This is a genomic window from Asticcacaulis excentricus CB 48, assembly GCF_000175215.2.
Taxonomy (GTDB): domain Bacteria; phylum Pseudomonadota; class Alphaproteobacteria; order Caulobacterales; family Caulobacteraceae; genus Asticcacaulis; species Asticcacaulis excentricus.
In genome coordinates this window covers 952,446-1,008,938 of sequence record NC_014817.1, presented here as the reverse complement: position 1 = coordinate 1,008,938, position 56,493 = coordinate 952,446, and the positions used below count along the sequence as shown (strand labels likewise).

Genomic DNA, 56,493 nt, shown 5'->3' with positions numbered 1-56,493 from the left:
ACGAAAACGGCCTGCTGCAAACGCGCTTCACCAACACCGCGCCGCCCAAGGAAGCCGATATTGGCTGGCTGAAGGCTTTTCTGGAATGGCTGGGCAAGGTCAGCAAGTTTTTTGGCGACCTGCTGGAGCCAGTCGCGCCTATCCTGCCCTGGCTTTTGTATCTCCTGCTGTTTGCGCTGGTCATCCTGCTGCTGTCGCCGCTGGTGCGCGCTTTTATTGCGGGCAAGGTCGAGCGTCTGTTTCAGCGTGACGGCCTGAAGGCCGATGCGCCATGGCGGCCGACTGCCGAAGCCGCCGCCGCCCTGATCGAGGAAATCGACGCCCTGGCCGACAAGGGCCAGTATGATGAGGCCGTCCACCTTTTGCTCAAGCGCTCGGTGGCCGATCTCAACGCCTATCGTCCCGATCTGGTGCGCAAACACTATTCGGCGCGCGATATCGGCAAACATCCGCTGCTGCCCGAAGACGCGCGCCCGGCCTATGCCGAAATCACCCGCTGGGCCGAAAAGAGCTTCTTTGCTGGCATCCCCGTCGGGCGCGAGGGCTTTGAAGCCTGCCGCAAGGCCTATGTCGATTTCGTTGCCTCCGAGCACCTGCCGAAGGGAGCGAAATGATGCGTCTGCCCTTTGTCAAAAAAGGCCTGCCACCGGCCAGTCGTCTTTTGCCCGTGGTTGTCGGGGCGCTGATCGCCGGTTTGTTCCTGATGGTCGGGCTGGTGCTGATTACGCCGCATCTGGAACCCGCCGGGCGCGGACAGGCGGCCAATATCACCGGCTATTCGGCGCAGGGTTTCAAGGGCTTGCGTGATGTTCTTGAGGCATCGAATTACAAGACGACCCTGTCACGGCAGGAGACAGGGCCGCAAAAGGTCAGCGATCTGGTTATCGTGACGCTGGACGGCGACAGCGCCCTGTTCAACGATGACCCGGAATATTACGAGCCTCAACCGGTGCCGGAGGAACACAGCGCGTCTTCGACCTCCAGCGCCTCCGCCTCATCCCAGACCAGCGCGCAAGTGCAGGAAAAGCTGAAGCAGGCGCAGGCCGAAGCCTCGGCGTCGCAGGCCGCGCAGGAAGCCTCTTCGACCTCGTATGAGGCGAAGGCGGAGGCGAAAAAGGCCGATGATTACTGGCCGACGCCCAGCGCCGAAAAGGCCGAGCGGCTGCTGTATAAGCCGATTGGCAAGGTGGTGCTGGTCGTCGCCCCTAAATGGTCCGCCAGTCCCATGCCGTCGCATCCGCGCTGGGACATCAACCCGCATTTTCAGGCCCCCAATCGCGTCTTTTCGCAACTGACCCTGCTGTCGCCCGTGCACAAGAAGACCGTGCAGGAAGACGGCGAAACCCGCTATAAGATCACCTATCAACGGTTGAACTATGCCCTTGGGCGTGCGCCGTTGGGCCGCTATAAGTCCTACGCCCTGACGCCCGCCGCCGGTCAGACCATCCTGACCAAGGCCTATACCAGCGGCCGCATCCGGGGTTTGCAGTCTCTTGCCGGGCCGAACCTGACGCCGATGCTGCTGGGCCCGGACGGTGAGGTCTTGCTGTCGCGCGTCAACCCCATGCCGGGCGAAAAGCCGTTCAAAAGCCCGGTCTATCTGCTCAGCGAACCGGACCTGATGGACAATCAGATGCTGGCTGACCCGGAGCGGGTGGCGGGGGCTCTGTCCATCATTGAGGCCATTGCGCCGGGCGCCCGCACCGTGGCGTTCGATGTAACCTTCAACAATCTGGCCTATGAACAGAACCTGATGCACCATGTGGCGCGCGCGCCCTTTATTGGTGTGCCGCTGTGCCTGCTGGTGCTGGCTCTGGCCATGCTGTGGTCGGCCTATTCGCGCTTTGGTCCCGCGCATGATCCGTCCACGGATACGCCGCATGGGCGCGGCGTCACCGTGCTGGCTGACAATGCGGCGCGCCTGATCGCTAAGGCCGGGCGTGAGCCGAAACTGGCTCCGGCCTATGCGCAGCTCGTGCGCGATCAGGCGCTGAAAGCGCTGGGCCTCGGCCGCCATAGTGCTGGGCCGGACGAGCTGGCCGAGCGCCTGAGCGAAAAACATAATACCCCGGAACGCTACAGTACCCTCAGGGCCGAGGCGGACCGCCTTTCCAACCCCATGCAACTGCTGAGCTGGGCGCGCCGTTTGCACGCCTGGAAGCACCAGATAACGGAGCGCTAGATGCAGATTTCCGACGTTCACAGCCTTGCGGCGCGCCTTAAGGGCGAAATCGGTAAGGTCATTATCGGTCAGGCCGATACGGTCGAGCTGATGCTGACCGCCCTGTTTTCCGGCGGCCATGTGCTGCTCGAAGGGCCTCCGGGTACGGCCAAGACCCTGCTGGCGCGCGCTTTCTGCCGTTCGCTGTCCCTGCGTTTCGGGCGTATCCAGTTCACGCCGGACATGCTGCCGGCCGATATTCTGGGCTCCAACCTGTTCAATTTCCAGACCTCGACCTTCTCCCTGACCAAGGGGCCGATCTTCTGCGATCTGTTGCTGGCCGACGAAATCAACCGCACGCCGCCTAAGACGCAGGCCGCCCTGCTGGAGGCCATGCAGGAGCGCAAGGTGACGCTCGATGGCACGCGCTACGATCTTGGTGACCGTTTCATGGTCATCGCCACCCAGAACCCAATCGAGCAGCAGGGCACCTATCCGTTGCCGGAGGCGCAACTGGACCGCTTCCTGTTCAAGCACGTGCTGGGCTATCCGTCGGCCAGCGAAGAACGCCGCATCATCGACGAAGCGGGCAATTCGGCGGTGACGCTTGATCCGGAACAGGCGGGCATTGAGGCGGTGCTGGATGCCGCGACCTTGGCCGAAGCGATCCGCGTGGTGACCACGGTGCGTCTGAACGACGCCAATCTGGACTATATCGTCAGCCTGATCCGCGCCACGCGCGAAAGCCCGTCACTGGCGGTCGGGGCTTCGCCGCGCTCTGGCGCGCTGCTGGCGCGGGCGGCACGGGCGCGCGCCACGCTGGACGGACGCGACTACGTGCTGCCGGACGACATCAAGGCCCTCTATCTGCCGTCCATGCGCCACCGCGTGCTGCTGTCGCCCTCGGCCGAGATCGAGGGGCAGTCGGTGGACGGCGTCCTGCAAGGGCTTCTGGAGCGTATCGAGATCCCCAGATGATCCATCCCACCCCGCGCCTGATCCGCATTCTGATCGCCTGCGTCCTTCTGGGGGCGGGGGTGGTCTTTGTGGCGCCTGCCGTCTGGTGGGTCATGCCGCTGATCATGCTGGGGATGATGGCACTGGCCGTGTTTGAAGGGGTTTTTGCGCCGCTGCCGTCGCATCTGACGCTGGATATCTACCTGCCGCGCCGCATCGGTGTCGGACGCGACTATGACTTTGACTACGCTGTGCGCTTCAAAGCACGCGCGCCCAAAAAGATCGAAATCCGCTGGGGCGTCTCGTCACGCCTGCAAACGCCGCAGGCCGGTCTGACCCTGAACCCGGAAGACGGCGTGTTCAAAGGCCAACTGGACCTGCGCGCCTCCGCGCGAGGCAAGGCGGCGGTGGAAACCGCGCATCTGCGCTGGAGCGGCGCTCTGGGGCTCGGCTATGTGCAGAAGGTCGTGCCGCTCAAAGCCGAAATGGTGGTCACACCGGACATCGAAGGCGTGCAGCAGGACGCCGCCGCCTTGTTTTCGCGCGACTCCGTCTATGGGGTGCGCGTGCAAAACCAATTGCACAACGGTTCCGAATACCACGCGCTGCGCGAATACGACTCGTCGCAGGATCATCGCCGCATCGACTGGCGCTCCTCGGCCCGTCACCTCAAACTGCTGTCGCGGGAGTTTCAGACCGAGCGCAACCACCATATCGTGCTAGCCTTCGACACTGGCCGCCTGATGGGTGAGCCGCTGCTGCGGGTCAAAAAGCTCGACCGCGCCCTCTATGCCGGCCTGCTGCTGGGCTACTGCGCGCTGAAGATTGGCGACAATGTGCGCTCCTTCGCCTTTGCGGCGCGGCCCTATCACAATGCGCCGCTGCTGGCCGGGACGCGTGCCTATGAGACGCTGAAGGCGCAATTGTCGGGGCTCGACGACCGCCCCGAAGAAACCAACCATACGCTGGCCCTTGCCGATCTGGGGTCGAAGATCGCGCGCCGTTCGCTGATCGTGCTGTTTACCGACTTTATCGACGAAATCAGCGCCGACCTGATGCTTGAAGCCTTGCAGCGCCTGTCGAAAAAGCACCTGATCGTCTTTGTCGCCTTCCGCGATGAGGTGCTGGAGGGGCTGGCGGCGTCCGAGCCGCAGGCGGCGGATGACGTGACCCGCGCCATCTTCGCCCGTCGCCTGTTGCAGCAGCGCGAAACCGTCCACGCGACGCTGCGCCGCTATGGTATCGAGGTGCTCGAACCGACGACCGAGGCCATGGCGGTGCAACTGGTGCTCAAATATCTGGAAATGAAACGGGAGGACCGGTTGTGAGCGAAGCCCCCAACGAAAAGCCCCCTCTGCAACTCAAGAGCCAGAAGTTCCGCGAAGCGCGCGAGAAGGACTGGAAGGCGCTGGCCAGGCAGATTGACCGCGCCGAAAACGGCGGTTTGCGCAAATTCACCACCGAGGAATTGCTGGACCTACCGGTACTTTACCGTTCGACGGTATCGTCTCTGTCGATGGCGCAGTCGATCTCGCTCGACCGCAACCTGATCACCTTCTTGCAGGCTCTGTGCGCGCGCGCCTATGTCTATATGTACGGTCCGCACGCCCGGCCCGGTGTGATCGTCCGCGACTTCTTCCTGCGCGACCTGCCGCGGTCAGTGCGCGCCCTGTGGGGGGAGCTGTCCCTGTCCACCCTGTGTCTGGTGCTGGGGATTGTGGGGGGCATATTGATGTGCATGGCTGACCCTAGCTGGTACGATCCGCTGGTCGGCGGCATGTCGCAAGGCCGCGATCTGAACGCCAGCGTTGACGATCTGCGCAAGACCATTGGTGGCACCGAAGCCGGGGAACCGCTCGCGGCCTTTTCCGTTTTCCTGATGAGTCACAACACACAGGTCACACTGTCGGCCTTTGCCTTGGGGGTGATCGGTGGCCTGCCGACGGCCTTTCTGATGATTGTCTTTGGCATGTCGGTCGGCGCTATGGTGTGGCTGTTTGCCTCACGCGGCCTGGGACCGGATTTCATAGCCTGGCTGTCGATCCACGGCACGACCGAGCTGACAGCGGCCGTGATCGGTGCGGCGGCAGGCTTTCATCTGGCGCGGCGCATCATGTTCCCCGGCCACCTGACGCGCAAGGCGGCGCTGGCCGAAGCCGGGCGACTGGCCGGGACGGCCATGCTGGGCGCCATGCTGATGCTGATCATCGCCGGCTTTATCGAAGGCGTGGCGCGTCAGACGGTGACCGAGATGTGGGCACGCTTTACGTTTGGCGGTGTGATGCTGGTCTTTTGGCTGGCCTATTTCATGGCGGTGGGTCGCCCGCGCAAACCGCGCCCATCGGAGGTCCGTCATGAGGGCCGTTATGAGGTTAGTCATGGCCAGACCTGACCTGATGAAGGGCGGGGCCGTCGCCCTGCCGTCCACAGAGGGACCCGTCACGCCCGTAACGACGCCCGAAGGCGTCGTGCTGTCGTTTCGCACGGCTTCCTTTGCCTCCCGTCTTGCGGCGCTGGTGATCGATTTTCTGATCATCATTCTGGCACCCGTCGTGCTGGTGATCCTGTACATCCTCTTGCCGTTCGAGCATCTGAAGTTCGATAATGTGAAGATGGATCATCCGTTCATTCAGGCGCTGATCATTCTGTTTGTGCTTGTCGGTTTTTTCCTGCGTTCGGGCTATTTCATGCTGTTTGAGCTGGGGCCGCGCGCAGCCACACCGGGCAAGCGGGTGATGAAGATTCGCGTCATTTCGCACGATGGCGGTCACCTGACCCCCTCTGCGGTGATTACGCGCAATGCCCTGCGTGAGGTGGAGCTGTACCTGCCTCTGACATTGGCGCTTCAGGCCAGCGTCAATGGCGGCTGGGTGTCTCTGGTGGCCCTGATCTGGACCCTTACTCTCGCTCTGTTGCCCCTGTTCAATACCTCGCGGGCACGTCTGGGCGATTTTCTGGGCGGCACGCGCGTCGTGCATGTACCGCGTGAGCGCCTGAGCTTCGATCTGGCTGAACAGGCCCCGGTCACGTCGCCCGGCCTCACCTTTACGCCGGAGCAGATCAGCGTTTATGGCGAAAAGGAGCTGGGCGTGCTGGAGGAGGTCTTGCGCGAAAAGCGCGCCCCCACCTTGCGGGCCGTCGCCGACCGCATCAAGACGCGCATCGGCTGGGTCGAACCTAACATCGCCAGCGATATCCCCTCGGACGAGGCGTTCCTGCGGGCCTATTACGCCGCCCTACGGGCGCAGCTTGAAGGTCGTATGCTTCTTGGCCGTCGCCGCAAGGACAAGTTCGACGAATAGAAACCGTCAGCCAAAGACATCCGCCGCACTGTTGGTCGGATGGCCCTCTTTGGCCTGACGCAGGCACGCATAGGCGGCGACGCTGAACACCAGCGAAAAGGCATCACTCAAGGTGTTGATCAGGGTGGACGCGCCAATAACTAATGGCTGGGGTAGGTCCTGACCGACAAACAGCATCGGGGCTTCAGCAATGGTCCCAATTACTGTTTCCAGCAAACCCACACAGATAAACACGCCCAGCAACGCCCAGCGATGGCCGCGCGTCAGGTCAAAACTACGCGACATAGCGTCTGTGATTCCGGTCTTACCCTCGGCAATATAGGCGGTGCAGGAGACCGATAAGGCCAACATCAGGATAATCCCTGGTACGACGAGCAGGATAAACCCCAGCCCGACCAGCAGTCCGCATAGGACAAAGAGAATCAGCAGAGGGACAATATTCATCAGGCTGCGCCCAAGTGCGTCGCTTAATCGGAACTCACTGCGCGCCAGTCCCGTCACGGCAATCTCGGTGATGACCGAGTAGTTGATTAGATAAAGCGCGACGCACAGTACGGCATAGGCGACGGTCGGCCAGCCATGGGTAAACAGCGACTCAAACAGCTTGTCGTTTGTATATCCCGTCAGATCGTAGAGGAAGACGGCCCCCAGAACCGAAGGCAGGCCCATGATAAAGAAGGCCGTGCCGAAAATCAGCACGAAATGCCGGCCCAACAGATCGAAGCCGCGATTGAAAATAGCTGAGAACATGCTGTTTTCTCCCCCAGGGAGGAGATTAGACCGTCAAAATGACCCTGACAAGAGGAGGGATCAGCCCCAGGTTTCCCTGACCCCTTTGCGGCGCGCCACGGCATGAGATACCGCATTACTGCGCGGCGGGATCTGGGCGGCGGGTTTACCGAATAGCCAGCCCTGACCGTGGGTGATGCCAAGGTCTTTGGCCAGACGCACCATGTCTTCGCTTTCGATCATTTCGCCGATACACTGACACTTCAGTTCCTGACACAGTATGCTGAGTGAGTGGATAAGGGCGCGTTGACGCGGTTGGGTGAGGGCGGTCTTGAGGAACGGGCCGTCAATCTTGATATAGTCTACGTCGAAGCGGCGCAGATAGTTATAGGCGGCGGCCCCTGAGCCAAAATCATCGAGACAGATTTTATATCCGCGGCGGCGCAGATCGGCCAGGTAGCGCGCGGCGTCCTCCACATCCTCGATCATGTGCGACTCGGTCAGTTCGAACATCAGCCGATTTTTGAGGGCGGGCTCGGCCTTGAGCCGGGCGCTGAGGCGGTCGCGGAACTGCGCGTTTTGCACTGAAAGTCCCGAAAGGTTCATGGCGATGGATTCGCCGGGATGCTGATGCAGGGCGCTAATCGCCTTGTCGCAGACGGCCAGATCGAACTCGACCGCCAGCCCCACCTGTTCGGAAAAACGCACCGTGTCGTAGGAATCCAGCCCGCCGTTGAAACGCAATAGTGCTTCGTAGTGATGAACGTCACGCGAGGCTATGTCCACAACCGGCTGATAATGGAGGGTGAATTGACCAGCGGCGAGGACGGCCTTGACGCGAGCGTATTGATCGACAGCGGCGTTGATGGCGGCGTTGAGGCTGTTTTGCAGATCACGCGCTTCAAGTGTGGCGGTCTTGGTGAACTTGTCCACAACGTAGGACAGGGCCTTGGCGACGCTGTCTTCACTAAGGTTTGTTGTGTCCATAGACAAGGTAACGATGCTGGAAGACACGCGGTCTTCCTTCACCCCAGCGTTATTCAGTACCTGCTGAATATCCCCCATCAATTGCGCTTCGCTGATGGCGCTGGAGCCCGGATCGGCCATCAGGCCGAACTCATCGTCGCCCAAACGCGCGGCCGCGCCGGTCGGCCCGGAGGAGGCGCGCAGGAGGGCGCCGATTTCACCCATTAACTGTTCGGAACGCGACTGCGGCATCTTGTCCATAGCGTCGCTCAGGCCATTCAGCCGGATCAGCTGCATTTCCTGCAACATCGCCGCGCCCGAACCGGCATCACCGGGTTTTATGGACCGCGAGGCCATATGCTGGAATTCGCATAAATCGAGCAGGCCCGAAATATCATCGCGTTCAGGCAAGGCCTTGACCAGCGGCTCAGACAGCACCGTAACGGTCACAAAGGTCCGCTGCCGATCGGGCAGATAACAGGCGCCGAGATTGACATGAATCGGTTTGCGGCCATCGGGTTTCAGGCGGACAGTGGCCGGGTCGATACGCCCGATGTCGCGGGCCCGCGACAGCAGGCGGGCGACCAGATAGCGGTCTGCGGACGGAAAAAGCGCTTCGATGGCCTGCCCTTTGACGCTTTGCGCGTCCTCGGCCAAAAGGGCGTTAGTGGCCCCGACGGTGCGGGCGATCTTTCCTCCTTCGTCGACTTCAACAAGCAGATCGGCCGCCGCGAGAGAAAAGGCAATGTAGCGGTCGCGTTGGTTTTTGTAGTCGTCGCGTTCGGGCATGCAGCCAAAAGTCCTTGTGCGGGTGCATACCCAGCATGATTTCTCCACCACCTAAACAGAAAATACTTAATAAAGCCTCTGCGCAGAGATGGGTAAACGTTGACAGGACAGACTTGTCTGTCAAAATTGACGCCATTCACAGTGAGGCTTGGATATGGCTGGTACAAAAACGGGCGTCAGGGATCGAATTGTGCGGACGGCCTTGCCATTGTTTGCCATGCAGGGGTTTCGCGCGACGGGTATTGATCGTATCATCGCGGACTCGGCGGTCGCCAAGGCCAGCTTCTATCGCCACTTTCCGTCAAAAGACAATCTCATCCTCGCCTGCCTTGAACGCTGGCATATTTCACATTTTGCTGCGCTCAAAATCGCCGTCGAAGCGGGGGAGGTCAAATCGCGACCCCTGTTCCTGTTCGATTCTCTGCCTGAGGTTTCGGAAGCGACGTTGCGAGGGGATCTGCTGATCACGGCGACGGTGGAATTTGGCACGACCAAACCGGCGATTGCCGATGTGGTGGCCGCCGCCCGGCATCAGTTGTGCGAATGGTTCGAAACCCTGCTGGTCGAAGCCGGTTACGCAGACATGGCTGATACCCTGTCGCACGAATGGCTGTTGCTCTATGAAGGTGCTATGCTCGGGGCTTTACGCGAAACGCCGCAACAGGCGGCGCGCTGCGCCCGCGCCAATGCTGAACGCAGCCTTCAGCAGATCCAGCTCAAGCGTCTCCTCAGCAAGACCTTACCGGGCACCTGAACACGTCAGGCGCGTCAGATTTATCGGTGTTAACACAATCGAAAAGCCTTCCATGGCAAGGCTTTTTAGAAGGTGTGCAAAAAGCACTGAGTGGGACGCTTGAAAATGCTGAGAGTTATCGCCTGTTTACGGGATCAGCACGACTGGGCGCTGGTCGTGCTGGCGGCGCTGGTCTGCGTTTCGGCCTCTTTTACAGCACTCAGACTGGCCCGCCGCGCCCGCGAGACTGACGGGGCTGAACGCTGGCGCTGGGTCGCTATGGCAGGGCTGGCCGCCGGATTTGGCATCTGGGCGACGCATTTTATTGCCATGCTGGCCTACAGCGCCGGCGTGGCCACCGGCTATGACCTGTTCAAGACTTTCCTTTCCTTGCTGATCGCCGTGACGCTAACCGGCTCCGGCATCGCGCTGGCTATCACAGAAACCAAGGCGTTTTGGCGCGGCGTTGGTGGGGCCTTGCTGGGTGTGGGTGTGGCAGGAATGCACTATACGGGCATGTCGGCCGTCATAGCCCCTGCGCACATTGGCTGGCATACAGAACTGGTCGCGGCCTCGGTTCTGCTGGGCATGGTTTTCGAAGCCGCTGCCCTGTGGCTGGCGACCAGTCGCTTTCGTTATGCCCTCGGCGGCGCGACGGCGCTGATGGTGCTGGGGATTGTGGCGCACCACTTCATCGGCATGGGGGCGGTGGATGTCACGCCCGATCCTCGTATTGCGACGGGAGGCCTGATGCTCAATCCGGGCAGCATGTCGATCACGGTTGCCGTGGTAGCCATCGCCGTGATGGGCCTGTGCATCATGAGCCTGAGGCAGCGCCAGAGGTTCGAAGCCGCCGTCGCCGCCAATGAGCGCCATATGCGCATCCTGATCGACTCGGTGCGCGACTATGCCATCTACATGCTCGATCCACAGGGGCGTGTCAGCAACTGGAATGCTGGGGCGCAGCGTTTTAAGGGCTATGACGCATCCGAGATTGTAGGCCAATCCTTCGCCACCTTCTTCCCCGAAGCCGACCGCGAGGCCGGCCGGCCACAGGCCATATTGCAGGCCGCGCTGGCACAGGGGCGTTATGAAGAGGAGGGCGAACGGGTCCGCAAAGATGGCTCGACCTTCCTGGCCCACGTCATCCTGACCCCCATGTATGAGAGCGATGGTACGCTGATCGGCTTTGCCAAGGTGACGCGCGATATTACGCAGCGCCGGGCGGATCGCGAAATACTGAAGCGGACCACGCACAATTTCGACACCGCTTTGCGCCACATGTCACAGGGGCTCAGCCTCTACGACGCAGATCATCGGCTCGTTTTTGCCAATCCGCGTGTGCTGAGCATGTTTGGCAATGATCCCGACATGGCGCGTCCGGGCACGCCTTTCCGCGAGGTGCTGGGCAATATTCTGCGCCGCGCCGGGGCGACTGAAGCGCAGATCGAGGCACGCTATCGCCTGCACATGGACCTGATTGCCCAGCCGGAAGGCGGGACGCTGATTTCAGAGTCGGCCAATGGCACTGTGCTGTCGGTGACGTACCGGCCCTTGCCCGAAGGCGGGTGGGTGACAACGATCGATGACATAACGGCACGCCGCCGCGACGAGGACCGTATTGCGCACATGGCGCGCCACGACGGCCTGACGGGCCTGCCCAACCGTGAGCATTTCAATCAGCACACCGACCGCGAACTGGAGCGCGCCGCACGCACCGGGCACAAGGTGGCAGCGGTGGCCATCGACCTTGACCGCTTCAAGGAAATCAATGATGTGCGCGGCCACGCGGCGGGGGATCAGGTGCTGAAAATCATCGCGGAGCGTCTGCAACGTCTTTGTGGTGACACCGAGTTTGTGGCACGTATCGGCGGCGACGAATTTGCCTGCGTCAAGACATCTGCGGAAGCGCGCGAACTCAGCGACTTTGTCAGCCGTCTGGACGCGGCTCTGCACGACCCTATCGACCTCGACGGGTTTGAGGTCTCTCCCGGCGGCTCAATGGGCGTTGCTGTTTATCCTGACGATGCCGACGGGCGCGAGCCTTTGATGAACAATGCCGATCTGGCGCTGTATCGCGCTAAGGCACAGCCGCGCATCAACGGCCATGAGGCCGTCTGTTACTACGAAGCGCGCATGGATGAGGCCGCCCGCGACCGTCGCGCGCTGGCCAAGGACCTTTGGCAGGCCATCGCCCGCGATGAACTGCGCGTCCACTATCAGGTGCAGCGGTCGGTTACGTCGCAGGCCATTACCGGCTATGAGGCCCTGCTGCGCTGGCAACATCCGCAGCGCGGTTTTGTCAGTCCGGCTGACTTTATCCCCGTCGCCGAAGAATGCGGGGCTATCCTCGAGATCGGTGAGTGGGTGTTACGCACGGCCTGCGCTGAGGCCGCCACCTGGACCAATGGGGCCAAGGTGGCCGTCAACCTGTCGCCTGTGCAACTGACGCACCCCGATCTGGTAGGTATGGTGCAGTCCATTCTGATTGAGACCGGCCTGTCACCGCGCCGTCTGGAGCTGGAAATCACCGAATCGACCATTATTGGTGATAAGGCGCGTGCCCTGCATATCCTGCGTCAGATCAAGGGCTTTGGCGTGACCATCGCCATTGACGACTTCGGTACGGGCTATTCGTCGCTCGATACGCTCAACGCCTTCCCCTTCGATAAGATCAAGATCGACCGCTCCTTCCTGATGGAGGCGGAACAGAGCCCGCAGGCCCGCGCCATCATACGCGCTATTCTGGCCCTGGGGCGCAGCCTTGAGGTGCCGGTGCTGGCCGAAGGGGTCGAGACGGTAGCGCAGCTTGAACTGCTGCGTAGCGAAGGTTGTGATGAGGCGCAGGGCTATTATTTCGGCCGCCCGGCGGCGCAGGTGCTCGACGAAACCGCTCCGGCGCGCCTGACGGCGTGATCTATAAAATTCTGATACCGAATGTTGAGACGGGCGACGGATTTGTAAGCGCCTACCGTAACAGATCGTGGTGCACATCCTGTTCTGGCCGCAAGCGCGCCTTAACCTAGACGCTTGCGGCTTCTTTTTTACGAGCCGATGAAGGCTTGTCACAGGGACGAATGTGGGCCAAGACACCTCACCGCTGACGTCGCCTGACCAAGGGTTTTCATGCTGTCCCGTTTCTTTATTGACCGCCCCATCTTTGCCTGGGTGGTGGCCATTGTCATCATGCTGGCCGGTCTGCTTTCGATCCGTACCCTGCCGGTTGAACAGTATCCGGACATCGCCCTGCCGCAGGTGCGCATTAACGCTTCCTATCCGGGGGCGTCGGCGAAAACGGTCGAGGATTCGGTGACGCAGATCATCGAGCAGGGCATGACCGGGCTCGATCGCCTGAAATACATCACGGCCTCGTCCTCGGACAGCGGTTCAGCCAATGTCACGCTTGTGTTTGAGGCCGGCACCAATATCGACACGGCTCAGGTGCAGGTACAAAATCAGGTGCAGGCCGTTATCAACCGTCTGCCGCAGGACGTGCAGGCGCAGGGCGTGCGGGTCAACAAGGCCTCCAATAACATGCTGATGGTCATTTCGTTGTATTCAACGGACGGATCGCTAACCAATGCCGACCTTGGTGACTATCTGGTATCCAATATGCAGGACACGCTGGCCCGCGTGGACGGGGTGGGTGAAAGCAATGTGTTCGGCTCCGGCTATGCCATGCGGATCTGGCTCAATCCTGAAAAGCTGGTGGCCTTTAACCTGACGCCGGCCGATGTGGTGACGGCCGTTCGCGCCCAGAACGCTCAGGTCTCTGCCGGGCAACTGGCGGCGCAACCGACCACGGATGATATTGCGCTCAATGCGACCATCACTTCCCAATCGCGCCTGACCACGGCGGATGAGTTCCAGAATATCATTGTCAAGAGCGATACGTCGGGGGCGACCGTGTATCTGCGCGACGTGGCCCGCGTCGAGCTAGGGCAGCAGAGCTACGACTCGATCAGCCGTATCAATGGCCAACCCGCCACCGGCATCGCCATCAGCCTCGCCACCGGGGCCAATGCACTGAAAACCGCTGAGCTGGTCAAAGCCGAGATGGAGAAGCTTTCCAAAAGCTTCCCCAAGAACATCACCTACGCCATTCCCAATGACTCGACCGACTTCATCAAGCTGTCCATAAAGGAGGTGGTGAAGACCCTGATCGAAGCCATCGTGCTGGTTTTCATCGTCATGTACCTGTTCCTTCAAAACTGGCGCGCAACGATCATTCCGACCATCGCTGTGCCGGTGGTGCTTCTGGGGACGCTGGGGATTCTGGCCGCCTTCGGCTATTCGATCAACCTACTGACTATGTTTGGCCTGGTGCTGGCTATCGGTCTTCTGGTCGATGATGCCATCGTCGTCGTCGAAAACGTCGAGCGTGTGATGCACGAAGAGGGGCTCGACCCCAAGGAAGCCACGCGCAAATCCATGGATGAGATTACCGGCGCTCTGATCGGCATCGGTCTGGTCCTGTCGGCCATGTTTGTACCCATGGCCTTTTTTGGCGGTACGCAGGGCATCATCTATCGTCAGTTTTCCATCACCATCGTCTCGGCCATGGCCCTGTCGGTGCTGGTGGCCCTGATCCTGACGCCGCCGCTTTGCGCCACCATCCTCAAGCCGGTTGATCCTCAGAGGCACGCCGAAAAGAAAGGTTTTTTCGGTTGGTTCAACAAAAGCTTCACCCGCGCCAGCCACGGTTATATGGGGGCCGTCGGTCGGATTATCGGCAAACCGCTGCGCTATCTGGTCATCTATGGCATGGTGCTGGTGGCCTGCGGCCTGATGTTCCGCGTCCTGCCGACCTCCTTCCTTCCGGACGAGGATCAGGGCTTCATGCAAACCATCGTTCAGTTGCCCGTCGGCACGACGCGCAAGACGACCGATGAGGTGGTGGCCAGGGTCGAAGCCTATCTGCAAAAAGACCCGACGGCGCGCTACGTCTTTGCGCGCGTCGGCTCTAACGGTCAGAATCAGGGGCAGGTCAATATCCGCATGAAGCCGTTTGAGGCGCGCAAGGGCAGCGATCTGCGCGTGCCGGCGGTGATCGAACGCGCGCGCAAGGAGTTTGTCAAGCCCGAATACCGCAATGCCCGCATCATCCCCACCCAGCCGCCGGTGGTGCGTTCTCTGGGCGACGCGTCGGGCTTCTCGTTTGTCATCAAGGATGTCGGTGGGGTCGGGCCGGAGGCGCTGCTGGCGGCGCGCAACGACTTCATCCGTCGTGCTGAGAAGGACCCGCGACTGGGCTCGGTGCGCTCAGGCGGGCAGGACTACACGCCGCAGCTCAAGATCGACATCAACAAGACGGCCGCAGGCGCCATGGGCGTCAGCGTGTCGGACATCAATGCCATGCTTGCCGCCGCCTGGGGTGGGTCTTACGTCAACGACTTTATTGATCGCGGTCGCGTCAAGCGCGTCTATGTGCAGGCCGATACACCCTATCGCATGCGCCCGGAGGACCTGAACCGCTGGTATGTGCGCAACAAGGACGGAGCCATGGTGCCGTTTTCGGCCTTTGGTTCGACCCGCTGGCAGGCGGGGGCCCCGACGCTGGAACGCTATAATGGGTCGCCTTCCACGGGTGTGCAGGGCGCAGCGGCCGACGGTGTGTCGTCGGGCGATGCCATGGCCGCTGTAGAAGATCTGGCTAACGGCCTACCGCAGGGTACCGCGATTGAATGGACCGGCCTGTCTTTGCAGGAACGCGAATCCGGCGCGCAGGCCCCGGCGCTTTACGCCCTGTCGGTGCTGGTCGTTTTCCTGCTGCTGGCGGCCCTGTACGAAAGCTGGACCATCCCGTTTTCGGTTATTCTGGTCCTGCCTCTGGCGGTTTTGGGGGCGCTGGTGGCGACCTGGGGACGCGGTCTCGACAACGACATCTTCTTTCAGGTCGGGCTGCTCACGACGATCGGCCTGTCGTGCAAGAACGCTATCCTGATCGTCGAATACGCCCGCACGCTTCAGGAACGCGGCATGGGCCTGATCGACGCCACGCTGGAAGCGTCGCGCATCCGTCTGCGGCCCATCCTGATGACCTCGTTCGCCTTCACCTTCGGCGTCCTGCCTCTGGCTCTGGCCAATGGAGCCGGGTCGGGGGCGCAGCACGCCATCGGCACCGGTCTTATCGGCGGGGTGCTGTCGGCGACCTTGCTGGCCATCTTCTATATCCCGCTGTTCTTCGTCCTGGTGCAGAAGGTGTTCAATCGCAAGTACCGTAACGAAGTCATCGAGGTCTAAGTTTCTCCTCACACCGGGCTGACACCCCTACGGCAACACGGTAGGAGCCTTTGTTCGTGAGATGAAAAAATCGATGGCGAAGCTTTACCTGTCATGTTAGCGTTATCACAACCATAGACGGCACCGCCGTACCCGGCCAAAAAATCCCGCCACAGAGCGGGAAAAGCAAATACACAGTGAGAGGAAATCAAACCATGACCTTAACCGGTTCTTTCCGGCAGGCGACACGTGGCCTGTCTGTAACCCTGACGATGGCGCTTGTGGCCATTGCCAGCACCGCCCTCCCGGCTTTGGCCCAGAATGACAAGATGGTGCCAATTGCCACGCCGTCGCAACCCAATGCCATAGTGCTGAATACCGGTCCACTGCCGGGGGCCACGGCCCCTGAGTCTTGGCATAGCCAGTACGGCAGCGTCTTTGCCCGCAATGTCAGCGTCGCCACCCTGACCCCCTTTCTGCCGTTGCCGGAAAAGGCCACGGGGGCTGCCGTGATCGTCGCCCCCGGCGGCGGCTTTCGTACCTTGTCCATGCAGAACGAGGGCTGGGACGTCGCCAAGGCTCTGTCTGAACGTGGCGTGGCGGCTTTCGTGCTGAAGTATCGCCTCAACCCGACCCCTGCCGATATGGCCGGCTTTGAAGCCTCGATGCGGGAGATGTTCGCCGGCGCGGCGCGTCCGCGTCCTACCCCCGCGCCGGGGGAAGACCCGATGGCGGGCATCGCTCCTCAGATTGCCGATGCCCGCGCTGCCTTCGCGCTGGTGCGCTCGCGCTCGAAAGAGTGGCATATCGATTCTGACCGTATCGGCATGGTCGGCTTCTCGGCAGGCGCCATGCTCACCCTGTCCACCGCTCTGGCCGGGGGGGATGCCAAACCGGCCTTTATCGGTGACATCTATGGCCCGCTGTCGGCCGTCACCGTGCCCGCCGATGCGCCGCCCCTGTTTGTCGCTTTGGCGGCAGATGACCCGCTGTTTGCGCACGGCGACTTTGGTCTGGTGCAGAGCTGGCAGGCGGCCAAGCGCCCGGTCGAGTTTCATTACTATGAACAGGGCGGCCACGGCTTTGGCATGTACCCTAAGGAAACCACCAGCACCGGCTGGTTCGACGCCTTCGTGCACTGGATGACCATGCACGGCTATCTTGCTAAGCGTAAGTAGGCACCAAACAAAAAGGCTATCCGGTTTTCGCCGGATAGCCTTTTTACTTTTGCTTTCGCGTGGGCTCAGTCCAGCGCCCCGATAAACGGCAGGCCGCGCAGACGCCCGCCATCATCGAGGCCATAGCCGACCAGATAGCGCTTGGGCGCTTCCCAGCCGACATAATCGGCCTCTATCTGACGCGTGACGGGCTTCGACGCCATCACGGCCGTCAGCACCTCAGTGGCCCCGGCGCGCAGCAGGTGGTCGCGGGCGAATTTCAGCGACGCGCCCGTATCCAGCACATCGTCCATGATCAGCACCTGCTTACCCTTGACCGGGCGTTGCAGGTCGGCACGCAGGATCATTTCCCCGCTTTGACGCCCGTCGCCGTAGGAGGACAGCCACATCGAATCAAAACCGATGCCCAGGCCGTGGCGGGCCAGCGCGCGCGTCAGGTCAGCGGCAAACCAGATGCCGCCGGTCAGCAGGCAGACACCCACCGTGTCTTCGGTCAGGCGCGGGGCCATCTCCCTGGCCATAGCGTCGATGCGCGCGGCGATGTCTGCCTCGCTCAGGAGAATGTCGTAGGTCATGTAAACTCAGTAAAATCTAGTGATGAGCTTCGGCAGAAGGCGCAGCGGGGGCGGGCCGCAGCTCGGCTGGTTTTTCCGTAGCATGGTCGGCAGCGGTTGTCGCGTCTCCATGCGCGTTTTCCGTCGCCGTCGCCGCGTGTCCGGCATCGGCTGCGGGGGCCGCCTCATGGTCCGGTGCCGCGTGAGCGTCTTCCGTCGCCGGTGGTGTTCCGTGGCCTCCATCCCCGTGCGCTTCTTCGCCATGACCGCCACCCGTGCCGTTCATCAGGGACGGACGCACCCGCGACAGGTCCTTGGCCGCCTGCATGTCAAAGGCCAGCTTGATGTTCTTGACGCGGTTGGAGGGGTCGGGAATGTCAAAGGTCAGGACGCGGGTTTCGTTGGCTTCAAGCGTCAGGCCCAGCGGGGGGATCAGCGTGGTGTCGATCGGATTCGACTCCTTGTCCATAAGATCGACACGCACCGGCGGCACTGGATTGGCTTCATCGCGAATGTTCTTGACCCTCAGCGTCACCGTGGCGACGAAACGGCCCCCGCGTAGGGTATTTTCCAGCTTTGACTCCAGCACTTCGAGGCCGGCAGCATTCACCGGAACGCCCACGGCCGCATAGGCCCCGCCCAGACGCGGAAAGGCACGCACCAGATCTACGCGCAGCAGGAAGGCGGTGCCCAGCATGGCGACAAAGGTAGCCGCCAGTGCGCCCCAGATGATGCCTTGCGCCATCAGTGCCTTGTGCCGCTTCTGGCTTTCGATCATGTCGCGGTACAGCGACGGAATCTTCTTCGCTTTGACTTCCTTCAAGCCGGTGGCAGGCTTTTCCACGGCCTTTTCGAGCGGCAGTTCGATCGGTTCTTCGGGCTTTTCCGCGTGCCAGGTGGTCTTGCACGAGGCGCAGCGCACAGTGCGACCTTGAGGCCCTAGTTGGGCCCCATCAATCGCGTAACTGAGCGCGCATTTGGGACAGGTCAGAAGCATCCGGACGAATCACTACATAAGGCCCGTTAACCAAACGGGTGCTTAACCTTTTTGGCCGAAAAGCATTAACAAGACCTCAAAACGCGAGTTTGAAACCTGTGGTAACAGCCTACGAACACGAGGATCTCTTTGAGCCGGATCACAGCCAGGTGGTTGTGTTCCGCGACGTCGGTCTGGGCTATGAAGGGGCCGGGCATACCGGGCATGACCCCGAACACTACATACTGAAAGATCTGAACTTTTCTCTGCCTGCCGGGTCGTTTCATTTTCTGACCGGCCCCTCTGGTGCGGGAAAGACCTCGCTTTTGCGTCTGATCTATCAGGCGCAAAAGCCGTCGGTGGGCGAAATCACCCTGTTTGGCGAACCTCTAAATCCGGCTGACCGCAAACAGACCGCCGATATGCGGCGGCGTATAGGCATCGTTTTTCAGGATTTCCGCCTGCTAGAGCACCTCGATGTGTTCGACAATGCCGCCTTGCCGCTGTTTGTGCGCGGCGAAGACCCGAAGCGATTCGAGGCCGATGTCATTGAGCTTCTGACCTGGGTGGGTCTGAAAAACCGTCTGCACGCCATGCCGGATCTGTTGTCGGGCGGTGAAAAGCAACGGCTGGCCATTGCGCGGGCTGTAATTAACCGGCCCACCCTCATTTTGGCCGATGAGCCGACTGGCAATATCGACCATGCCATGGGTCTGCGGATCATAAGACTGTTCATCGAGCTGAATCGGTTGGGGGCCACTGTGCTGATCGCCACCCATGACGAAGCGCTGATCCGCGCCTCCGGTATGCCGGTTCTGGAACTGCGCGAGGGGCGGGTGGTGCGTCGCGACCTCACTCAGACTGTAGGGGGGGCGCAATGACTGCCGGGAAACGCCTGCGCCGCCGTGATCTGTTGCCTGAGCAGGATACGCGCGAAGTGTCGCTGCACTATGTGATCGCCGTTCTGTTCTTTCTGGCGGCCCTGTCAGCCCTGATCGCACTGGCCTCGAATCGCGCGGCGTCCGGCTGGTCGCGTGAGATTCGCGCCGAAGTGACGGTGCAGGTGCGCCCGACGGGCCTCGAAAGTGGCTCTGTCGCCGCCGCCCGCGCTGCCGAGGTGCTGGCCGGTGTGCCGGGCGTCAAGGAGGCCGCCGCCATCGAACCGGAACGCGCCAAGGCACTGATCAAGCCGTGGCTGGGCGATGCTGTGCTGGAGGACCTGCCCCTGCCCAACTTGGTGGAGGTGCGGCTGGATGAGGCCAAACCGGCCAAGTCGGCGGCTCTGTCGGAGGCGTTGTCTGAGAAGGATATCGACGCCACCATCGACGATCATTCGACCTGGCTTCAGGATATTGAGACGTCTGCGCTGATTATCCGTTTGATTTCTATGGGTATATTCTTGCTTATTGCCTCCGCAGCGGCGGCAGTGGTGGGCTTTGCCACGCGCGCTGGGTTGATGGCGCGCGCCAATATCGTCGAGGTCCTGAGCCTTTGTGGTGCAACGGACGCGTTTATCGCGGGCCGCTTTCAGTTTCGCTTTGGGCGCATGGCCGCGATCTCCGGCCTGCTCGGGGTGGTGGCGGCGGGGCTGGTCATGGTGGTGATCAAGCTGACGGGTTCGTCGCAAAGCCTGTTGCTGGCGCTGCCTTTTTCGTGGCTGGACCTGCTGGTTTTGTTGCCCTGTCCGGTGCTCGCCGCCTTGATTGCTGCGGGAACCGCGCGTATCGTCACCCTGAAGATGCTGGGGAAAAGCTGATGCGCCGCCTTTTGGCCGTGGTTTTGGTGATTGGACTGTGGTTGGCCGGGCTTTACGCCTTCGCTGATCGCGTGATCCATTCGACTCCGGCCGCCGAACCGGAAGAGGCCGCTGACGCCATTGTCGTGCTGACCGGCGCGTCGGACATGCGGATCAAGGAAGGTATGCGTTTGCTGGAGCGACGCAAGGGCGCTCGGATGCTGATTTCCGGCGTCAACCGCGAAGTGAAGCGCGAAGAGTTGCTGCCTGTCACCGAAGGCTCCAAAAAGCTCTATGAGTGCTGCGTCGATTTGGGCTACGAGGCGCAGACCACGCTCGGCAACGCCTATGAGGTAGCTGAGTGGGCCAAGGCCAAGGGCTTCGACGACCTGATCGTGGTGACCTCGGACTACCACGTGCCTCGCAGCTTGCTGGAGATCAAGGCGGCTTTGCCGGGCGTCAAATTACACGCCTATCCGGTGGCCACCCCGACGCTCGATGCGCGCGAGTGGTGGAAATCGTGGCGCAGTTCGCGCGTGCTGATTGTGGAGTACAGCAAGTATCTGGCAATATTGGCGCGTGATATTTTTTCTAGCCTGACCAGTTCGGGCAAAAAGGGTGAGACTGCGGCCGGTGAGGCGGCGGCGGAGGGTTCGGCCTCTTGAATTTCCTGCGTTCGGTTGTTTTCGTCGTCTGGCTTTATGGCCTGGTCGTCATCGTCGGCTTGGTGGGCACGCCCTTTATGCTGCTGTCGCGGCGCTGGGGGATGCAGACGGTTAAGCTGTGGGCGCATCTGGTCTTGTTTGGCCTGCGGTATATCTGTGGTGTTAAGGTTGAGTTCCGTGGGCTGGAGCACCGGCCTAAGGGTGCGGCGCTGATTGCGGGCAAGCACCTCAGTATGCTGGATACCATTGCGCCGTTCGTCATTCTGGACGACCCCTGCTTTGTGCTGAAGAAAGAACTGACCTACCTGCCGTTTTTTGGCTGGTATATTTGGCGCACGCGCATGATCCCTATACGCCGCAAGGATGCTTCTAAGGCCCTGCGTGCCATGGTAATCGACGCACGCGACCGGCTGGAAAACGCGCGTCAAATCCTGATTTTTGCCGAAGGCACGCGCTCAGAGGTGGGGCAGGACCCGGAATACAAACCGGGCGTCGCTGCACTTTATCGTGACCTTGAATTTCCCTGTCATCTGCTGGCCACCAATTCCGGTCAGTGCTGGCCGGCGCACGGCATCATCCGCAAACCCGGCACGGTGGTGTTCGAATTCTTACCGCCCGTTCCGGCAGGTTTGAAGCGCGGCGAATTCATGAGCCAAATCAAAACGCGCATCGAGGGCGCGTCCAATGCGCTTATTGCCGAAAACCGCAAGGCTTCAGTTGAATAGAGCCGGAGCGCGCTCCGGCCCTGAAATTATGGGTTACTTATTTGCACTTTTTCTTGCAGTCCAGCCACGCGGCGCGGCATTTTTCTTCGGATGTTCCGGCCTTCTGGCAGGCCTGATAGGTGTCATTGCACTTTTTGCGGCAATCGGCGCTTTGCGCATAGCCCGTACCGGTCAGCAAGGCTGACAGTGTAATCGCGGCGACCGCGATCTTACCCAGGTGTTTCATTGGACGCCTCCCTTGGCGATTTTTCCCAACTTTTCACGTGCCTTAACCCGGTGTCAGGCGGCACTTTTTAGCCCTGACCGACTATGGGGTTCGGCCATTAGTTAATACTGTATCCCAAATTCAGGATTCGCCAAGAGGGAGAATAACATCGGTATCGACGTACCGATCAATAGGCCGCCAGAAGGGTAGGCCCCGTCGTCTGTTCGGCGGGCTTGTTTTGCGGTAACAGAAGGCAGGCAGGGGCCGCCGCCAAGACCAATAGGCCCAGAGTTAGAAATAGCGCCTTGAGGACCGAAGATCTCATGGCTTTTCAAATTCCTGAACGATCTTGAGCGCTGAAATCTGCATAACCAGTGTGGCGTTCTTGTCCAGTTCACCCGTGTCGTCGATACGCATCTGAGTCAGCTTGCGCTGAGCGTCGCTGTCGTTAACGCGAGTAAGGTACAAAAGGTCTTCCTGGCTAAGATTCTGCGCGTGACCGCGCGCCGTCAGGGTGAGGATTTTGTCGCCCAGCTCGGTCGAAACGGTCGCCACAATCGTCGCCAGACGATAGCGGTCGCTTTCATTCAGGCTGTTGAAATCTATATACTTACCTACTTCGCCAATAATCAGGCGGATGTGCACTTCGCTGACGAAGTGGCGGATAATGGCCTCGGTGCCGTCCACTTCCAGCAACTGATGCGCTAGTTCGACGCGCTCGGCAAAATCACCGGAGGGCTTGGCCGGACCGACAGGGCCGACGTCCTGCGCCGCGGCCGTCACCACTGGAGCCGGGGTTTCGATCATATCGACCGAGGGGGCGATTTCGCCAGCGGGCTGCGCCACAGGGGACGGATTGATTTTGGCCGCAGTCTGGGTCGGAATGGACGCCTGAACCGGTGCGGGCGACGCGTTCTGGGGTGCTGCTTCGGTGACCGGGGGATTCAACCGCTTTTGATCCGGTTTCGGCATGACGGCAATGCGCGCGCCGGGTTCACGTTCCGGTTCCCGCGCCTGCGCCTCTATGGCCCCCATCAGCCCCAGCAGGAACACACCCGTCATCACGCGTTTCAAATACACCACTCAAACCCCCATCTCACAATGCGCTACCGGTCAGCCCGAAATGGCTTCCTTGAACGTCTTGATAATTTTGATCACCGCTTCGACCATGTAGCTCTGGATCTGCTGGGCATTGGCGTCGGGATTAGCGAACTTGCTGGCATTATACTTGGCCGCAACCGGGCCGGAATTGGCGCTGATCAAGGTCAGGATTTCTTCTTCGCTGAAATTGGCCGACTGGGCCGTGGCGATCTGGTCAATGATGCTGGCTTCGGCCTCTTTCAGTACGCGGTCGGCGATCTGATTGAACTTCAGCTCATCGGCGGCGCTGAGCGCCTGCGCCCCCTTGCGCTCCAGAATGACCAGGCGCACGGCCGCCTTGGTATTGGCCATGATCAGGCGCACATTCTTGGTCGTGCCGTTGGTTTCCATCAACTGTTTGTATAGCGCGATGCGGCGGGATTTGCGTGCCGCAGCGGCCTTGTCTTCGGGCGAAACGGTGGCCGCAGCGGTCCCCTCCAGGCGCGGGGCCATGCCGATCAGGGCCGGATCCAGCTCAATCTTCGGCGCCAGCGGCGCTTCGGGCGAAATGAATGAGCCTTGTAAGGTCGGGGGAACAACCGGCGGTGCCGGTGTTTTGGCGATGGTCATTGTTTGCGCCTGCGCCGCAGGGCTAAGGGCCTCAAGGCTCAGAACGGTGCCGGCAATCAGCAACCCCGACGTCAGAACGCGTATGCACGACATTTTTATACCCCCAAGTGCCCGAAACCACTCAGGCCTTAAGCGACGTTAACCAATTCCTCACGGGGTGGCAACGGGGGAATCTTGGGGCGCGAAAAAGCAATCCCCCGGATGTGACATCCGGGGGACAACAGGCCGCTTTAAAATATGGTTTTAGATCAGCGCGCCGTGGCAATGCTTGAACTTCTTGCCGGAACCGCAGGGGCACAAACCGTTGCGCGAGGTGCTTTCCCAACCCGCGGGCAGGGCCGAGACGGGCAGGGCGGCGCGCTGTTCCGGCGTCAGGTCGTCGCTCAGTTGCGGCGCGCGTTCGTTTTCACCGGTCAGGGGGTTGAGGTGGATCTCCTCAAAACGCACCGGCTCCGGCTCCGGCTGACCCTGGAAGCGGATCTCGACGGTCATCAGCCAGCGTGTCACATTGTGGCGCAGATTGACCAGCAGCGTCTCAAACAGGGCAAACGCCTCGGTCTTGTATTCGTTCAGCGGGTCGCGCTGACCGTAGCCGCGCAGACCGATGACCGCGCGCAGGTGATCGAGGTGCATCAGGTGCTCACGCCATTGCATGTCGATCATCTGAAGCAGGAAGTTCTTTTCCAGCGCCTTCATCTGATCCGGGCCCAAAAGCTGGAGGCGTTCCTCCATCTTTTGTGCCGCAATGGTCTGGATGCGCTCTTCGATTTCCTCGTTGGCGATGCCTTCTTCGGCGGCCCACTCTTCCAGCGGCAGGTCGAGGCCCAGCAGGCGCTCGCACTGTTCTTTCAGCCCGGCAATATCCCACTGCTCGGCATAGGCCTTGGGCGGCAGGTGACGGTCCACGAGGTCGCGGATCGTCTCTTCGCGCATTTCGGAGACGATTTCCGACAGGTCTTCGGTGTCCATGAACTCCTGACGCTGCTCGAAGACGGCCTTGCGCTGGTCATTGACCACGTCGTCGTATTTCAGCAGGTTCTTACGGATTTCGTAGTTGCGTTGCTCGACGCGCTTCTGGGCGGTGGCGATGGCCGAGTTGAGCAGCTTGTGCGTGATGGCTTCGCCCTCTTCGACGCCCAGGGTTTTCATCATGGCGTTGAGGCGGTCACCGGCGAAGATGCGCATCAAGTCATCTTCGCACGACAGGTAGAATTTCGAGGTGCCGGGGTCGCCCTGACGGCCGGTACGGCCTCGGAGCTGGTTGTCGATACGGCGGCTTTCGTGGCGCTCGGTGCCGAGCACGAACAGGCCACCCGCAGCCAGCGATTTCAGCTTGAGGTCGGCGATCTGGGTTTCGACCTCAGCCTTCTTGGCCAGAAGCGCCTCGTTGGACACCTCCACACCGGCCCCAGCCTGTTCTTCGAGCCACTTTTGTACCCGCAGATCGACATTGCCGCCGAGCTGAATATCGGTGCCGCGACCGGCCATGTTGGTGGCGATGGTCACCGCGCCGGGCACGCCGGCATCTGCGATGATATAGGCTTCGTTTTCGTGGTGGCGCGCGTTCAGCACATTGTGCGGAATGCCCTTGCCCGAACCGCGCACGATATCGAAGGCGGCATCACCCAGCTTCGTCAGCTCCTTTTTGTCGAGCTTGGCGTATTCCGGTTTTACGGCCTTGGTTTCGACGTCGTAGGTGTAGGTCTTGAGGAATTCCGACAGGGCGTCGGACTTTTCGATCGAGGCCGTACCGACGAGGATCGGCTGACCGCGCACGTAGCAGTCGGCGACCTGATCGGCGATGGCCTTGAACTTTTCGCGCTCGGTGCGATAGACCTCATCGTCATAGTCAATACGCTTGATGGGGCGGTGCGTCGGCACTTCGAGCACGTCCATCTTATAGATGTCGCCGAATTCCGCCGCTTCGGTTGCCGCCGTGCCGGTCATGCCCGACAGCTTCTGGTACATGCGGAAATAGTTTTGGATGGTCACCGAAGCCAGAGTCTGGTTTTCCGGCTGGATGGCGACGGCTTCCTTGGCTTCGATGGCCTGGTGCAGGCCTTCCGACAGGCGGCGGCCCTGCATCATACGGCCGGTAAATTCGTCGATCAGAACGATTTCGCCGTCCTTGACGATATAGTCCTTATTGACCGTGTAGAGGGTGTTGGCGCGCAGGGCCTGATTGGCATGGTGGACCAGCGAGACGTTGGCGGCGTCGTAAAGCCCGGTCGTGTCTTCGGCCAGATGCCCGCCCGCCGTCAGCATTTCTTCGAGACGCTCAGAGCCCGCTTCCGACAGTAGGACCTGACGCTGCTTTTCGTCCAGCTCAAAGGTTTCGGGGTCCTGAATCAGGTCCTTGATCAGCGCGTCCAGCACCTTATACAGTTCCGAACGGTCTTCGGTCGGGCCGGAGATGATCAGCGGGGTGCGCGCTTCGTCGATGAGGATGGAGTCCACTTCATCGACGATGGCGTAGTGGTGGCCACGCTGCACCATTTCCTCGCGGTTATAGACGAGGTTGTCGCGCAGATAGTCGAAGCCAAATTCATTATTGGTACCGTAAGTGACGTCCGAGGCATAGGCCGCTTTACGCGCGCCCGGCGACATGCCCGATACGATGACGCCGGTCGAAAGACCCAGAAAGCGATAGACGCGGCCCATAAAGTCGGCGTCGCGCTTGGCCAGATAGTCGTTGACGGTGATCAGGTGCACGCCCTTGCCCGACAGCGCATTGAGGTAAACCGGTGCCGTGCCGACCAGCGTCTTGCCTTCGCCGGTACGCATTTCGGCGATGCCGCCCTGATGCAGGATCAGGCCGCCGGTGAGCTGAACATCGTAGTGACGCTGACCAATCGAGCGCCAGGCAGCTTCGCGCACCGTGGCAAAGGCCTCTTCGAGCAGCGAATCGAGCGATGCCCCATTGGCAATGCGTTCGCGGAACAGGACGGTCTGATGCGCCAGCTCCTCATTGCTCATCGCCTTCATCCGGGGTTCCAGCGCATTGATGCGGGTAATACGCCCGCCCATCGACTTGACCTTGCGCTCATTAGCGGAGCCGAACAGAGATTTGGCGAAAGCCAGCATGAGATACCCGACGATTAGATTTCAGTATTTTGACCTGTCCGCCTTATTCGGACACACCCGTTTGGAGAATATCAAGGTGTCACGTGTATGGCGTAATAGGCAAATAGGCGTGAGCCGGCGCTTTTCAAGCGCGCGGACTGACTTAGGCTTGCGCTTGCGTTCTGTCAATGTAAGTTGGATGCGCACGACAGCGGGGAAGCTTTCAGTATGCAGCGTTGGACAAAGCTCAGGCAGGTGGCGGTTCTGGCCCTTGTGACCCTGACGATTGCCGGGTGCGACAAACCGACTCTGGACGAGCGCCCGCCAGAGCCCGGCGACGTCGCCGTGGCCCGCATCGACGGCCATACCATCTGGGCGTCGGACGTGCGTTATGAGGCGGTTCAGCAGGGGCTGATCGGCGATGGCGAACCCTTTGATCTGGCGTCGCCCCTGTTTCGCCGCACGCTGGAAGAGGTGATCGACCAGAAGCTGCTGGCGCAGGCAGCGCTGAAAAAAGGCATTGATCGTACCGAGCTGGCGCAGCGGCGTATCGCAGCGGCTCGTGAGGATATTCTGGGGCACATGCTTCTGGAACAGAGCGTCGATGCCTCTATTGACGACAAAAAGGTCAAGGACCTCTACGACGAACAGGTGAAGCTGGCGCAGAAGTCCGAGGAAATCCGCGCCCGACTGATCCTCGTCAAGACGCGGCCCGAAGCGGACAATGTGATGCGTCAGCTTCAGGGCGGCAGCCTGTTTGAAGCCATGGCCATGGAGCGCTCTATTGATCAGGCGACGCGCTTTAATGGCGGTGACATGGGCTATTTCACCACCGACGTTATCCCGGAAAGCTATCGCGCCGCACTGATGACCGCCAAGCCGGGTCAGATCGCCGGCCCGGTGCAGATCGACGGCGGCTGGGCCGTGTTCAAGGTCGAGGAGCGCCGTCCGGAACAGCCAATGACGATTGAAGAAGCGCGTCCGGGCATTGTCTCGGCGCTCAAGCTGGAGCAGGTGCGTGGCCTGCTGGGCGGCTTACGCGACGGGGCGCGCGTCGAATTTCTGGTCAAGGGTCTGAGCAGCAGCGAAGACCGCGAACCAGCCTCGGCCCCGGCGGGGGCAGCGGCCTCCAGCGCCAGCGGCAGCGAGGCCGCTGACGATGTCGGCGAAAGCCCTGAAAAGGCCGCCGCCTCGGTTTCGTCTTCGCGCACGGCACCGAAGAAGTAGGCAATCCGCACCGCCCTGCACAAAAGCCTTCACAGCGTCATGATTTGGGGCTAAGCCGCGCTTTTTCATGTCCTACTCACTGGAGCTGCGCGCCATGACCAAGCCGCCGTCGCCGACCGGCAAAACGTCCGATACCTCCGCCGCGGCTTCCGGTCAGGAACGCGGTCAGGTGAATCCGCTGGGGGCCGCGCTCGATCCACTGGCCAATGTGCTGAAAAAAGCCGTGCAAACAGGGGCTGAGCTGGTGGGTGTGCATACGGCCGCAACCGCTGAGCCCGCCAAACCCGCGACGGGTAAGCCCGGTCTGGCCGTGTCGCCGCTGGCCGTTGATCTGCCGCCCATGCCGCCGGTGGGTGGGGTTGATATCGCTATTGCCCGCGCGGGCTATTACAAGCACGTCCGTCCTGATCTGCTGGTGATGAAGTTCGCTGAAGGCACCACGGCGGCAGGCGTCTTCACGCGCCACAGTATCGGTTCGGCCCCGGTCGATTGGTGCAAGAAGCAACTGGCGGCCAATGAAGGCAATGAAATCCGCGCGCTGGTCTGCAATGCCGGCTGTGCCAACGCCTTTACGGGCAAGCTGGGGGCCGATGCGGCGCGGCGCACGGCCGCAGCGGTGGCCCGCCGGCTCGATTGCCGTCAGCGCGACATCATGCTGGCTTCGACCGGCGTGATCGGCGTGGTGCTGGACGATGCCAAGATCGCCGCGCAATTGCCGTTGATCGAAGAGTCGTTCAAGGCCGATGCTTGGCACGCGGCGGCTCAGGCCATCATGACCACCGACACCTTCCCTAAGGGCGCTTACGAAACCGCGCTGATCGACGACGTAGAGGTGAAGATCGCCGGTATCGCCAAAGGGTCGGGCATGATCGCGCCGGACATGGCGACCATGCTGGCCTTTATCGTCACGGACGCGACCCTCTCGGCGGGCGTGCTGCAATCGCTGCTGGGGCTGTACACGCGCACCACCTTCAACAGCGTGACGGTCGATGGCGACACCTCGACCAATGACACGGCGCTGCTGTTTGCCACGGGCGCGGCGGGTGCCCCGAAGATCAGCCGTGCGGGCGACAAGCGTCTGGCCGATTTCCGCGACAAGCTGGAAAAGGTCATGCACAGCCTCGCCACCCAGCTCATCCGCGACGGCGAAGGGGCCACCAAGTTCGTCAAGGTTACGGTGACGGGCGCGTCCTCACCGGCGTCGGCGCGCAAGATCGCCAAGTCGATCGCCGAAAGCCCGCTGTGCAAGACCGCCTGGGCCGGCGAAGACGCCAACTGGGGCCGCATCGTCATGGCCGTGGGTAAGACCGAGGAAGAGGTGGACCGCGACCACCTCGCCATCCGCTTCGGTGAGCTGGTGGCTGCCGAACACGGCGCGGTATCGCTGACCTATGATGAGGCGGCGATGAGCGCCTATATGAAGAAACAGGAGCTGGAAATCAGCGTCGATGTCGGCGTTGGCCGAGGTTCGGCGCATGTTTATACCTGCGACCTGACGCATGGGTATATCAGCATTAATGGTGACTATCGCAGCTAACCGCCTCCCCTGCGTAGCGGGGGAGGTGCCGAGCCTGTCGAGGCGGAGGGGCACGTCTATGAAAACCGTACTTGTCGTTGCGGCGGCCCTGATCGACAGTGACGGCCGTGTGCTGATCGCTCAGCGCCCGGAAGGCAAGTCTCTGGCTGGGCAGTGGGAGTTTCCCGGCGGCAAGGTCGAAGCCGGCGAAACCCCCGAAGCGGCGCTGATCCGTGAGCTTGAGGAAGAACTGGGTATTACGACCAGGGCCGCCTGTCTGGCTCCCTTCGTCTTTGCTTCGCACACCTATGAGATGTTTCACCTGCTAATGCCACTCTACCTGATCCGCCGCTGGGAGGGCACGCCGCAACCGAAGGAACACACAGCGCTGAAATGGGTACGGCCCAAAGACATGCGCGACTATCCCATGCCCCCGGCAGACCTGCCGTTGGTGGCGTATCTCAATGATTTGATTTAATCCCTCCTCCCTGTTGCGTAGCAATGGGGAGGTGTCAGCGAAGCTGACGGAGGGGGACGCCTCGAAAGAAATCAGAGGCGAAGGCCTTTGACGTCGATGCGCTATCCCCCTCCGTCAGTTCGCTCCGCTGACTGACACTTCCCCATGCCCTTGGCATAGGGCAGAGACTACAGCTTCCCTTCCTTCACCCCCAGCGCGTCGGCCAGACGCACCGTGGCGGAACCCGGACGGAGCGGCTTTTGCTGGCTTTCGTGCGGGGTCCAGCCGGACAGGGTGATGACCTCAAACGTGGCGCGCACGCCGCCTTCCGGATGCGGGTAGCGTTCGGCATAAAGTTCAAACGCCCGGCTGAGGATGGCCCGGTTCAACCCCTTGCGCGGGCGGTCGAACAGGATGTTGGTTTCTCCCATCGCCCGCAGATCACGCAGCAGGCTGAGCGGATGGGCATAGCTGACCACCACCTTGTCCGTATCGACGACTGGCATGTTGAACCCGGCGCGGCGCAAAAGGTCCACGCAGTCCGGCCCTTCGGCAAAGGGGGCGACGCGCGCACCCGTCCCGCCGCGGATTTCCAGTTCGGCCTCCATCAGCACGCGACGCAGCTCATGAAGGGTCTCGCCGCCGAATTGCGAGGCAATCAGCAGGCCATCGGGCCGCAGGGCACGGCGCAACTGCACCAGTACGCCGGGCAGGTCGTTGGTGGTGTGAAAGGCCAGAGTCGACACCACCAGATCAAGCGTATCATCGCCAAAGGGCAGGGCCTCTTCGTCCAGCACTACGGCGGGGCAGTGGCGGGCCGACAGGTCACTTTCGATCAGATAGCCGATCTTCGCTGCCACCTCCGGCGTCTCGGCCAATAGCTCGGAGAAAGTGCCATCGCGTCGGCCGATCTCCAGCGTCACGTCAAAGCGGCGGTTGATGGCCGCAAGCGTGTCGATCATGTCCTCGGCGCTGCGGCGTTTGAGGAAGTTGGCTGTGACAAAATCGCCCGACGTGCGGTCGAGGCGGTGACGCAAGAGTTGACGATCGAAGAGGCGCGGTGTTGTCATGCTTCGCAGATAGGGGGGAAGTATGCGGCTGTCCATAGGCGGTCTGAAAGCGTGGGTGACAGAACAGGCGCTCGTCCCGCGTCTGCGCGAAGGCGGGACGCGGCTGCTCGACGCCCTTTATCCGCGTCAGGCGCTCAATCACGACCCGGACCTGCGCGGCTCCGCCGGGGTGAAAGACGCGGTGCAGGCCGGCGGTCTGATGGCGGATGACTGGAGCGCCATTCGGTTTCTGACCGGGCAGGGCTTTGACATGTGTGCCCGACCGTTTGAAGGCGGGCTGTTTCTCGGGGCCGGGGCCCTTTGCGACGGCTGCACGCAAAAGCCGTTTCCCTTTCGTCGTGGCCGTGCCGCCTGTCTTTATACCGATGCCTCTAAGGTTTTGATTCTGGCCTGCAAACACGCTGACCGGCTTGATCTGCGGCCCATCCTGTCGGGCTGTGTCGCGGGCCGGGGCTGAGCTGATGGAGGAGGTTGATGTGATCGTGCCCATGCCCTTGCACTGGCGCAGACTGTTTCAGCGCTGCTACAATCAGGCAGCGGAGCTGGCCCGGCCTCTGGCGCGACAGTATTAGAAGGACTTCGTGCCCGACGCGCTGATCCGTCAACGCGCCACGACGGTGCAGTTCAGCCGCGCCCGCACGGCCAAAGGCCGCCGCGAAGATTGTTTTGAGAATGTGAAGGGGGCTTTTGCGGTAAAGGCCTCCGGCGCACGGCGTTTGCGCGGGCGGCGGGTGCTGCTGGTCGATGACGTGTTCACCTCCGGCGCGACGCTGTCGGCCTGCGCCAAAGCCCTGCGGGAAGCGGGGCCGCGCGAAGTCGATGTGCTGGTGCTGGCCCGCGCGGTGCCGGCTATGGAAGTCTGAAAGTGCGCGTTCTTTCTGTCGCGCGTCGGCCACAGGTCCGTCTTTAAAACTTGCAAACCCTTGCCTATATAATGGTCTGTGACAAGGTTGCGTTTTGACTGTGGACCCCCATGCCGAATATTGAAATCTATACCAAGCCCTACTGCCCCTATTGCGAACGCGCCAAGGCGCTGCTGGACTCCAAGGGCGCTCCGTACCAGGAAATCGTTGCCTCCAACGATCCGGAACTACGCAAGGAGATGAATGAGCGGTCGGGCCGCGCCACCTATCCGCAAATCTTCATTGATGGCCTGCACGTCGGCGGCTGCGATGATCTGGTGTCGCTCGATTCGCGCGGCGGTCTGGACCCCTTGCTGGCGTCGTAAATGGTAAAGGTCGCTCCGCTCAAAGTCGCCCTGCTGCAACTGAACACGCCCGCCGACCCGGTGCGCGCGTATGAACACCTGAAACCGCTGTATGAAACGGCGGTAGCTTCAGGGGCGCAGCTTATCCTGACGCCCGAATGTTCCAACCTGATGGAGCAGCGCAAGGAGAAGAAGGCGCAGGTCGTCACCACGCTCGACGCCGACGCCTGTGTGGCGGGCGTCAAGGCGCTAGTGGCGCGCTACCGCGTCCCGACCCTGCTGGGCTCGGCCATTGTCCGTTCGCCGGTCGCGGGCGAAGAACGGGCGGTCAACCGGACCTTATTCTTCGATGAGATGGGCGAAGAGGTCGCCTTCTATGACAAGATCCACCTGTTTGACGCCACCACGCCCAATGGCGAGGTCTATCGCGAATCGGCGGGTGTCTGCGGTGGCGAACGTGCGGTGATTGCGCCGACGCCGTGGGGCGGACTGGGCCTGACTATCTGCTACGATGTGCGGTTCGGCTATCTGCACCGCGCGCTGGCGCAAGGCGGGGCGTCGATGATCGCGGTGCCGGCCGCCTTTACGGTGCCGACCGGTCAGGCGCACTGGGAGGTGCTGCTGCGCGCCCGTGCTATTGAAACCGGCTGTTTCGTTTTTGCCCCGGCGCAGGGCGGTCAACACAAAGATGGCCGTAAAACGTGGGGCCATTCGATGATCATCAATCCGTGGGGCGAGGTCATGTCCCGGCTCGACCACGACCATCCGGCGGTGCTGATGGCCGAGATAGACCTGTCGGAGGTCGCGCGCGCGCGTACGGCCATCCCTCAATTGCAACACGACAGGACCTTTGTACGCGTATGATCCGCTATGCCCTGAAATGCGAACACGATCATGAGTTCGAGGCGTGGTTTTCCAATTCAGCCGCCTTTGACGAGCAGAAGGCGCGGGCGCTGATCGAGTGTCCGCACTGCGGCATTGCGCAGGTCGAAAAGGCGATCATGGCCCCAATGGTGCGCACCTCAGAGGCCGTCGAAAGCCGTCAGTCGGATATGCGCAAGGCCCTGGCCGAGGCCATGCACCGTGTGCGCACCCATGTGGAGCAGAATTTCGACTATGTGGGCGACAGCTTTGCCCGCGAAGCCCGTGACATGCACGAAGGCCTGTCGCCAGAACGTCCCATCTATGGCGAGGCCAGCCGCGACGAGGTACGTGAACTAATCGACGACGGCATACCCGTCGCGCCGCTGCCGATCCCGGCGAGTGAATCGCCCAAGCCCAAGACGTTGAACTGATGGACAATCTCCTCCCCACGCGTGGGGAGGTGTGATGGAGCGTAGAGAAATGACGGAGGGGTATTAACGCATTTTTGGCCGGGCTCTTGCATAAGGGGAGGCGAAGGAGCCGTCATGAAACACCTTGCGCTGATCGCCATTCTGCTGACGACGCCCGTTATGGCGGCGACACCGACGGTTAATCCGCTGTCGAAAGAGCCCTTCTATGCCGCCATCGTCCGGGACGCCGGCACGCTGAAGGCGCGTACCGTGCGCATGGCCCAAAGCCCCTCCCTGACGATTCTGACCTCAGCGGGTTTCAAATCCTATGCGCGGGAGATCAGCACCCTGTCCGAGCGCAATCTGAAAGGTCATCTCGACCTCAAGGCGCGCGGCACGGATAACGACCTGAAATGCGTGCTGAAAGGGGTGTCGCTCGATCTGCCGCGTAAACTCGCGGCCATCGAGGCAGCCAAGACTCCTGACGCGCTCCAAGGCGCACTGAACGACATGGCCAATCTGCTGGAAGACAATATCGACGTGATCGTCACCCCGGCGACGGCCGATTCCGGGCTCGATTGCGTGATTGAGTTCGGCAATTCGTAGGATTTTTGCCACGAAAAACACGAAAAGCTGGAAAAGGCTGCGCTCTCCACAGTGCCAGCAGGTCGGTTGTTTATCTTAAGCACGCTCCGACTTTTGGCGCCTCGCGCCGTAAGCTCAGTCTGTAATTTTTTCCTACTTTTCGTGTTTTTGGTGGCCAGTTATTTCTTCAACACCGTAACCACATCCCTGGTGCTCAGGAGTTGCCCCAGCACCAGCGGATCGGCATTGTTACGGCCGTAATAGACGTAAAGTGGCACACCGGAACGCCCATTCTGGCTGAGGTACTGCGAAATGGCTGCGTCCTGATTGGTCCAGTCGCCGACCATATAGACCGTTCCGCTGGCTTTGACGGCATCGCGGAAGGCCTGCGTCTCGAACACCAGCCGTTCATTCACCTTGCACGTGACGCACCAGGCGGCGGTCAGATTGACCAGAACCGGCGTGTTCTGCGCGCGCAGTTCGGCGATACGGGCCGTAGAGAAGGCTTCGTGATCGACGGCTACGCGTACCGGGGTGTCGGGTTTCTGCACGGCGGCGGTGGCCGTGACGGCCAGCGCCATCACGATGAACACAGGCCGTAAAACACGCGGGCCCTTAGGCCACCACAGGCCGACCGTCAGGAGTGCGCAGGCCAGTCCCAGCGCGAACAGGCCAAGGCCAGAGACCTGCTGCGCAAAGACCCAGCCCATCCACAGGGCAGCGGCGTACATGGGAACGGCGAGAATCTGCCTAAGCCGGTCCATCCACGGGCCGGGGCGGGGCATGCGGGCGGCGACCGCCGGGACATAGGTGATCAGGAAGGTGAGGGCGACGACCGGCAGGGCAAAGCCCAGACCAAGCGCGAGGAAGATGGCAAAGCTGACCACGCCCCCCTGCGCGAGAGCCACACCGATGGCGGTGGCCATAAACGGAGCCGTGCAGGGGGCGGCGACCACAACGGCCAGAACGCCGGTCAGCAGCGCCGTCACATCGGGATTGGCAACAGACAAACGCCCTCCGGCCAGTGATTGCAGGCCAGAGCCGACCTCAAACAGGCCTGACATGTTCAGCGCCACGGCAAGCAACAGCAGAGACAGACCTGCCGTCACCCAGGGTGATTGCAACTGAAAGCCCCAGCCCAGCGCCGAACCGAGCCAACTCAGTAGCCCGCCCAAGGCCGCAAACGTGAGCAGAACGCCGACGCCGTAGAACAGCGACTCGCGACGACCGGCGGCACCTTCGTGCCCGGCTCTGGCCAAGGCCAGCAGCTTCATCGACAACACCGGGAAGACACACGGCATCAGGTTGAGGATCAGCCCACCAACAAAGGCCAGACTCATCGCGGTGACAACTCCCATTAGGTTGATCGCCGGGCGGGCCTGCGGCGGTGCACCAAGGCCTCTGGCGGCGGGAGGCGGTGTGCCTTCTGTAGCGCTGATTTGATAGGACCGGCCCGATGCGAAGCGGATCACCGCTTCAAACTGCGCTTCGGGCGTGGCCTTGGTTTTCAGGGAAACCGTGAAGCCCTGCGGCCCCAGTTCAATGGCCTGTCTGGCCGACGGGTCGATCACGCCGCGGCTCAGCGGAAACAGATAGGCGCCGCCGGGGCGGGCAAAGTCGTTGGCCGCCCCAGCGGTGCCCGGTGAGAGCAGGCCGAGCGTCAGGGTATCGCCGGACACCGCATAGGTCGCCTGTGCCTGCATTTTTTGCGGCAGGGCGGCGCGGGCGGCGCTGAAATCGCTGAGCGGTTCAGGCTTCGGCGTTACCTTGAGGTCGAGCGTCAGATTGACCGTCTCCGGTACGCAGACCTTTTCGCAGACCAGAAAATCGACCTGTGCGCGGATCGGCAGCACGCCATCCTTCAGCACCGAACCATTGGTGAGCTTGGCCAGGAGTGCCGTCTCGCCGCTGTAGCCGAAATTGGTCAGCCCCATATACGGCTGCACTTCGGGGGTCGGGAAGACCAGTTCAGACACCGTGACGCCGGTGGGCAGCGTCCATGTGACTTTGGGTGCCAGACCAGTATCGCCCGGATTTTGCCAATAGGTGTGCCAGCCTTTGAGCGGCGTATGCTGGATGGCCAGCCACGCCTGCCCGCCGGGGGTGACTGTCGTTTCGGCGATCAGTTCGGTGGTCAGGTGCGCTGTCTTGACCGGTGCGGCCTTAACGGCGGAGCCCAGCGCGATAAAGGCGAAAACGAAGGCAAGAAATCGAAACACGCGGCCACCCGAACAGTTGAAGCACGCCTTTATACGACCGAAAATGACTTCCTGTTTGAAAATCTCATCCCTTTTCGGCGCTTATGCGGAGGTGAAATTACAGATTCACGTTCAGCTTGCGCGCCAGGGCCAGCACTTCGGAACGCAGCGAACCGTAGGAGGAGCCCATCAGCTTGCGGATGGCCTTTGAGGCCTGTTCGCGGTCGAGCGACAGGATCATGCGTTTGACCTGACCGATGCCGGCGGGCGGCATGGACAGGCGGTTGAAGCCCAGCGCGATCAGCACAAAGGCCTCCAGCGGCTTGCCCGCGATCTCGCCGCAGACGGAAACCGGCGTACCCGAATCCTCGGCCGCCTTCTGGATGGTCGAAAGGGCGCGTAGCATAGGGGGCGACAGCACGTCGTAGCGGTCCGACATGCGCGGATTGGTGCGGTCGGCAGCAAACAGGTATTGCGTCAGGTCATTGGTGCCGACGCTGGCGAAATCGACCATCGGCAGCAGGGCGTCGAGGTGGAACAACAGCGACGGACATTCGATCATCACGCCGACGCGCAGCACTTGCGGCAGCGGACGACCGCGCCGGCGGGCCCACTGACATTCGATATCGACCAGTTCGCGCGCCTGACGGAACTCATCGACCGAGGCCACCATAGGGAACATGATACGCAGCTCACGCCCCTTTGCGGCGGTGAGCAGCGCGCGCACCTGCATGCGCAGCAGAGCCGGGCGGTCCAAGCCCATGCGGATGGCGCGCCAGCCCAGCGCCGGGTTTTCCTCGCGCTCGGTCTCCATGTAGGGCAAGATCTTGTCACCGCCGAGGTCGAGTGTGCGGAAGATGACCGGCTTGTCGCCCGCCGCGTCCATCACGCGCTCATAAAGCTCGGTCTGACGCTTCAGGCGCGGCAGGTCTTCGGAGACCATGAACTGAAACTCGGTGCGGAACAGGCCGATGCCTTCGGCGCCCGTCTCGTGCATGATTTCGAGATCGAACTCCAGACCGGCATTCATCAGCAGCGCCACGCGGTGGCCGTCGCGCGTCACCGCATCGACGTCTTTCAGCTTTTCAAACTCTGCCCGGCGGGCGGCCCGCATATCCATGCGGGCCACGGCGGCCCCCAGAATATCGGGGCGCGGGCGCAGATAGGCTTCGCCGGTTTCGCCATCGACGACCACCTGATCGCCCTGATTGACCTTGTCACGCAGACGCTCCAGCCGCCCGACGCAGGGGATTTGCAGGGCGCGGGCGACGATGGCGGCGTGGTTGGCCGCTGAGCCTTCTTCGAGCAAAATGCCTTTCAGCTTCTTGCGGTCGTATTCCAGCAGGTCCGCCGGCCCCAGATCGCGCGCCACCAGAATGGCATTGTCGGGGATTTCGCGGGCGACGGTGTTACGGCCCGCCAGCACGCGCAGCAGCCGGTTGCCAAGGTCTTCGAGGTCGTGCAGACGCTCACGCATATAGGCGTCGCGGGCATTGTTGAGCTTGGCGCGCTGTTCGTTGCGCACACGCTCCACCGCTGCCTCGGCGGTCAGGCCGGAGCGCACCGCCTCGACCAAGTTGCGAGTCCAGCCTCGGTCGTGGGCAAACATACGATAGGTTTCGAGCACATCAAAGGTCGGGCCGGCCAGACCGTGCTGACCTTCGAACATCTGATCAATCTGGTCGCGCAGATCACCGATGGCGGTCAGAAGCCGCGCCTCTTCGGCGATGGCGTCGTCCGACAGCAGGTGATCGGGCGTCACCGGTACCTCGTGAAGGATTACCGTGCCGATGGCGATACCGTCAGCGAAGCTCGACCCTTTCAGGCGCTCCGGCCGCTGCGGCGCGATTTCGATGTCTTTCAGCTCATCGTCGCTGACCAGGTCGCCGGCCACCATTTCGGCCAGCACCATGGCGATAATCTGAAGGTCCTCGACCTCATCCTCGCCATAGGTCCGCATGGCCATGTTCTGCACGACCAGCACGCCGATGGTACGTCCGCCACGCAGCAGCGGCACGCCCAGGAACGAATTATAGGGGTCTTCGCCCGTTTCCGGGCGGTAGGCGAAGCTGGGGTGCGACGGCGCGTCGTTGAGGTTTAGCGGTTGCCCCGACCGGGCGACCTCACCGACCAGACCTTCGCTGAGGCGCAGCCGCGTATTGTGCACGGCTTCGCGGTTGAGGCCTTCGGTGGCGAACAGTTCCAGTTCTTCGGAGGTTCGGCGCAGATAGATGGAGCAGACTTCGGCGATCATCGACCGGGCGATGATTTCCACCACGCGGTCGAGACGCGCCTGAGCCGAAGAGCCATCGGCCATGACTTCGCGAATCTGCCGCAGCAGACCGCGCTGACCGCGTGCACCCTGAACCAGACTTGGACTCAACCTTCGGCTCCCCATACAACCGTTTGCCGTTTTCTCCATAATGGGAAACGTTTTCGCGGCTGTCTACAGAGGCTTGTCCTCTGAGACAAGTCACGAAGACTTTATGCGGTCACATCGCCGAAACAAATCGGCACAAACCCATAGAGCACAAAGAAAAAGGCCGCCCACTCAAAGCACACGGCCTTTTACCCTATATGAACAGCGCTTACTGTCCGATCTTGTCCAGATCGTAGGCCGCATGAAGGGCGCGCACGGCCAGTTCGGTATAGGCTTCGTCGATCAGGACCGAGATCTTGATTTCCGAGGTCGAGATGACCTGAATATTGATGCCTTTTTCCGACAAGGCGCGGAACATGGTTTCGGCGACACCCGTGTGCGAGCGCATCCCGACGCCGACGATCGACACCTTGGCGACGTTTTCATCGACCTTGATGGCGTCAAAGCCGATTTCGGCCTTGGCGGCTTCCATGATTTCGGCGGCGGCCTGAGCGTCGCGGCGGCCGACGGTGAACAGCTGGTTGGCATATTCGCCCGAGCGCTTTTCCGACTGCACGATCATATCGACATTGATATTGGCCGCGGCCAGTTTCGAGAACACCGCCGCCGAAACGCCGACCTTGTTCGGCAGGCCCAGCAGGGTGATCTTGGCTTCATCACGGCTGAAGGCCACGCCGGAAACAATATGCTTTTCCACGATTTCGTCCTCGTCGCACACGATGGTGCCCTGATCAATGTTTTCGCCCGGCTCCACGAAGGAAGACAGGACGCGCACCGGCACGCGCTGCCCCATGGCCAGTTCGACCGAGCGGGTTTGCAGCACCTTGGCCCCCAGCGACGCCATTTCCAGCATTTCTTCAAAGGAAATCTTTTTCAGGCGACGGGCCTTGGATTCGACGCGCGGGTCGGTGGTATAAACGCCATCGACGTCCGTATAGATGTCGCAGCGGATGGCCTTGACGGCCGCCGCCACGGCGACCGCTGAGGTATCCGAACCGCCACGGCCCAGCGTGGTGATGCGGCCCGACTCGGTGACGCCCTGAAAACCCGGCACGACGACGATCTGCCCGGCATCGAGCGCGGTTTCCAGCTTAGCCGGCGGGATGTCGAGGATCCGCGCCTTGCCATGCACGTCCGAGGTGAGGATCGGCACCTGCCAGCCCATCATCGAAATGGCATCATAGCCCATATTGCGCAGCGTCATGGCCAGAAGACCGGCGGTCACCTGTTCACCGGAGGCCACGACCACATCATATTCGTCATCGCCTTCGATGGCGCGCCCCGTCGCCTTACCCGCACCGTCGGTCCAGGCGACCAGCTCATTGGTCTTGCCCGACATGGCCGACACAACGACCGCGACGCGGTGACCGGCATCGTATTCAGCGGCCACGAGCCGGGCCGCCCTGCGGATGCGTTCGAGGTCGGCCATCGACGTGCCGCCGAACTTCATCACGAGACGAGTCATTAATCCGTCTTTCTCTTCAAGCAGTACAAGGATGTACACAAAAATGCGCGCCCGCTTTACTGCCCGTGTGCGCCCCTGTGAAGCTTTTTTGCGAAAAAAGCGCATACGGGCGCAGCTTTTTGCGTTATTCCCCTGCCAAGAGTGGCTGTTTTCGGAGCGTGACATGGCCAGAGCGGCAAAAAATCAAGCAAAATCAGTTGCAAATGAGACGAAATTGACCGCCGCGGCTCCCGCCGGGCCGAGCATTGACGCCGAAGATGTGGCGCGCTTTTCGGCTCTGGCGGCCAAATGGTGGGACCCCAAGGGTGAGTTCGCACCGCTCCACAAGTTTAACCCCAACCGCGTGCGCTTTATCCGAGACACCTGCGTCGATCACTTCCTGCGCGATCCGCGCGCGGTGGCGCCTTTTGGCGACCTGCGGCTCATCGACATCGGCTGTGGCGGTGGTCTATTGTCCGAGCCGATGAAGCGCATGGGTTTCGACGTCACCGGCATCGATGCCTCGGAAAAGAATATCGGCACGGCGAAGGCCCACGCGGCTGAGGTCGGGCTCGATATCCGCTATCTGGCCCAGACGGTCGAGCAGGTGGTGGCGTCCAAAGAGCCCGGTTTTGACGTGGTGCTGACCATGGAGGTCATCGAGCACGTCAACGACCCGGAAAGCTTTCTAAAAACCTGCGCATCGCTGGTCAAGCCGGGCGGGCTGTTGTTCATCGCCACGCTGAACCGCACGCTGAAGGCGCACGCGCTGGGCATTGTGGCGGCGGAATACGTGTTGCAATGGGTGCCGAAGGGCACGCACGACTGGAACAAGTTCCTCAAGCCGGAAGAGATCGAAGGCTTTCTTGAGGGGACCGGCCTGACGCCAGACCCGGCGGTGGGGGTGAGCTATAATCCCTTCACGGCGACCTGGGCCCTTTCAAACGATACAGCCGTCAACTATATGATCGTCGCCCGGCGGGACTTGCTGTAGTTCCGCACGCCGCCCCTTCCCCTCACCCCGGCCCTCTCCCCTGTATACGGGGAGAGGGGGAATAAACAGATGACCGACACTGACCTGACCCTTGTTTCCGCCTGGAAGGGCGCTCAGACCCGGCTTAAGGCCGCCCATATCGACTCCCCGGCTATCGACGCTCGGCTGCTGCTGGAGGCCGCCACCGGCTATACGCGCACCGACATCCTGACCGATCCGTACAAGCTGCTGACGGCGGAGCAGAAGGCGACGCTCGACGACTATCTGACTCGCCGTGAAAAGCGCGTTCCGGTGGCGCGTATTCTGGGGCGCAAGGGCTTCTGGAAGCTGCTGCTCGACCTGACGCCCGCCGTGCTGGTGCCGCGTCCGGAGACCGAGTGCATCGTCGATATGATCCTCAAGACGACCGAGGAGGGGCAGGCTTTTACGCTGGCTGACCTCGGTGTCGGGTCGGGGGCCATCCTCCTGTCGGTCCTGTCCGAGCGTCCGGCGGCCAAAGGCCTCGGCACCGATGTTTCCGAAGAGGCTTTGGCCGTGGCGCGCGACAATGCCGCCAATCTCGGCCTCGACGGGCGCGCGGCCTTCCTGCGCACCTCGTGGGGAGCGGGGCTGGCCGATGCCAGCTTCGATTTCGTCGCCTCCAATCCGCCCTATATCCGCAGCGAGGTGATCCCGACGCTCGATCCGGAAGTGCGCGACCACGACCCGCATCTGGCGCTGGATGGCGGCGAATCGGGCCTTGATGCCTATATCGAGATGATCCCGGAAGCCTTCCGTATCCTCAAGGCCGGCGGCACGGCGTGGATGGAAATCGGCTATGATCAGTCGGCCGCCGTCGAAGACCTGATGAAAAAAGCGGGCTTTTTCAACGTGGTGACCTTTAAAGACCTGTCTGACCTGCCGCGTATCGTGATCGGCCAAAAGCTCTCCCTGCAATAGACAGACCGTTGAAAACCGTCTGTTTCTGAAAATTTCTCTTGGAAACGGGCGGTTTTGGCGCTAACACTGGAATGTCTCCTGCCATTGTGGACGGATTACCGGACGGCTTTTGCCGCTTCCGAGATCATGCACAGTCGAAAACGCTGTGCCCATAGGCGGAAACCTGAGCGCCTGCGTAGGGGGGCAAAGCCCGGTGCAGGCCACAGCGTGAACCCCTGAAAACGGCACACACCAACACGCAAACCCGGCACTTCATCTAAGGCCCTGCGGCATATGGCAAACAGGGCCTGCGGCACATAAACAGATTCGCCCCGCGCCCAATGCAAGCGGGGCCTTGCCCTAAACGGTTACATCGCATGAAAGATTTTCGGGGTATGAAACGGCAACGCAGCCGTAATCGCAAGCCCTCTGGTAATCAGAACAACCCCAATCGCGCCTACGAGTCGAACGGGCCGGATGGGGCGAAGGTGCGCGGCAACGCGCAGACCATCTACGAAAAGTATCAGCAACTGGCCCGCGACGCCAATTCGTCGGGCGACCGCGTGCTGGCCGAAAACTACCTTCAGCACGCTGAGCACTATTTCCGCCTGATCCGTCAGATGCAGCCGCAGCGTCCGGTTTCGGAATTCCTGCAACGCGATCCGTTCTCGACGGGCTTCGACTTCGATGAGGATCTCGATACCGAAATCGAGACGACCGAAACGGAGGGCGAAACCGCTGAGTCCGAAGGTGGCGAAGGCGATCAGCCGCGCTACGACAATCGACGTGATCGCGACAGAGACCGTGACCGCTATCGCGACCGGGATCGTGACAGAGATCGTGACCGTGATAGAGATCGGGGTGAGCGCAATGACCGCGGTGATCGTGACCGCAATGGCGGCGACCGGGACCGGGCTTACGCCGAGCGCAGCGACAATGGCGACGACCGCCCGCGCCGTGAAAGCCGCCGTGAACGCTATGAGCGCCGCCGTCAGCAGCGTCTGAGCGAGCAGGAGGTTTCCGTGACCTCCGGCCCGATTGCTTCGACCGAGCCGCTCAACGGCGGGTCTGCGCCGGCCGAAGTGGCGGGCTTTGAAGTGGTCACCCCGCAAGCCGCGCCGATCACCCCCGCGCCCGAAGCGCCTGTGGCTGAGCCTCAGCCGGAAGCCCGTGGTCGTGGCCGTCGTCGTACGGTCGAAAGCGAAGCCGCTGTTGACACCAGCCACCTGCCGGCTTTCCTGCGCGCCCCGGTGCCGGTGGCAGCCGCCGAGACATCGGAAGCGGTAGCGGAAGAGGGCGAAGCGCCCAAGCGCCGCACCCGTCGCAAGAAGTCGGAAGAGGCCGAGGCTTAAACACCCCGCCAACCTCAAGATAAAAAGCGCTCCGGACCTTCCGGGGCGCTTTTTCATGACGCACACCGCCCTTGTCTCTGCCGTCTGTTTGCTTTAATCGCGCAGCATGACCGAAAACGCCCCCAATCCCGCTGAATTTACCGAATTTCGTCCAGAAGCGCGCGCGCCGCGCGGCTTTGCTGACAAGCGCGCCTCACAGATTGCGGTGGAGCGCCGCCTGATCGCCAAGGTCTCGGAAGTCTATGAGTTGTTTGGCTTCGAAGCGTTGCAAACCTCGGCCTTTGAATTTGCCGATGCGCTGGGCAAGTTCCTGCCCGACGCCGACCGTCCCAATGTCGGCGTCTTCTCGTTGCAGGACGACGATGATCAGTGGATGGCGCTGCGCTACGACCACACCGCCCCGTTGGCCCGTTTTGCGGCCCAGAACTGGGACGCCCTGCCCAAGCCCTTCCGCCGCTACGCCTTCGGGCCGGTGTGGCGCAATGAAAAGCCGGGGCCGGGCCGTCTGCGCGAATTCATGCAGTGCGATGCCGATACGGTGGGCACCGACCGTCCGGAAGCCGATGCGGAAATCATCGCCCTGGCCGTGGCCGGGTTCCGCGCCAATAACCTGCCGACCGTGCTTAAGATCAATAACCGCAAGCTGCTCAATGGCCTGCTGAGCGCGCTCGGTGCCGATTCTCCGGCGCAGCAGATGGGCGTGCTGCGCGCCATTGACAAGCTGGACCGTCTGGGCCTCGAAGGCGTCGAACTGCTGCTGGGCGGCGGGCGCAAGGACGAGTCGGGCGACTTCACCAAGGGCGCAGGGCTGAACGACAAGGCCATCGCGGCGGTGCTGGGCTTTGTGGCCGCAGGCCGCGACAGCGCGGGCGGTCAGGCCGAGCGCGGGGCGGTGCTGGAAAAGCTTGCGGCGGTGTTAAGTGAGTCCCCGGAAGGGCAGGCCGGTCTTGAGGACCTGTCGCGCATTTCGACGGCGCTGGCTGGGCTGGGTGTGTCAGAGGCTGAGGCCATTTTCGACCCGTCCATCGTGCGCGGGCTGGAATACTATACCGGCCCGGTGTTCGAGGCCGAACTGCTGATGGAAACGCGCGACGAGAAGGGTAACCTCGTGCGCTTCGGCTCGGTCGGTGGCGGTGGGCGCTATGACGACCTTGTGGCGCGCTTTACGGGTGAGCGCGTTCCGGCGACCGGCTTCTCGTTCGGCGTGTCGCGTCTGGCGTCGGCGCTGGCTCTGGCCGAAGAGGGCGCGATTCAGCCCGTGCGCGGGCCCATCGTCATCATCGCCTTCTCCGAATCGGACATGGGCGAATATTTCCGACTGGCGGCGGACATCCGCGCGGCGGGTCTGGCGGTCGAGGTTTATCTCGGTCGGTCGGGGATGAAGGCGCAAATGAAGTACGCGGATCGCCGTTTATCCCCGGCTGTTGTCATGCTGGGTGGCGACGAGCTGGCAAATAATACCGTTACGATCAAGGATCTGGATCAGGGACGCCTTCTGGCCACGCAAATCACGGATAACAAGGAATGGCGTGAGGCGCGTCCGGGTCAGGTAACATTGCCCCGCACAGAAGCCATTAAGCATATGAAATCCATAGTGAATGCGTAAATAAATTTACGCAACGGCAATCTGTGTCAGCGCTGTCAAAAAGTGTTAACCCTTCTTAGGCTTTTTGACACAACTGCGTTAGTTAAAATTATTTTTGACACCACGTAATAAAAGCGTTGACACGGCCCTCAAAAAACTGTTTTCTCCGTCTCAAGAGAACGGAACTTCGCCAGAGAGATGAAGTCAGTTCCCGGCGTTTCGGGGAGGAAACGCCTGCTTAACAAGGAAAGAGGCCCGGCATTGCTTATCCCCCATGCCGGGCCTCTTTTCGTTTGTCGTTTCCAAAGCTGATACCTGTCCGTTTTGACGGTGGCGTCAATTTTCCTTATTTCAGGTCCTTGCACGCGACGCGCACCAGCCAGCGGATCTGCTGGGCCAGTGCCTCCTGCGGCACGGCGATCAACCGCTCCTCCAGTCCGACAAACACGATGCCGTGCACCGCAGAAAACAGGGTGCGCGCCACCAGTATGCGTTCCGCCTCAGACGCGGCGGGCATGAGCGCAGTCATCGGCGCGTTCATATGGCGAAACAATCCCAGTTGCGCCTGAATGTTCCATTCGGGCAGGGCGGGATTTTTCAGCCGCATTTCAAACAGGGCGCGCCACAACTGAAGATTCTGCCGTGCGAAGTCGTAATAGGCCAGGGCGATGCCTTCCAGCACCTCGACGGGACGCTCGGCCGCGGCTGAGGCCGCCCCGGCCTCCAGCGCTGCGTCGAGCCTGACCATGGTGCGTTGCGCCAGCCGCAGCATCAGATCGTCCATATCGGCGACGATATTATAAAGCCCCCCCAGCGCCACACCAATATCGGACGCCAGATCGCGCGCCTTAAGCGCGCCTACGCCATCTTCGCAGATGCGCTTTTCAGCGGATTGCATCAGCGCTTCGAACTGGGCCTCGCGGCGGAGGGTGGTGGCGGAAGGGGCCTTGGACATTCTACTCGGAACCTGATGATAAAAAAATTGAACGACGTTCATTTTTATCTTGAACATTGTTCAACTTCATGCGACAACACAATTGTGAACGACGTTCATAGCACATCATGTCCCCACGCGAAAGCGTTGTTCACTGATCGGATCGGAATACTCCGGGGACGGAGGTCCGGTTCGGAGGGGAAAGGGCGGGGCCGGTGTCCCCCGGCTCCGCCCATACCTCATCAGGTTTTAAACTCCACATGCGGGTCGTTCAGGGCGCGGTTTGGCTACAAAAGGGTTTTCGATATGGTTCGGTTTAAATCGTCTTCGCGCACAATGATGGTGCTGGGTGGCGCGCTGGCCTTTGCGCCGCTGGTGATGATCTACATTGTGCTGGCGCAGTTGCAGCACGGCGTCTCCTACGCCGATGACATGGCCGGTCACTTCACCCGCTACGCCCATCAGGCCGAGATTGGTAGCTTCCTGCTGGCTGTCGGTGCCGTGCTGCGCATTGCGGGCATTTGCTTGCCTAGAGCGGGATGATTTTAGATAGAAGCATCATCCCGCTATAAACTTCTGTTTTGTCGCGCAATTTTTCCGAAAAGTGGTATCCACTTTATCGGATTGCGCTCTGGAGGACTGATCGCCGGGCACGAAAAAGTCCTCCGGTGTGAGCCGAAGGGCTTTCCGAGTAAATGACGAACGGATCGCTTACCAGATACGGACGCGGTCTTCCGGCTTCAGGTAATACTTGCCGTTGGTGACGCCAAAGGCCTTGTACCAGTCGTCGATATTGCGCATCGGTCCGATGACGCGGAATTCCGCCGGCGAGTGCGGATCGGACACCACCTGCTGACGGAGGGCGTCTTCGCGGTACTTGGAGGCCCAGACGCCGGCAAAGCCGAAGAAGACCCGCTGATCACCCGTAAAGCCGTCGAGTACGGGACCACCGTCCGGATGCGACAGGCGATAGGCGGTCAGACCCATCAATACCCCACCCAGATCGGCGATGTTTTCGCCCATGGTCAGGCCGCCCTGCACCTTGGCACCCGGAACGGGCTCATAGGTGTCGTACTGCGCGCCGAAAACCTTGGCCTTGGCGTCAAACTTGGCGGCATCTTCGGCGGTCCACCAGTCGCGCAGCACGCCGTCGCCGTCCGACTTGCGGCCCTGATCGTCGAAGCCGTGGGTGATTTCGTGACCGATTACGCCGCCGATGGCGCCGTAATTGACCGCCGCATCGGCCTTCGGATCGAAGAAGGGCGGTTGCAGGATAGCGGCCGGGAAAACGATCTCGTTGCGGGTTGACGAATAGTAGGCATTGACCGTTTGCGGCGTCATGCCCCATTCCAGCGGATCGACCGGCTTGTCGAGCTTGTTCAGGCTGTCGGCCCATTCGAACTCACCCGAACGCGTCACGTTGCCGAACAGGTCGCCGGCCTTGATCTCCAGCGCGGAATAGTCCTTCCACTTGTCCGGATAGCCGATTTTGACGCCGAATTTGCCGAGCTTTTCGTGGGCCTTGGCCTTGGTTTCGGCGCTCATCCAGTCGAGGCCGTCGATACGCTTGCCCATCGCCGTCTTGAGGTCGCCGACCAGCTTTTCCATCATCGCCTTGGACTCAGCCGGGAAGTAGCGTTCGACATAGGCCTTGCCCAGCGCTTCACCCAGTGACCCCTCGGTCACTGAAATCGCGCGCTTCCACAGGGGGCGCTGCGCCTTGGCACCGGACAGGTCGCGCGAATTGAACTCCCAGGCGCGGGTCGAGAAGCGCTCGGACAGGTAGGGCGCAGCCTCATTTACCGTCTTGAAGGTTTGCCACGCCTTGATCGTTTCCAGCGGCGTGTCGGCATAGACCTTGGCGATTTTCGGGAAGGCCGTGTTCTGAGCGACGACGATCTTCTTGGCCTTGTCGAGCTTGGCCGCCTTGAAGAAGGTCGGGAAGTCGAAGCCCGGCGCGAAGGCGGCGATCTCTTTGGCCGTCATCAGGTTATAGGTCTTGTCGTCGTCGCGGCTTTCGATGCGCGTCCACGACACCTTGGCGATTTCGGTTTCAAAAGCCACGATATCCTTGGCGGTCTTGGCCGCGTCCGGATAGCCCACCATGCGCAGCACGTCGGTGACATAGGCTTCGTAAAGCGCCTTCTTTTCCTTGAAGCTGTCTTCCAGATAGTAGTTGCGGTCCGGCAGGGTCAGGCCCGACTGGAACATATAGAGGATGTTGATTTGCGGGTTCTTCTGGTCGTCGAAGATGGCCGGGGCAAAGACCGACGAACCGAACTGACCCATGACGCCGCCCATATAGGCGGCCATGTCGGACTTGGTCTTGATGGCGCGGATCTTGGTCAGGGTGGGGGCCAGCGGCGCGATGTCGAGCGCGTTGCGCGTGTTTACATCCATCATCGAGTTATACAAGTCGGCGATCTTTTTTTCGTCGCCGGTCAGGCCGGGCTTGGCCGACAATTCGTCGATGATCGCCTTCAGACGGTTGTCCGACAGGTTGCGCAGCGCCGCGAAGGCCCCGTAAGAGGTGCGGTCGGACGGGATGACGATGGCGTCGATGGCCTTGCCATTGGCATAGCGGAAGAAGTTGTCACCCGGATTTACCGAGGTATCCATGCCCTTCACGTCAAAACCCCAGGTGCCAAACGTCTGGGCGACAGTGGAATCGGAACCGGTATCCCCGCCGGTCAGGGTGTCCGCTTTCAGGCCCAGCGAATCGAGGGAGGAAAGGCTTTGCAGGAAGCAGTGATCGTCGAGGCAGGCACGATCTTCGGCCTGCGCCGCCGCCGTAAAGAGGCTGAGCGAAAGGGCCGTGGTCAGCAGGATAGAGTTACGCATGGTGTTTCCGGGAATAGAGGATGCGGTTGCGGTTTTTGGTTGGCAGATGGGTTCATTTGCAACGAGGCGGTAAGATGGCGCATTTTTTGCCCCGCGTCTCATAAATTTTCTTTCATAATCGCGTGGCATGGGTCACCTTGACCGACAAGGGAAATCGGTTGTTTTGAGATGAGGGAAAATCGCCTTGGTGACGAATCTTCTGCCTGAAGGCAGCGCGCAGCAGGTTGCGCACGCCGGCACGTCATCGTCGGGGATCGCCTTTCTGATAGCTGCGGCGGTTTTTGTACCCTTCTTCCTGCGTTTTCGCGTGTCGCCGGTTCTGGGCTTCCTTCTGGTCGGTGCGCTTCTGGGGCCGTTCGGTCTGGGGCGGCTCGAAGACTTGGTGCCGTTTTTGTCCGTCTTCACGATTTCGCAGACGCAGGACGTGCATCAACTGGCCGAGTTGGGCGTCGTCTTCCTGTTGTTTTCCATTGGTCTGGAACTGACCTGGGAGCGTTTGAAGGCGTTGCGCCGCATGGTCTTTGGTCTGGGGGTGCTTCAGATTGTCCTGAGTGCGGCCGTACTGACCGGCCTGTTCCTGCTGATCGGGCGCAGTCTGGGAGGAGCCGTCGCCGTCGGCATGGGGCTGGCCCTGTCGTCCACGGCCATGGTCATGCCGGTTCTGGCTGAACGCAAGCGCCTCAACTCACCGACCGGACGCAGCGTATTTGCCGTCCTGCTGGCGCAGGATCTGGCCGTAGCCCCCATACTGATCACAGTCGTGGTGCTGGCGTCGGGCGGCAGTTCGTTCGGCATCAGCGGACTTCTGACCCTTATCCCGGCGGTGGTGGCGATGGCGCTGCTGGTCATTGGCGGGCGTCTTCTGATGCGCCCGCTGTTCCGTTCGGCGGCCATGGCCAAGAGCGCGGAACTGTTTATGGCCGCCTGTTTCCTTGTGGTGCTGGTCTCCGGGCAACTGGCCGTCTGGGCGGGCTTAAGCATGGGGCTGGGGGCCTTTATCGCCGGGGTGCTGCTGGCCGAAACTGAGTACCGCCGCGAAATCGAAATGATGGTGGAACCGTTCAAGGGCCTGCTGCTGGGCCTGTTCTTCGTGACGGTGGGCGCACGTCTCGACTTTGCCGCCGTGATGTCAGAGCCCGTTCTGGTGCTGGGCCTGACTCTGGGTCTGATCCTGCTGAAGGTCGCCGTCGTGGTCCCGCTGGCGCGTGGCTTCGGCCTGAGCTGGCGCGGGGCGGTGGAGGCGGCGCTGGTGCTGGCCCCCGCCGGGGAATTCGCGTTCGTGATTATTGATGAGGCCGTGGGGCGTCAGCTGGTGCCGGTCGGGTTCGGCCACGCGGTGATCGTCTCGGCCATTGTCAGCATGTTCCTGGTGCCGCTGCTGGCCGGGATCGGGGCGCGCTTCAACCGCAAGACGGCGGCGGCGGAGGTGGCCACCAGCGTCGCCCCGGCGCACGTCTCCGAACAGGTCGATGTGCTGGTGGTCGGCTATGGGCGCGTGGGTGAGCTTGTGGCCGACATGCTGCGCCGTCACGACATCTCATTCGCGGTGATCGACGCCAATGCGCGGGTCGCCTCACGGGCGCGTAAGGATGGGGTCGAAGCCTGGTATGGCGACGCTTCGCACCCGGACATGCTGCACCGCATGGGCATCGACAATGTGCGCGCCGTGGTGGTCACGGTGTCAAATGCGGCCTTTACCGATTCTGTGGTCACCGCCGTGCGTCAGGTGCGTCAGGATGTTGGCCTGATCGCCCGTGCGCGCGACGCCAACCACGCCGAAAAACTCTACGGATTGGGCGTGACCGACGCCGTGCCGGAAACCATCGAGGCCTCACTGCAACTGGCGGAAAACACGCTGGTCGATCTGGGTGTGCCGATGGGGCTGGTGCTGGCCTCGGTGCACGAAAAGCGCGATGAGTTCCGGCAGGACCTGCTCAAATACGCCCCCGATGGCCGCGTCCCACGCATCCTGCGCACCACCAAACGCAGTATCAGGGCAGTGGAGGGGTAGGCAGACAGCTTGCCATTGTCTTCATTATTGATTATTTTGAAGACAAATTGCAAGGTGTCCCTATGTCTAATACCACCACAATGACGGTCCGGGTCAGCGGTATGCTAAGTGACTTCATAGCCCAGAATGTAGGGCCTGACGGGGCTTATGAAAACGTCAGCGAATATATAAGGGACTTGATCCGAAAGGATAAGGCAGAGGCCGATCAACGCGCTTTTGAACGGCTGAAAGCCGAATTGACTCATGCTTTTGCCGCCGACGAAAGCACCTACCAACCGCTTTCCGCGGAAGACATAATCTCTCGCAACCGAGCCTAGATATGGCTGTGCGGATTCAGGAGGCCGCCTCGCTACGCCTTGACGAGATTTATCGGTTTACACGCGACAGGTGGGGCGAAGCGCGAGCCGATAGCTATATCAGAGGGCTGTTTGAGGCCTTCAATCGTATCGAGAGCCACGGTGTAAGGTCGCGATCCATTCCCGCAGAATTCGGCGTGAATGGCTATTTTTTCCGCTTCGAAAGCCATTTCGTCTATTGGCGGCGAATGTCGAATGGCGACATCGGGATTGTGACGGTCTTGCATCAGCGGATGCATCAGATTGACCATTTCAGGGATGCGTTTGGCCTTTAAGTTCTTGATACTAAATGTCTGAACACGCTCTAATTTTCGTGCTTTTTCGTGGCTAATTATCAATCCGCCCGACGGTGCGCTTCCAGCGTAAGCGTTCGGCGAACTGATTTTACGGCTTCTCTTGGCTTTGGGCTTCGATTCGCGCCTGCTCTTTGGCCATTATGCGCTCGATAGCCTCTGGCTCTGAGTGATTTGCCACGAGGAAGCCGCGTAGCCCGCCGTCCCAGTTTCGGGCCTCCTCAAGCATTTCTTCGATGCACTGGATGCCTCGGTCCGTAAAGCCGGTCGCACCATGTTCGGACCCGTCGTAAATATGGAGCATCTCGCCGTAGTCGATGTTGTCGGGATTGCACGCGATCTCTTCAATGAGTTCGATGTCCTCGTCGAGGAGGTCCGCGACGGCTTTGGTCGTAAAGACGCGAGTCGCGCGCGCCATTAAGCGGCCACCCCTGATGCTGGTTTTGCCGGTGCCATGACCCACGGCAGCAGTTCATGCAGCCGCTCTTCCGGATAGTTTCGGATCACCGTCAGAACGTGGGTGAAGTAGGTCTCGGGATTGTGGCCGTGCATTTTGGCGGTCTCGATCAACGTCAGCACATTGGCGATACGCTCGCCCCCCTTGTCGGAGCCGGCGAAGAGCCAGTTCTTTTTTCCGATTCCAATCGGGCGGATGGCCCTCTCAGCTATATTGTTATCGATCTCGACACGCCCATCGTCGATGTAGACACTCAACGCCTCCCATCGCGATAAGGCATAGCGCATGGCCTCCGCCAGCTTCTGCTTCTGCGGGACGGTCGGCAGCATCGCCTCGATCCAGGCCTTGAGACTATCCAGCAACGGCCGGGCATGCTGCTGGCGTAAGGCGCGCCGTTCGTCGGCTGTCATGCCATGGATGCGCGCCTCGATGTCGTAAAGCGCGCCGATACGGCTCAGGGCTTCCTCGGCCACAGGCGAGGCTTTGAGCTTGATGACGTCATGGAACTTGCGCCGCACGTGCGCCATACACGCTGCCTCGGTAATCTTGTTGCCATAGAGCTTTTTATAGCCGCCATAGCCGTCGGCATGCATCACGCCGCTGAAGTCGGCCAGATGCGCCTCAGGGTGGATACCCTTGCGATCGGCACTGTAATAGTAGGCAACAGCCTTTGGCCGGTCGTCCTTGTAGCCGCTGCCGTCGAAGACATAGACCCAGAGCCTCCCGGTTGCTGTCGTTCCTCGCCCAGGATCAAGAACATCCACTGGGGTGTCGTCTGTGTGGATCCGGTCGGTTCCGACGACATAGGCTTTTACCAACATCACTAACGGCTCGATCAGAAGCGATACTCGCCCCACCCAGTCGGCCATGACGGATCGGGATATATCAATACCCATCCGCTCGTACATTTCCGACAGGCGGTAGAGCGGGATATGATCATCGAACTTCGCGACCATGATGTGGGCCAGCAGGCTTGGACCGGGCTTACCCCTGGTGATCGGAAGCTTAGGCATCTCGCCCGCCACCGTGGTGTCGCAGTCCTTGCAGATCAGGCGCTTTTCGATATGACGCACGACCTTCACCGAGGCCGGAACATGCTCCATGACCTCGACGACCTTATCCGCCGCCTTAAGGAATGACGTGCTGCCACAGGTCGGACAGTCGCACGGCGCCTCATAGACCTTGTCTTCACGCGGAAGATTGTCGGGCAACGGTTTGCGCTTCGGGTGCGCCTTTTCATCTTCCGCCTCCGGCAACGCGTCCTTGCCCGAACGCGCCTCAGCCTCGGCACGCGTCGCCTCGATCTCCTCGAGCATCAGCTCGTATTGCTCGATTTTACGCTCGACCTTTTCGGACGATGCCCCGTGATCGCGATGACGCAGCAGCTCTAATTGTCCGCGAAGCAGGGTGATGATGGCGTCCCGCTTGGCAACCTCGGCTTCGAGCGCAATGCGATTTTTGTCCAGTTGCAGGGCCTGCTCAGCCACGAGCGCGCGCAGGGCGGCAAGCTCATCAGAGGCGTTGGCAGACATGATTTCCATGCCCGTAACACTAGCCGATTTACGAGCTAAACGCTAATGATTTCCGGCCAAACTCCCTTATAAAATAAGCGTTTCAGCCGCTTCGCAAAGGCGCTGACGTCCACGCTGGGCGACGCCAGTCTATGGCCTCAACGAGCATCGCCAACTGACCCGCCGTCAGATGCGCAACACCGTCCTTCGCCGTCGGCCAGGGAAAATATCCGCGCTCCAGGACCTTGTAATAAAGGCAAAAGCCCTGGGTATCCCACCACAGCAATTTAATCCGGTCAGCCCGCTTTCCCCGGAAGCCAAAGATCGCGCCCGATCCCGGATCCTGTTTGATCACGTCACGCGCCAACGTCGCCAAGCCGTCGATCCCGCGGCGCATATCCGTCACCCCACAAGCCAGGTAGACCTTCACATTCCCCGACGGCCCGATCATGACGCTTCCACGCACGCGATCAATGACGACAAAAGCCCTCGATCCAGATCCGCCGGCACCTTCAGGCTGCGACCGCCGCGCACCAAGATCTCAACGATCACCGCAAATCCAGAACCAGGACCTTCAGCCCCAGGTAACGACGCGCTAACAGACACCGGCACAAACACCGGCCCCTCTGCCGCCTGCAGCTGGCGACGCCACTGATAGATCTGCTGGGGACGCACATCGTGGCGACGTGCAACGTGCGAGACTATCGCTCCCGGCACTGACGCCTCTCGCAAAATCAACGCTTTCTCTTCGCGAGACCGGCGCCGATAGCGCTCAACCCCGCTGATAACCTCATACCGACCCATGCCGAATGTTCCGTCACAAATGAATAACTTCTGACGGAAGTTTCGCTCACTCAGCCCCTTCAGCAAAACGCGGTGCCCGGACGCTTACCTTCCAGCCGCTCAAGCAAGCTGTCTATCTCGGCAAAGAAGCGCTTGCGGATTTCGGACGCGAACGGCCAAAGCCGTCGCCTGGCGACGGCGGAAAAGCGGGAATTAATCCGTTTCGCGTCCGTGCGCTTCCAGCCGTTCACGCAGGCTGTCGATCTCGGCAAAGAAGCGCTTGCGGATTTCGGACGCGAAGGGATTATCGCGCTCGATCGACATAAACAGCTCGTCCGAATCGCCCTGCACCAGCCCGACCCCCTGCATCATCAGGTCGTAGGAGCGTGTGGTGTGCACGCGCGGCAGGGGCTCAAGGCCGCTTAAGACCTTGGCGATCATGTGCGTCAGGCCCTGAACGGCGGCCAGAGCGCGATCGTGAATTTCCGGCGTCGCAATCGAGACCTTCAGGTCCAACGTCTTTTCCAGAAAGCGCACAATGGGGCTCAGATGCCGCACCCGCACCGGGCAGACGACGATTTCCATATCGTGGATGCCGTAGCGCGCCGATTGCGGACCAAACAGCGGATGAGTGCACAGGATCGATACCTGCGGCGGCAGCACGTCCTGTAGCCACGCCGCCGGCTTGACCTTAACCGAGCCTACGTCGATGACCAGACCATTGAGCGGTACGTGCGGCGCGATCTTGGCCGCCAGGTCCTTCAGCGTGCGGATAGGCGTGGCGAGGATGACCACCTGACACGCCGCCGCTTCTTCGAGCGACACCAGTGAGACATTGTGACGTTTGGCGTAGGCCTTCGCCTCAGGCGAGGGGTCGCAGGCCAGAATGTCGAAATAGGGCGCCAGATGACGCACGATCAGCCGCCCGAAGGCTCCCAGCCCGAACAATCCGAGTTTATGAACCTGTTTCACTGTCTGCGCCGCTTTTAGTTCTGGTCTTTTGAAAGGCAGGGCAGTTAGCATGTTCACGCCGACGCGGCGAGAATAAACGCGCTTTGGGGGTGTAATTAGACGGATTTTGCTGTTTCGGGGGTGCTGTGTGCAATGATTTTGCACGAGATGGCAAAAATTTGCCAGAAAGTTTCCGGTGACACAAATGAAAAAGGTTGCCAGTGTAACAACATGACAACCCGTTTCAAACAATAGTGAACGATTGATTTTATTTCGTCTTACCAGCCGCCGAACAAGCCACCTTTTTTCTTCTGTTCCTTTTCGCGCTCTATGGCGCGTTGCTCCAGCCCCTTTTGCAGCGGCGTTTTGGGTAACTCATCTAGGGTCAGCTTGCCGTCCTTGTTGGCGTCGAGCAGACGAAAGCGTTGCGAGGTGGCGCGTGTCCATTCTTCGGTGGTGATGCGATAGTCGAAATTGGCATCGGCAGCGCGGATGGGCTGCGGTTCATTGATCAGGCTGAACTGGGCTGCGCCCTGCACGCTTTTGACGTAACGGTTGGCGGCGGCGGTCTTGTCGCCGTCCTCATCGGTGCTACGCGGATTGCGAGGCTGGGCCACCAGAGGGCTGAAACCGGTAATTTCGGGGGCCAGTTCCGTTTCGTAGAAGGTGTTTTCCTGCGACGTGATAACGCCCTTGCTGTCACGGTCCACGACGGCGAAGAAGCGCATCGCGTCGGCCAGAAACTCATCCGGGCTGAGCGCATCGTCCTTATTGGTGTCGGCCGCGGCAAACCACAGGGCGACCGGGTAGGGGTCTTTCAGCGGAGCCTTGAACACTTCGCCCGACGGGCTGAAGAACACCGCCTGCCCGACGGTGCGACCACTGGGCGTCTCAGGCGACGCTTCTCCGATGGGCGGTGGGGCGGAACGCGGGGGCTGCGCCATGGCCGAACCGGCGACACACGTGATCAGAAAGCCGCAAAGCAAAGTTTTTTTGAGGGTCATAGGTCTGGTTCCGCCGATTTGGGTCTGTTGTGGGGTCTCTATGTGATTTTTAGATGGTGTGATTATGGCGTGACTGACATGCAAGGAGGAAAATTTCACGCCCTTACGATCCGGCGTTTCTGCCGGACGGAAAATTTGTCCCTATTTATGTAAGGGTTGTATTGAAAGGGCTTTCACAAGCATTGAATAAGGCAAAATTGCGCCAAATTGTGTAATGGATTGAAATTGTTATTAAATAAATGCCTTGTTAATTGAGAATTGCTTCCGTTTTTGCGCTTACCAAGCAAGGTGAGTACTTGAACGGAGATGACAGATGCAGATTGGATCAATGTCGGCCTCCGCCATGTCGCAAATGCACGCGAAGATGTTTTCGAAGATCGACGCAAACAGCGACGGCGGAATAACGCTGGAGGAGATGACCGCCTCCGCCAGCGAAAAGACAAAAGGTAAGGGCGGCACAGAAGACAGTGCGAAA

Annotated in this window: 53 protein-coding genes (2 of these 53 running past the window's edge); 32 read left to right on the top strand and 21 right to left on the bottom strand. The window is 61.0% G+C overall.

The features are described from left to right. The 6 genes in view from ASTEX_RS16270 to ASTEX_RS16245 are tightly spaced (each overlapping or abutting the next) and all read left to right on the top strand, a layout consistent with a single transcriptional unit that may run on beyond the window. On the top strand, window positions 1–614 hold the 3' portion of the coding sequence (locus ASTEX_RS16270) for a hypothetical protein (protein WP_013480731.1). It extends 136 nt beyond the left edge of the window; the window shows 614 of its 750 coding nt (coding positions 137–750); its start codon lies beyond the left edge, outside the window; it ends in the stop codon at window positions 612–614. Then, the gene (locus tag ASTEX_RS16265) at window positions 611–2,182 is read left to right on the top strand and encodes a hypothetical protein (RefSeq protein ID WP_041659418.1); all 1,572 of its coding nucleotides are present in this window, start codon (window positions 611–613) and stop codon (window positions 2,180–2,182) included. Before ASTEX_RS16270 ends, ASTEX_RS16265 begins: the two co-directional genes overlap by 4 nt. Beyond that, window positions 2,183–3,139, top strand: coding sequence for an AAA family ATPase (locus ASTEX_RS16260; protein ID WP_013480729.1), 957 nt, complete (start codon window positions 2,183–2,185; stop codon window positions 3,137–3,139). After that, window positions 3,136–4,446: a DUF58 domain-containing protein gene (locus tag ASTEX_RS16255; RefSeq protein WP_013480728.1), complete on the top strand. Its 1,311-nt coding sequence runs from the start codon at window positions 3,136–3,138 to the stop codon at window positions 4,444–4,446. The genes ASTEX_RS16260 and ASTEX_RS16255 overlap by 4 nt, the downstream gene beginning before the upstream one ends. After that, complete coding sequence (locus ASTEX_RS16250; protein ID WP_013480727.1) at window positions 4,443–5,510, top strand: stage II sporulation protein M; 1,068 nt, start codon at window positions 4,443–4,445, stop codon at window positions 5,508–5,510. Before ASTEX_RS16255 ends, ASTEX_RS16250 begins: the two co-directional genes overlap by 4 nt. Further along, window positions 5,497–6,420, top strand: coding sequence for an RDD family protein (locus ASTEX_RS16245; protein WP_168148168.1), 924 nt, complete (start codon window positions 5,497–5,499; stop codon window positions 6,418–6,420). The genes ASTEX_RS16250 and ASTEX_RS16245 overlap by 14 nt, the downstream gene beginning before the upstream one ends. A gap of 6 nt (window positions 6,421–6,426) precedes the next feature. Here ASTEX_RS16245 and ASTEX_RS16240 read toward each other — a convergent pair whose 3' ends face one another. Beyond that, complete coding sequence (locus ASTEX_RS16240; protein ID WP_013480725.1) at window positions 6,427–7,170, bottom strand: YciC family protein; 744 nt, start codon at window positions 7,168–7,170, stop codon at window positions 6,427–6,429. Window positions 7,171–7,230: 60 nt separating this feature from the next. Beyond that, a complete protein-coding gene (locus tag ASTEX_RS16235) occupies window positions 7,231–8,904 on the bottom strand; it encodes an EAL domain-containing protein (protein ID WP_013480724.1) in 1,674 nt (557 codons plus the stop codon). A gap of 154 nt (window positions 8,905–9,058) precedes the next feature. Between ASTEX_RS16235 and ASTEX_RS19505 the strand changes: the two genes are divergently transcribed. The 4 genes from ASTEX_RS19505 (at window position 9,059) to ASTEX_RS16215 (ending at window position 17,037) form a co-directional block, all read left to right on the top strand. After that, the gene (locus ASTEX_RS19505; RefSeq protein WP_013480723.1) at window positions 9,059–9,658 is read left to right on the top strand and encodes a TetR/AcrR family transcriptional regulator; all 600 of its coding nucleotides are present in this window, start codon (window positions 9,059–9,061) and stop codon (window positions 9,656–9,658) included. A 105-nt stretch (window positions 9,659–9,763) separates the two neighbouring features. After that, window positions 9,764–12,553 (top strand): bifunctional diguanylate cyclase/phosphodiesterase, encoded by a 2,790-nt coding sequence (locus tag ASTEX_RS16225; protein ID WP_013480722.1) that lies wholly within the window; start codon window positions 9,764–9,766, stop codon window positions 12,551–12,553. A 210-nt stretch (window positions 12,554–12,763) separates the two neighbouring features. Continuing rightward, window positions 12,764–15,880, top strand: a complete 3,117-nt coding sequence (locus ASTEX_RS16220; RefSeq protein ID WP_013480721.1) for an efflux RND transporter permease subunit — start codon at window positions 12,764–12,766, stop codon at window positions 15,878–15,880. Between the two features lie 194 nt (window positions 15,881–16,074). Continuing rightward, entirely contained in the window at window positions 16,075–17,037 is a 963-nt protein-coding gene (locus ASTEX_RS16215) for an alpha/beta hydrolase (RefSeq protein ID WP_013480720.1), read from the top strand. A gap of 65 nt (window positions 17,038–17,102) precedes the next feature. Here ASTEX_RS16215 and ASTEX_RS16210 read toward each other — a convergent pair whose 3' ends face one another. Next, window positions 17,103–17,612 (bottom strand): phosphoribosyltransferase, encoded by a 510-nt coding sequence (locus ASTEX_RS16210; protein ID WP_013480719.1) that lies wholly within the window; start codon window positions 17,610–17,612, stop codon window positions 17,103–17,105. A gap of 16 nt (window positions 17,613–17,628) precedes the next feature. Further along, window positions 17,629–18,588 carry an MJ0042-type zinc finger domain-containing protein gene (locus ASTEX_RS16205; RefSeq protein WP_013480718.1) on the bottom strand — a complete coding sequence of 320 codons (960 nt, stop codon included), beginning with the start codon at window positions 18,586–18,588 and terminating at the stop codon, window positions 17,629–17,631. 98 nt (window positions 18,589–18,686) lie between these two features. Here ASTEX_RS16205 and ASTEX_RS16200 point away from each other — a divergent pair, with 98 nt between their 5' ends. Genes ASTEX_RS16200 through ASTEX_RS16185 form a run of 4 tightly spaced genes read left to right on the top strand, consistent with a single transcriptional unit; the run spans window position 18,687 to window position 21,692 of the window. Continuing rightward, window positions 18,687–19,448, top strand: a complete 762-nt coding sequence (locus ASTEX_RS16200) for a cell division ATP-binding protein FtsE (RefSeq protein WP_013480717.1) — start codon at window positions 18,687–18,689, stop codon at window positions 19,446–19,448. Continuing rightward, window positions 19,445–20,323, top strand: a complete 879-nt coding sequence (locus tag ASTEX_RS16195) for a cell division protein FtsX (RefSeq protein ID WP_013480716.1) — start codon at window positions 19,445–19,447, stop codon at window positions 20,321–20,323. Before ASTEX_RS16200 ends, ASTEX_RS16195 begins: the two co-directional genes overlap by 4 nt. Continuing rightward, window positions 20,323–20,967: a YdcF family protein gene (locus ASTEX_RS16190; RefSeq protein ID WP_013480715.1), complete on the top strand. Its 645-nt coding sequence runs from the start codon at window positions 20,323–20,325 to the stop codon at window positions 20,965–20,967. Before ASTEX_RS16195 ends, ASTEX_RS16190 begins: the two co-directional genes overlap by 1 nt. Then, window positions 20,964–21,692: a lysophospholipid acyltransferase family protein gene (locus ASTEX_RS16185; RefSeq protein ID WP_013480714.1), complete on the top strand. Its 729-nt coding sequence runs from the start codon at window positions 20,964–20,966 to the stop codon at window positions 21,690–21,692. The genes ASTEX_RS16190 and ASTEX_RS16185 overlap by 4 nt, the downstream gene beginning before the upstream one ends. Window positions 21,693–21,729: 37 nt before the next feature. Here the strand turns inward: ASTEX_RS16185 and ASTEX_RS16180 are convergent, their stop codons facing one another. The 5 genes from ASTEX_RS16180 to secA form a co-directional block, all read right to left on the bottom strand. Continuing rightward, window positions 21,730–21,918 (bottom strand): hypothetical protein, encoded by a 189-nt coding sequence (locus ASTEX_RS16180; RefSeq protein ID WP_013480713.1) that lies wholly within the window; start codon window positions 21,916–21,918, stop codon window positions 21,730–21,732. A gap of 166 nt (window positions 21,919–22,084) precedes the next feature. Next, window positions 22,085–22,222, bottom strand: coding sequence for a hypothetical protein (locus ASTEX_RS20585; RefSeq protein ID WP_013480712.1), 138 nt, complete (start codon window positions 22,220–22,222; stop codon window positions 22,085–22,087). Further along, the gene (locus ASTEX_RS16175; RefSeq protein WP_144004755.1) at window positions 22,219–22,980 is read right to left on the bottom strand and encodes a hypothetical protein; all 762 of its coding nucleotides are present in this window, start codon (window positions 22,978–22,980) and stop codon (window positions 22,219–22,221) included. Before ASTEX_RS16175 ends, ASTEX_RS20585 begins: the two co-directional genes overlap by 4 nt. Window positions 22,981–23,010: 30 nt before the next feature. After that, window positions 23,011–23,700 carry a hypothetical protein gene (locus ASTEX_RS19500; RefSeq protein WP_013480710.1) on the bottom strand — a complete coding sequence of 230 codons (690 nt, stop codon included), beginning with the start codon at window positions 23,698–23,700 and terminating at the stop codon, window positions 23,011–23,013. A 150-nt stretch (window positions 23,701–23,850) separates the two neighbouring features. Beyond that, on the bottom strand, window positions 23,851–26,691 hold the full coding sequence (secA, locus tag ASTEX_RS16165) for a preprotein translocase subunit SecA (protein ID WP_013480709.1): 2,841 nt from the start codon (window positions 26,689–26,691) through the stop codon (window positions 23,851–23,853). A 207-nt stretch (window positions 26,692–26,898) separates the two neighbouring features. Between secA and ASTEX_RS16160 the strand changes: the two genes are divergently transcribed. From ASTEX_RS16160 to mutT, 3 genes are all read left to right on the top strand, one after another. Further along, a complete protein-coding gene (locus ASTEX_RS16160) occupies window positions 26,899–27,897 on the top strand; it encodes a peptidylprolyl isomerase (protein ID WP_013480708.1) in 999 nt (332 codons plus the stop codon). 94 nt (window positions 27,898–27,991) lie between these two features. Then, window positions 27,992–29,434: a bifunctional glutamate N-acetyltransferase/amino-acid acetyltransferase ArgJ gene (argJ, locus tag ASTEX_RS16155; RefSeq protein WP_013480707.1), complete on the top strand. Its 1,443-nt coding sequence runs from the start codon at window positions 27,992–27,994 to the stop codon at window positions 29,432–29,434. A 58-nt stretch (window positions 29,435–29,492) separates the two neighbouring features. After that, a complete protein-coding gene (gene mutT / locus ASTEX_RS16150; protein ID WP_013480706.1) occupies window positions 29,493–29,891 on the top strand; it encodes an 8-oxo-dGTP diphosphatase MutT in 399 nt (132 codons plus the stop codon). Between the two features lie 167 nt (window positions 29,892–30,058). On the opposite strand, the gene ASTEX_RS16145 is transcribed toward mutT, so the two are convergent. Next, window positions 30,059–30,976 carry a methyltransferase domain-containing protein gene (locus ASTEX_RS16145; protein ID WP_425359004.1) on the bottom strand — a complete coding sequence of 306 codons (918 nt, stop codon included), beginning with the start codon at window positions 30,974–30,976 and terminating at the stop codon, window positions 30,059–30,061. Here ASTEX_RS16145 and ASTEX_RS19495 point away from each other — a divergent pair. The 6 genes from ASTEX_RS19495 (at window position 30,963) to ASTEX_RS16120 (ending at window position 34,027) form a co-directional block, all read left to right on the top strand. Continuing rightward, on the top strand, window positions 30,963–31,397 hold the full coding sequence (locus tag ASTEX_RS19495) for a hypothetical protein (RefSeq protein ID WP_049781741.1): 435 nt from the start codon (window positions 30,963–30,965) through the stop codon (window positions 31,395–31,397). The two genes, ASTEX_RS16145 and ASTEX_RS19495, sit on opposite strands and share 14 nt — an antisense overlap. Before the next feature lie 124 nt (window positions 31,398–31,521). Beyond that, window positions 31,522–31,803 carry a ComF family protein gene (locus ASTEX_RS19490; RefSeq protein ID WP_049781740.1) on the top strand — a complete coding sequence of 94 codons (282 nt, stop codon included), beginning with the start codon at window positions 31,522–31,524 and terminating at the stop codon, window positions 31,801–31,803. Window positions 31,804–31,913: 110 nt separating this feature from the next. Then, window positions 31,914–32,168 (top strand): glutaredoxin 3, encoded by a 255-nt coding sequence (gene grxC, locus ASTEX_RS16135; RefSeq protein WP_013480704.1) that lies wholly within the window; start codon window positions 31,914–31,916, stop codon window positions 32,166–32,168. Continuing rightward, entirely contained in the window at window positions 32,169–33,011 is an 843-nt protein-coding gene (locus ASTEX_RS16130) for a carbon-nitrogen hydrolase family protein (RefSeq protein WP_013480703.1), read from the top strand. Next, window positions 33,008–33,442, top strand: coding sequence for a DUF1178 family protein (locus ASTEX_RS16125; protein WP_013480702.1), 435 nt, complete (start codon window positions 33,008–33,010; stop codon window positions 33,440–33,442). Before ASTEX_RS16130 ends, ASTEX_RS16125 begins: the two co-directional genes overlap by 4 nt. Before the next feature lie 114 nt (window positions 33,443–33,556). Then, entirely contained in the window at window positions 33,557–34,027 is a 471-nt protein-coding gene (locus ASTEX_RS16120) for a hypothetical protein (RefSeq protein ID WP_013480701.1), read from the top strand. 158 nt (window positions 34,028–34,185) lie between these two features. On the opposite strand, the gene ASTEX_RS16115 is transcribed toward ASTEX_RS16120, so the two are convergent. The 3 genes from ASTEX_RS16115 to ASTEX_RS16105 form a co-directional block, all read right to left on the bottom strand. Continuing rightward, complete coding sequence (locus ASTEX_RS16115) at window positions 34,186–36,225, bottom strand: protein-disulfide reductase DsbD family protein (RefSeq protein ID WP_013480700.1); 2,040 nt, start codon at window positions 36,223–36,225, stop codon at window positions 34,186–34,188. 97 nt (window positions 36,226–36,322) lie between these two features. Then, window positions 36,323–38,602 (bottom strand): phosphoenolpyruvate--protein phosphotransferase, encoded by a 2,280-nt coding sequence (gene ptsP, locus ASTEX_RS16110; protein ID WP_085930484.1) that lies wholly within the window; start codon window positions 38,600–38,602, stop codon window positions 36,323–36,325. Between the two features lie 190 nt (window positions 38,603–38,792). Further along, complete coding sequence (locus tag ASTEX_RS16105) at window positions 38,793–40,049, bottom strand: aspartate kinase (RefSeq protein WP_013480698.1); 1,257 nt, start codon at window positions 40,047–40,049, stop codon at window positions 38,793–38,795. A gap of 214 nt (window positions 40,050–40,263) precedes the next feature. Between ASTEX_RS16105 and ubiG the strand changes: the two genes are divergently transcribed. The 4 genes from ubiG to hisS all read left to right on the top strand — a co-directional run bounded on the left by ubiG (window position 40,264) and on the right by hisS (window position 44,898). Continuing rightward, complete coding sequence (gene ubiG, locus ASTEX_RS16100; RefSeq protein ID WP_041659632.1) at window positions 40,264–41,022, top strand: bifunctional 2-polyprenyl-6-hydroxyphenol methylase/3-demethylubiquinol 3-O-methyltransferase UbiG; 759 nt, start codon at window positions 40,264–40,266, stop codon at window positions 41,020–41,022. A gap of 69 nt (window positions 41,023–41,091) precedes the next feature. After that, complete coding sequence (gene prmC / locus ASTEX_RS16095) at window positions 41,092–41,961, top strand: peptide chain release factor N(5)-glutamine methyltransferase (RefSeq protein ID WP_013480696.1); 870 nt, start codon at window positions 41,092–41,094, stop codon at window positions 41,959–41,961. A gap of 374 nt (window positions 41,962–42,335) precedes the next feature. Then, window positions 42,336–43,292 (top strand): DUF4167 domain-containing protein, encoded by a 957-nt coding sequence (locus tag ASTEX_RS16090; protein ID WP_013480695.1) that lies wholly within the window; start codon window positions 42,336–42,338, stop codon window positions 43,290–43,292. A 106-nt stretch (window positions 43,293–43,398) separates the two neighbouring features. Continuing rightward, window positions 43,399–44,898, top strand: coding sequence for a histidine--tRNA ligase (gene hisS / locus ASTEX_RS16085; protein WP_013480694.1), 1,500 nt, complete (start codon window positions 43,399–43,401; stop codon window positions 44,896–44,898). Between the two features lie 325 nt (window positions 44,899–45,223). Here hisS and ASTEX_RS16080 read toward each other — a convergent pair whose 3' ends face one another. After that, window positions 45,224–45,832 (bottom strand): TetR/AcrR family transcriptional regulator, encoded by a 609-nt coding sequence (locus ASTEX_RS16080; protein ID WP_013480693.1) that lies wholly within the window; start codon window positions 45,830–45,832, stop codon window positions 45,224–45,226. 285 nt (window positions 45,833–46,117) lie between these two features. Here ASTEX_RS16080 and ASTEX_RS16075 point away from each other — a divergent pair, with 285 nt between their 5' ends. Continuing rightward, window positions 46,118–46,354 carry a hypothetical protein gene (locus ASTEX_RS16075; protein ID WP_013480692.1) on the top strand — a complete coding sequence of 79 codons (237 nt, stop codon included), beginning with the start codon at window positions 46,118–46,120 and terminating at the stop codon, window positions 46,352–46,354. A 168-nt stretch (window positions 46,355–46,522) separates the two neighbouring features. Here the strand turns inward: ASTEX_RS16075 and ASTEX_RS16070 are convergent, their stop codons facing one another. Further along, a complete protein-coding gene (locus ASTEX_RS16070) occupies window positions 46,523–48,652 on the bottom strand; it encodes a M13 family metallopeptidase (RefSeq protein ID WP_013480691.1) in 2,130 nt (709 codons plus the stop codon). Between the two features lie 184 nt (window positions 48,653–48,836). Here ASTEX_RS16070 and ASTEX_RS16065 point away from each other — a divergent pair, with 184 nt between their 5' ends. The 3 genes from ASTEX_RS16065 (at window position 48,837) to ASTEX_RS16055 (ending at window position 51,294) form a co-directional block, all read left to right on the top strand. Then, entirely contained in the window at window positions 48,837–50,663 is a 1,827-nt protein-coding gene (locus ASTEX_RS16065; RefSeq protein WP_013480690.1) for a cation:proton antiporter domain-containing protein, read from the top strand. Between the two features lie 62 nt (window positions 50,664–50,725). Beyond that, on the top strand, window positions 50,726–50,980 hold the full coding sequence (locus tag ASTEX_RS16060; protein WP_013480689.1) for a ribbon-helix-helix domain-containing protein: 255 nt from the start codon (window positions 50,726–50,728) through the stop codon (window positions 50,978–50,980). Between the two features lie 2 nt (window positions 50,981–50,982). Then, entirely contained in the window at window positions 50,983–51,294 is a 312-nt protein-coding gene (locus ASTEX_RS16055) for a type II toxin-antitoxin system RelE/ParE family toxin (protein ID WP_013480688.1), read from the top strand. A gap of 109 nt (window positions 51,295–51,403) precedes the next feature. On the opposite strand, the gene ASTEX_RS16050 is transcribed toward ASTEX_RS16055, so the two are convergent. The 6 genes from ASTEX_RS16050 to ASTEX_RS16025 all read right to left on the bottom strand — a co-directional run bounded on the left by ASTEX_RS16050 (window position 51,404) and on the right by ASTEX_RS16025 (window position 56,018). After that, entirely contained in the window at window positions 51,404–51,730 is a 327-nt protein-coding gene (locus ASTEX_RS16050; protein WP_013477783.1) for a hypothetical protein, read from the bottom strand. Next, window positions 51,730–53,310, bottom strand: coding sequence for an IS66 family transposase (tnpC, locus tag ASTEX_RS16045; protein WP_013480687.1), 1,581 nt, complete (start codon window positions 53,308–53,310; stop codon window positions 51,730–51,732). The genes ASTEX_RS16050 and tnpC overlap by 1 nt, the downstream gene beginning before the upstream one ends. A gap of 73 nt (window positions 53,311–53,383) precedes the next feature. Then, window positions 53,384–53,731, bottom strand: a complete 348-nt coding sequence (gene tnpB, locus ASTEX_RS16040; protein ID WP_013477784.1) for an IS66 family insertion sequence element accessory protein TnpB — start codon at window positions 53,729–53,731, stop codon at window positions 53,384–53,386. Next, complete coding sequence (gene tnpA, locus ASTEX_RS16035; protein WP_083805527.1) at window positions 53,728–54,150, bottom strand: IS66-like element accessory protein TnpA; 423 nt, start codon at window positions 54,148–54,150, stop codon at window positions 53,728–53,730. The genes tnpB and tnpA overlap by 4 nt, the downstream gene beginning before the upstream one ends. A 126-nt stretch (window positions 54,151–54,276) precedes the next feature. After that, window positions 54,277–55,035: a prephenate dehydrogenase/arogenate dehydrogenase family protein gene (locus ASTEX_RS16030; protein ID WP_041659412.1), complete on the bottom strand. Its 759-nt coding sequence runs from the start codon at window positions 55,033–55,035 to the stop codon at window positions 54,277–54,279. A 257-nt stretch (window positions 55,036–55,292) separates the two neighbouring features. Continuing rightward, window positions 55,293–56,018 (bottom strand): EF-hand domain-containing protein, encoded by a 726-nt coding sequence (locus tag ASTEX_RS16025; RefSeq protein ID WP_013480685.1) that lies wholly within the window; start codon window positions 56,016–56,018, stop codon window positions 55,293–55,295. Between the two features lie 313 nt (window positions 56,019–56,331). On the opposite strand from ASTEX_RS16025, the gene ASTEX_RS19485 reads away from it, so the two are divergent. Next, window positions 56,332–56,493: the 5' portion of an EF-hand domain-containing protein gene (locus tag ASTEX_RS19485; protein WP_013480684.1), read on the top strand. 594 nt of this gene lie beyond the right edge of the window; only the first 162 of its 756 coding nucleotides appear in the window; it begins with the start codon at window positions 56,332–56,334; its stop codon lies beyond the right edge, outside the window.

Excerpts from the sequence above, each read along its gene's own strand:
- ASTEX_RS19495 (WP_049781741.1), top strand. The coding sequence starts at position 30,963 with ATGCGGCTGTCCATAGGCGGTCTGAAAGCGTGGGTGACAGAACAGGCG.
- grxC (WP_013480704.1), top strand. The coding sequence starts at position 31,914 with ATGCCGAATATTGAAATCTATACCAAGCCCTACTGCCCCTATTGCGAA.
- ASTEX_RS16260 (WP_013480729.1), top strand. The coding sequence starts at position 2,183 with ATGCAGATTTCCGACGTTCACAGCCTTGCGGCGCGCCTTAAGGGCGAA.
- ASTEX_RS16075 (WP_013480692.1), top strand. The coding sequence starts at position 46,118 with ATGGTTCGGTTTAAATCGTCTTCGCGCACAATGATGGTGCTGGGTGGC.
- tnpC (WP_013480687.1), bottom strand. The coding sequence starts at position 53,310 with ATGGAAATCATGTCTGCCAACGCCTCTGATGAGCTTGCCGCCCTGCGC.
- ASTEX_RS16090 (WP_013480695.1), top strand. The coding sequence starts at position 42,336 with ATGAAACGGCAACGCAGCCGTAATCGCAAGCCCTCTGGTAATCAGAAC.
- ASTEX_RS16215 (WP_013480720.1), top strand. The coding sequence starts at position 16,075 with ATGACCTTAACCGGTTCTTTCCGGCAGGCGACACGTGGCCTGTCTGTA.
- ASTEX_RS16025 (WP_013480685.1), bottom strand. The coding sequence starts at position 56,018 with ATGACCCTCAAAAAAACTTTGCTTTGCGGCTTTCTGATCACGTGTGTC.
- ASTEX_RS16060 (WP_013480689.1), top strand. The coding sequence starts at position 50,726 with ATGTCTAATACCACCACAATGACGGTCCGGGTCAGCGGTATGCTAAGT.
- ASTEX_RS16240 (WP_013480725.1), bottom strand. The coding sequence starts at position 7,170 with ATGTTCTCAGCTATTTTCAATCGCGGCTTCGATCTGTTGGGCCGGCAT.
- ASTEX_RS16220 (WP_013480721.1), top strand. The coding sequence starts at position 12,764 with ATGCTGTCCCGTTTCTTTATTGACCGCCCCATCTTTGCCTGGGTGGTG.
- tnpB (WP_013477784.1), bottom strand. The coding sequence starts at position 53,731 with ATGATCGGGCCGTCGGGGAATGTGAAGGTCTACCTGGCTTGTGGGGTG.
- ASTEX_RS16070 (WP_013480691.1), bottom strand. The coding sequence starts at position 48,652 with ATGCGTAACTCTATCCTGCTGACCACGGCCCTTTCGCTCAGCCTCTTT.
- mutT (WP_013480706.1), top strand. The coding sequence starts at position 29,493 with ATGAAAACCGTACTTGTCGTTGCGGCGGCCCTGATCGACAGTGACGGC.
- ASTEX_RS16205 (WP_013480718.1), bottom strand. The coding sequence starts at position 18,588 with ATGCTTCTGACCTGTCCCAAATGCGCGCTCAGTTACGCGATTGATGGG.
- ASTEX_RS20585 (WP_013480712.1), bottom strand. The coding sequence starts at position 22,222 with ATGAGATCTTCGGTCCTCAAGGCGCTATTTCTAACTCTGGGCCTATTG.
- ASTEX_RS16160 (WP_013480708.1), top strand. The coding sequence starts at position 26,899 with ATGCAGCGTTGGACAAAGCTCAGGCAGGTGGCGGTTCTGGCCCTTGTG.
- ASTEX_RS16235 (WP_013480724.1), bottom strand. The coding sequence starts at position 8,904 with ATGCCCGAACGCGACGACTACAAAAACCAACGCGACCGCTACATTGCC.
- ASTEX_RS16255 (WP_013480728.1), top strand. The coding sequence starts at position 3,136 with ATGATCCATCCCACCCCGCGCCTGATCCGCATTCTGATCGCCTGCGTC.
- ASTEX_RS16145 (WP_425359004.1), bottom strand. The coding sequence starts at position 30,976 with ATGGACAGCCGCATACTTCCCCCCTATCTGCGAAGCATGACAACACCG.
- ASTEX_RS19505 (WP_013480723.1), top strand. The coding sequence starts at position 9,059 with ATGGCTGGTACAAAAACGGGCGTCAGGGATCGAATTGTGCGGACGGCC.
- ASTEX_RS16210 (WP_013480719.1), bottom strand. The coding sequence starts at position 17,612 with ATGACCTACGACATTCTCCTGAGCGAGGCAGACATCGCCGCGCGCATC.
- argJ (WP_013480707.1), top strand. The coding sequence starts at position 27,992 with ATGACCAAGCCGCCGTCGCCGACCGGCAAAACGTCCGATACCTCCGCC.
- ASTEX_RS16245 (WP_168148168.1), top strand. The coding sequence starts at position 5,497 with ATGGCCAGACCTGACCTGATGAAGGGCGGGGCCGTCGCCCTGCCGTCC.
- ASTEX_RS16225 (WP_013480722.1), top strand. The coding sequence starts at position 9,764 with ATGCTGAGAGTTATCGCCTGTTTACGGGATCAGCACGACTGGGCGCTG.
- secA (WP_013480709.1), bottom strand. The coding sequence starts at position 26,691 with ATGCTGGCTTTCGCCAAATCTCTGTTCGGCTCCGCTAATGAGCGCAAG.
- prmC (WP_013480696.1), top strand. The coding sequence starts at position 41,092 with ATGACCGACACTGACCTGACCCTTGTTTCCGCCTGGAAGGGCGCTCAG.
- ASTEX_RS16055 (WP_013480688.1), top strand. The coding sequence starts at position 50,983 with ATGGCTGTGCGGATTCAGGAGGCCGCCTCGCTACGCCTTGACGAGATT.
- ASTEX_RS16050 (WP_013477783.1), bottom strand. The coding sequence starts at position 51,730 with ATGGCGCGCGCGACTCGCGTCTTTACGACCAAAGCCGTCGCGGACCTC.
- ASTEX_RS16265 (WP_041659418.1), top strand. The coding sequence starts at position 611 with ATGATGCGTCTGCCCTTTGTCAAAAAAGGCCTGCCACCGGCCAGTCGT.
- ASTEX_RS19500 (WP_013480710.1), bottom strand. The coding sequence starts at position 23,700 with ATGTCGTGCATACGCGTTCTGACGTCGGGGTTGCTGATTGCCGGCACC.
- ptsP (WP_085930484.1), bottom strand. The coding sequence starts at position 38,602 with ATGGGGAGCCGAAGGTTGAGTCCAAGTCTGGTTCAGGGTGCACGCGGT.
- ASTEX_RS16080 (WP_013480693.1), bottom strand. The coding sequence starts at position 45,832 with ATGTCCAAGGCCCCTTCCGCCACCACCCTCCGCCGCGAGGCCCAGTTC.
- ASTEX_RS16130 (WP_013480703.1), top strand. The coding sequence starts at position 32,169 with ATGGTAAAGGTCGCTCCGCTCAAAGTCGCCCTGCTGCAACTGAACACG.
- ASTEX_RS16125 (WP_013480702.1), top strand. The coding sequence starts at position 33,008 with ATGATCCGCTATGCCCTGAAATGCGAACACGATCATGAGTTCGAGGCG.
- hisS (WP_013480694.1), top strand. The coding sequence starts at position 43,399 with ATGACCGAAAACGCCCCCAATCCCGCTGAATTTACCGAATTTCGTCCA.
- ASTEX_RS16180 (WP_013480713.1), bottom strand. The coding sequence starts at position 21,918 with ATGAAACACCTGGGTAAGATCGCGGTCGCCGCGATTACACTGTCAGCC.
- ASTEX_RS16195 (WP_013480716.1), top strand. The coding sequence starts at position 19,445 with ATGACTGCCGGGAAACGCCTGCGCCGCCGTGATCTGTTGCCTGAGCAG.
- ASTEX_RS16120 (WP_013480701.1), top strand. The coding sequence starts at position 33,557 with ATGAAACACCTTGCGCTGATCGCCATTCTGCTGACGACGCCCGTTATG.
- ASTEX_RS16105 (WP_013480698.1), bottom strand. The coding sequence starts at position 40,049 with ATGACTCGTCTCGTGATGAAGTTCGGCGGCACGTCGATGGCCGACCTC.
- ASTEX_RS16190 (WP_013480715.1), top strand. The coding sequence starts at position 20,323 with ATGCGCCGCCTTTTGGCCGTGGTTTTGGTGATTGGACTGTGGTTGGCC.